Here is a 57,671-nt window from a genome sequence, read left to right as displayed (position 1 = left end):
GTGCTGCGAGATACCGCGCGCCGCATTCCTGAACTTGAAGCTAAAATCGAACAACCTGAATTATTTAGCTTTAAAACGCCGTTAGAAATAGAACTCACGGGTTACGATTTAAACTTGCTCAAGCACAGCGCCGATAATCTAGTCAAAGCATTATCTGCATCGGATCGTTTTGCTGACGTCAATACCAGCCTGCGCGATGGTCAACCTGAGCTCAGTATCCGCTTTGACCATGCAAGATTAGCGGCGCTCGGAATGGATGCGCCAACGGTTGCCAACCGCATTGCCCAGCGCGTTGGCGGCACTATTGCCAGCCAGTACACTGTGCGTGACCGTAAAATTGATATTCTGGTACGCAGCGAACTTGCTGAGCGCGATCAAATTAGCGATATCGATGCTTTAATTATTAATCCAAACAGCAGCCAGCCTATTGCGTTAAGTGCTGTTGCCGAAGTTTCACTGCAATTAGGCCCCTCGGCGATTAACCGTATCAGCCAACAGCGCGTCGCACTTGTATCGGCGAATATCGCCTACGGAGACTTAAGTGATGCCGTGACACAGGCGCAGCAAATACTGTCGCAACAAGTGTTACCCGCATCGGTGCAAGCTCGTTTTGGTGGGCAGAATGAGGAAATGGAAAATTCATTCAAATCACTCAAAATTGCGCTTGTTTTAGCCATTTTCTTAGTCTATCTGGTGATGGCAAGTCAGTTTGAATCGCTATTGCATCCACTCCTAATTCTGTTTGCCGTGCCGATGGCTTTGGCAGGTAGCGTACTTGGACTTTATATCACCCAAACCCATTTGAGTGTGGTGGTATTTATCGGTCTTATCATGCTTGCGGGAATTGTAGTGAACAACGCGATTGTATTAGTTGATCGCATCAACCAACTGCGCCGCGAAGGCACCCAAAAGCTCGAGGCTATTCGCGCCGCCGCTAAGTCACGCCTACGCCCTATTATGATGACCACACTCACCACTACCTTAGGTTTATTGCCGATGGCGCTAGGATTAGGCGATGGCTCAGAGGTGCGTGCACCGATGGCGATTACAGTCATTTTTGGACTCAGTATATCAACCTTACTGACGTTAATTGTGCTGCCAGTGCTTTATGCGCTTTTCGATCGCAAGGAATATACCGTAGAAAGCTGTCAGATTGAGCATGATACACAGGAGGCTCGCCCATGAACCTCACTCGTTTAGCCATTAAGCGTCCCGTGACCACCAGCATGTTCTTCTTGGCTATTTTGCTATTTGGTCTGGCTTCAAGTCGTCTATTACCGCTAGAAATGTTCCCCGGTATCGATATACCGCAAATTGTGGTGCAAGTGCCTTACAAAGGCTCGACTCCGGCAGAAATCGAGCGCGATATCACCCGAGTGCTGGAGGAATCCCTCGCGACAATGGGCGGCATTGACGAGCTTGAGTCAGAATCGTCTCAAGAAGGCGCTGAAATCGAAATCAATATGAAGTGGGGGGAAAACGTCGGAACAAAGAGCCTAGAAGCGCGGGAAAAAATCGATGCGGTGCGCCATTTACTGCCTAAAGATGTTGAGCGAGTGTTTATCCGCCAATTTTCTACCGCCGATATGCCCGTGCTCACCATACGCATATCGAGCGACCGCGAGCTGTCGGGTGCATTCGACTTACTCGATAAACAGCTTAAACGTCCGCTTGAACGTGTTGAAGGCGTCTCTAAGGTTAGCCTCTACGGCGTTGAACAAAAACAGATTGAGGTACGCATTAATGCCGATAAACTTGCCGCCAGTGGCTTTTCAGTAACTAACTTGCAAGCACGCCTTGGCAGAGAGAACTTTATCATTAGCGCTGGCACACTCAGAGCCAGTAACCTTGTTTACCAAGTCTCGCCAAAAGGTGAGTTTAGAAACCTTGAAGATATTAAAGCGCTCATACTCAGTCCTGGTTTGACCTTAGGCGACATTGCTAAGGTGCAGTTTGCCCTGCCTGAACGCGTCGAAGGTCGCCATTTAGATCAACACTACGCTGTGGGTTTAGATGTGTTTAAAGAATCCGGCGCTAACTTAGTAGAAGTATCAGACCGTGTATTAAAGGTGATTTCTCAAGCCAAACAAGATCCTCAGTTTCAAGGTATTCGGCTATTTATCATGGAGGATCAAGCTTCTGGCGTAAAGTCATCGCTGGCTGACTTGCTACTTTCAGGCTTAATCGGCGCACTGCTGTCCTTTGTGGTGCTGTACTTATTTCTGCGTAATTTAAAAATGACTTTAGTGGTCGTGTCATCTGTACCGATTTCAATCGGTATGACACTCGCCGCCATGTACTTGCTCGGTTACAGCTTAAATATCCTGTCGATGATGGGACTTTTACTCGCCATCGGTATGTTAATTGATAACGCTGTGGTTGTGACCGAGAGCGTGCTGCAGGAAAAACAAGGTAAACACCCTAAGGATAATGAAGAGTCAGTCATGACGGGGGTCGATAAAGTGTCTCTCGCCGTATTAGCAGGTACTATGACCACCGCCATTGTATTTTTACCTAATATTTTTGGCGTGAAAGTCGAGCTGACGATTTTCCTTGAGCATGTTGCCATCGCGATTTGTATTTCCCTTGCCGCATCGCTACTGGTAGCTAAAACCTTGATCCCGTTGATGTTGACTAAGTTGCATTTTGATATAGCGCCCTCAAAAGGCCCCAGTAAGTTGCAGCGGTTTTACAACAGGAGCCTCAATTGGGTATTACTTAGGCCTTGGCGTTCAGGCTTTATCGCCGTGGCTATTCTCGCGTCCACCGCCCTGCCGCTATCTATGGTTAAACAGGATCAAGAGGACAGCCAGAGCAAGGAGCGAATTTACATTAACTATCAAGTGGAAGGTCGGCATAACCTCAATGTGACTGAGGCGATGGTTAACCAAATGGAAGAGTATCTTTATAATAATAAAGATAAATTTCATATTGACTCTGTCTACAGCTATTACGCACCCGACGATGGTTCGTCAGTTATTTTGCTAAAAAAAGATTTACCTATACCACTGGATGAGTTGAAAAAGAACATCCGCAGTGGTTTCCCTAAGTATGCTATCGCCAAACCGCAATTTGGTTGGGGGGATGATAACTCTGGCGTGCGCGTTACGCTCACAGGACGCTCAACCTCTGAGCTGATTAACTTAAGCGAACAGGTAATACCTTTACTACAAAATATCAAAGGATTACAAGACGTTCGCTCTGAGCTAAACGGCGCGCAGCAGGAAGTCGTTATCCGCATCGACAGACAAATGGCAGCACGGTTAGATTTAAAGCTCAATGAAATTGCTTCGAGTATTGCTATGGCGCTACGCGGTTCGCCGCTGCGATCCTTCCGTCATGATCCCAATGGCGAGCTACGTATCGAAATGGCCTACGACCAAGAATGGCAACAATCCTTAGAAAAACTCAAACAGTTACCCATAGTGCGTATCGATCAAAGGGTATACACCTTAGATAACTTAGCAAACATCAAGATCCAACCGCGCTTTGACACAATCAAACACTTTAATCGCCAAACGGCTTTGTCGATTGGTGCTAATTTAGAAAACCTCACCACAGAAGAGGCACAAACCAAGATCAAGCAAGTAATGGAGAATATCCATTTCCCGACGGGTTACGATTATTCTTTGCGCGGTGGTTTTGAGCGACAAGATGAAGACCAAAGTGTTATGACGACCAATATGTTATTGGCTATCGCAATGATTTATATCGTAATGGCAGCCTTATTTGAATCACTGTTATTACCGACAGCCATTATTACCTCGATTTTATTTTCTATTACTGGCGTATTTTGGGCGCTATTTATCACAGGTACGCCTATTTCGGTGATGGCCATGATAGGCATATTGATTTTAATGGGTATAGTGGTAAATAACGGCATCGTTCTGGTGGATCAGATTAATCAGATGACGCCAGATCTCGACAAATTATCCACTACCATTCGAGATGTGTGTATCACGCGTTTGCGCCCAGTATTAATGACAGTCGGCACTACGGTGCTGGGATTAGTACCGCTGGCAATGGGTGAGACCCAAATTGGTGGCGGCGGCCCGCCGTATTCGCCCATGGCTATTGCGATTATCGGAGGCTTGTCATTCTCGACTCTTACCAGCTTATATTTGGTGCCTTTGTGCTATCAAGCCTTATATAGGATGCGCCATCGCGCCGCGATTGGTTTAGGCCAAGCTGACCAATTCGCCCAAAAGCTGTTACCTTGGGCGCGATAATTACCCCGTCAAGTATCCGATTAAAATAGTGAAAGCGTAAAAAGTTGCCGTGCTGCCTTTTACGCTTTTTTTATGCCCCATTAAGCTGACTATTTTACTGCGGTAACACGTTAAAGCGGATCATAAATAATTGCTCAAGACCAGGATAAATCTCAGCAATGACATTACGTAATTGCGCTAATGTCATATTTTCTTGCTCGGCATGTACATCTGTCAACTCGGAGAGTGACACGGGCGTCACATCAACAATTTGGATATCGCAAAACCAGCGGTCTGTTTCAAAGGTCGAAACCGGTAATATTTGTCCTGACTCAACATGGGATTCCGCTTCATCACGCAGCGTAATAGTTTTAGCACCACTTAAGATGTCACGCTCAAAGCGTTCAAAAAAGGTCATTTTAGTTAGCAAAGCGTATTCCTCTGTGCAAGCTATGAGCGATAGCGCTCACTTTAGTCATTTCAACATCAATAATCGGCAAGTAATATAATGGCTTTTGACCTGCACTAATAGTACGTATTGTCAGTACACATCGAAAAATACGCACCTTCTATTGCATAACCCCAACTCAAAACGCTTATGCTTATTTCTTGTACCAAACGACTTGTACTAAATAAAGGGCTAACGCCTGACGTTGAATGCACGCTTCTTTTTTGACAAAATACAGCAAAGCATGGTCAGCTCGCTCAGATTGAGTTAGAATCCGCCCTCAATTGAGCCCTTGGCCTCATATTCCTGCGCATAGCGGGTGCGAAACGAAATTAGAGACGTCATGAACAAGAAACAAAAAATCATCAAGAAAATAGCGAAGCGCGCCAAGGCTAGACTAAATAAAGTCGACCCTGCCACAATTGGCTTGCCCGCAAAATCTGGTTATGTCTCTAAGGCCGAGCGTGCGAAGCTTGAATCCTTAGAAGCCACTGAAATTGCTGAGACCAGTACGGATAATACCAACGATACGCCTCACATAGGCTGAATACATCGCCAAGATGTTAAGTTTTAAATGCATAAATGCCACTGAATCGAGTGGCATTTTTTGTATGTATTAGCCGTTAATCAACCTTAAGATTAATCGTCAATCCCCAAAACACATTCGTGTTTACGCTGTGCCAAAAGATTATGTATCAGACTTAAGGGATTTTGGAGCTAATTCATTGTCATCGCCACTTATCACCCGCAAAGTAACATCGACTTCTTGTTCTTCGGTTAATTGTGCCATTTGCGCTTGCACTGATGACAGTGGATTAACCGCGCTAGGTGAATGCTCTGCGACGCAGTTAGCAATCTCATCTTGCTTGTTTAATGTGTCGCTCACTGTATACGAAGATAGCTGTTGTGCTTGCGTAGCCACTTTATCCACCAAGCGATAGGCAACTAGCACACCTAAAATACCAAAGAGTATAGAGCCTATCACTTGTCCAATCAGCACACCATAAACCCCGCCCCACAGCGCGCCAAAATACACAAAAGGCACTGTGCCTAATGTGGCTTTGCCAACATTAAATAACGTGGAATATTTGGCCTTACCCAGGTTATTAAATGACGCGTTCGCTACAAATAAAATCCCCGAAAAGATAAAGAACACCGCGATATAACTACAAAAAAAGTTAATAACATCAGCACTGTCACCTTTCATATCGAACACATTAATCAAATGCGACTTAAGCACAAACAGCAATAACGACATACTCAGCACATACGCAGTGCAAAATTGGATGGCTCTGGTCAAACTCTCCCTTACTCTATCAAACTGTCCCGCACCAAAGTTTTGCCCAATGATTGGCCCAATCGCGCCAGAAAGGGCAAAAATCATCCCAAAAGCCACTGGGATCAAACGCCCTAACACGGCCCAACCCGCCACATAAGCATCACCAAAATCGGCAATCGCACGCGTAACAAAGGCATTGCCAATGGGCGTCGCCACATTGGTTAACATCGCGGGCCCAGCAATCGCAAAAATAGGTTTAAGATCTGCGACAAAGTACGCTTTGTTAAAATGACCCAGTAACTGATGTTTGATCACCACCCCGCGACCGGCAATTACAAACACTGCCACTAGTGCCAGTACCGATGCCAATGCAGCCCCTTCTATGCCCATCGCGAACATAAAGATAAAAATAGGGTCTAGCACGGCATTAACACCACCGCCTGCTAAGGTAGACATCATAGAAAGTTTGGCATCGCCTACCGCGCGCAAAGCCCCGCCCAGCGCCATCGCTAAACAAATAAAAGGCAGCGAAGGCACTAAAATATATAAATAACTGGCCGCAAGCACCGCCGTATTTCCACGGGCGCCAACTAATGCCACTAGCTCAGGAATAAAGCTAGTCACAACCACAGCCACCAGCACGCTAATTAAGGTGGTGACGACTGCACTATTGAGTAATAGCCGTTTTGCCAGCACTACGTCTTTTGCACCAATAGAGCGAGACACTAGCGCGCCTAATGCAATTGATAGCCCTATACCAATAGATGTCGTGAAAAACGAGATGCTGCCCGCATAGCCCACCGCAGCGGCAAGCTCATTTTCGCCTAACAAACTGAGAAAAAAGATATCCAGTAAATCCACCACAAATAAGGCAGAAATTCCTACCGCAGAGGTCGAGCTCATTACTAAGATATGGCGTAAAATAGGCCCTTCAACAAACTTGGCTTGCGTCATACGTGTGTTTTACCTATAAGAATAAAAAAATCAGCAACTGCCATTATTTATCGCCTTTTTCAGCGGGAACATCTAATTTATCTAACTCACAACCACAGCGGCTACAATACATGGCATCAAGATCGTGGCCAGTTTTGTGGCATTGGTTACAGCTGCGTAAGTCTCGACTTCGCCTCACCTCATGGGAAATTTCAGCCGTTAAAATACCCGTGGGGATAGCAATAATGGAATAACCAATGAGCATAGTTAACGACGCAATAGCCTGCCCTAATCCGGTTTGAGGAGTTATATCACCGTAGCCAACAGTGGTAATTGTCACAATCGTCCAATACACAGATTTAGGGATTGAACTAAAGCCATTATTAGGCCCTTCAACTACATACATTACTGCACTGAGCACCATAACGATCAAACTGACCGAGAAGAAAAATAAAAAAACCTTTCGGCTCGACTGCATCATTGCTTTAAGCAAGACATTACCTTCGCTTAAATAACGCAGAAGTTTGAGCACTCTGAAGATCCTGAATAACCTCAGTATGCGGATGACTAAGGTAAAGTTAGCACCGGGGAATAACAGCGCTAAATACGTGGGTAATACCGATAACAAATCTATTAGCCCATAAAAACTGCGAGCATACAGCACAGGATGGGTGGCACAGTATAAACGTAGACCATATTCAATCGTAAATATGACAGTAAAAACCCATTCTAATACACGAATAATTTGACCATATTCGCGATGAAACATTTCAACTGTATCGAGGAAAACCAAGCCGACACTCAGCACAATACACAACATTAAGCCGATATCGAAATAGCGACCTGCGGGAGTATCTGTACCAAAAATAATGAGGCGTAATTGACGCTTTAATGGACTTTCGGATTGAATATTCTCAGGCATACAGATACACACTTCCTTGCAACTAACGTATTAACAGAGGGGTTACAACATAAATATGCCACGAGTCTGCCATGCAATTGCACTCAGCTCAAAATAATCTACTCACAGCGCGGTAAAATTACGGTATGATGCCGAAAAGTTAACAATCCATCTCATTCAACCCATGAGTTTATTTCCGAGGACTTTAATGCGCGCCACCCTACTTTCCACATTGACATACCTCACTGTGACTATCGCGGCACTGGCTTCACCCACATTACATGCCTCAGGCGCTTCTGGCATGGGTAAAGTGGATTTGGTGGTGATCACTAAATCTGAATCCCGCATGGCTTTACTGCGCGATGGCAAAATACTAAAGCAATATCACATCGCTATGGGTGATTTACCCGCTGGACATAAGTTAAAGGAAGGTGACCAACGCACACCTCAAGGGCGCTATACCCTTGATTATAAAAAGTCAGATAGTGCTTATTATAAATCGATTCATATTTCCTACCCCAATGAAGAAGATAAATTGCGCGCAAAAGCCCTGGGCATTAGACCTGGCGGTATGATCATGATCCACGGCCAAAATCCTAAATCGTCATTGTCGCCACAGCAAGCCCAACAATACAATTGGACTGACGGCTGTATCGCAATTACCAACGCCGAAATGGATGAAGTATGGAAAGTGGTCGATGAAGGCACCCCGATTGAGATTTGGCCTTAATCTTAGCCCGCTTCCTATCGCAATATACCGATTAAGCATGAACAGAATATCCAATACGCCCAGTTTAATGGGCGTTTTTATTTAACGTTAAATCATGCTGTTAGTTGAATTATCGCTACTTATTTCAATTAAAGAATAGAAACTAACAGCAATAAAATCCCTTGGAGTCTCTATGGCTAAATCTAATGAACTCACTGCACCGTTAACTGCCGGCATCAGCTATGAGCAATTAACGCAACACTGGCCAGTCTTTGAAACGCAAATTTTGGCTTTACTCGACACCTTAGATTTAGCGGATAAAGCCCTGTTTTGCGATCACGTGGCACTGCGGGTTAATTCCATCACCAGCGCCGATGCACTGCGAGAGGCTTTTAGTCGCGTGGGAAATATTATTTCAGATAATATAATTAACGGCCGCACGATCCTTATTATCGAATTAGATACACCACTCACTCTCGGACAATTTCGCATTGACTGTGTTGAATTACCCTACCCCAGCGATAAAGTCTATCCACAAGAAGGGTGGGAACATATTGAACTGGTGATTGAATCAATGGCTGAAGATTGCCAAACCCTTAGCCAAGATTTACTAACTCTATGCCCTACATTAAAGCCATTGTTGCAACCAACACCATCAACCCCAGAGATTAGCCCCTACCAAGCCATCAAGGTTAAGATGAGCTCGCCAAAAGGCGATAAGGAACGTTTAGCCAACCCAACGATCGCTTTTAAACACGATAATGTGTGCATTAAAGTGCACTCCCATGGCATAAAAGCGGTCATTGCGAGTGAACAGCAAACATAAACAATAGAAATAATTGATATACCGCGCGGTTCCAAAGTGAGCCATAAGGTAAGCTGCTAATTGCAATCATTAATGCAAGCATAGTAGGCTCGGTGTGCAACCAGAGGAACGCTAATGAAGCCACATAAAAATGAAGCGCAAATATTGAAATTTGCCATGGAAATTGGCGTTGGCTATGCCAAAAAACGCGGTTATGCTGATTTTGATAAAGGTATTTCACCTAAGGATAAGGTTGAGTGTATTTACCGGTTATTAGTCACAGATAACTTAATCCAACCACTGGCTAAAGATAAAGAAGATGGGCCAAACATGAAACACAAGCTAATTTTGTGGATCACCCGCCAACTGCCAGCCGATCATCCATTGCTAAAATAATTTGCTAGTACACTTGCTCTTAATGCTCAGTAACACGAAGTTTTAACGGTAAGCAGCACACAAAAATGGCGCAACATTGCGCCATTTTTATATAGTGTTAAACTTAACCTTTTACAGCCGTTTTCTTCGCTTTCTCATTTGCCAATACCGTTGCCAATACCGTTGCCATTGGCGGCACTATGGTTGTGGGATCAAGGCGCATTTGATACCAGTTTACCCGCCAATCTAGATGTGGGCCATTAGCTCGACCTGTCGCGCCAACCTCTGCCACAGCTTGGCCTTGCTTAACCACTTCACCTGTTTTGACGTAAAGCTTACTTAAATGTAAAAAACTCGAGCTCACGCCATATCCATGATCGATCACCATAGTCCCGCCAGAATAAAACATATCAGGCACAGAAAGACTAATAACACCATCAGCCGGCGCGACCACCACTGTGCCGGTTTTTGCCGCCACATCTACACCAAAGTGTGGATTACCTGGTACATCATTATAAATACGTTGACTACCATATACGCCTGAAATGCGGCCCGTTAATGGCCAAATAAACTCCTGCATAAATGCGGTTTGATTGCTAAAGCTCGCTCGCGCGGCTTTTACCTGCGCGCTGTCTTTTGCTGCTCTTTGCTGTGCTACGGGATCGGGCTTCATAATTTTTGAGCTGATCCCTTTTACACTTTGAATATCATACTCACGCTTAGTCAAGGTCAAGGGTTTAACCTCAGTTAAGCCGCTCGGATAAACCAAAGTTAACTGCTGACTCAATTCACCATCACGATCAAAACCAAAGGCAAAATTACCATCAGAGGTTACCTTAATAGCTTCACCATTTAAGGCAACCTGAGTCCCCGCAGGCACGTGACCCCGCATTAATGCGCCTTGCTCTAGCTTACCCTGTAAATTCACTTGTGCTTGCACCTGAGGCGTAAGCACTGAACCTATAATTAATAATGCCGATAAGCCACGTGCAGAGCGTAAATAGCTAATGAATACACGATGAAATAACCGTGGCGGTATATGTGTTTCAAACATTTTCACAAAAAATCCTTATCTGTAATCAACTAATCTGCAGCCAAATAATACTATAATCAATAAGACCACTGATTAAGTCAGTCGTGCATCTGTGGTGCGCTCAAGCAAGCAACCTATCTTAACGTTTATCCCTTAGTCACTATCGCGCCTTTGCCTACTCCTTCAAACGCTACCACTTTAAACTGGCTGGTGGGGACTTTTGCAACCAAGGTCGTCGCAATAAAATCAGCTAACAACTCCACCGTGGTGTCGTGCGGGATTAAATCACAACAATTTTTTGGGATCGCTAATTGGAAGTCCCCTTGGGGCGCTTGATAATGGAAACCATAGTGCGTGTCGTCACAGACGCGCGTTTGCGCCGATAGGCTAAGGCTATCAACAGACACTAAATCCTCCTCACTCCCTAAATAAATATCGTGCCACCGCTTAGCCCAATACTGATCCCATTTGAGTGCCGGATGACCATTTTCAAAAATATGAATAGGGCTACGATGTCCATGGGCAATACGTTGGCAATTACCATCATGCTTACGTAAACCATGGCTGTAATGATAATAAGGCGTATCGAGGATTTCGTGCCTCAACGTTAGAGTAATCCCTTCAACATTTTTCGGTAACGTTTCACGTAACGCTTTTTGCAGAAATGCATTAACGCTTGATAGATCAATTTGTTCACTCGGTACTAAAGCAAATGCTTGCGACGGGCAGGCCAAATGCATTGGGCCCAATAAGCTGTCAAAATCCATCCATACTCGATCGCCCTGCTGCTGCCAACGCACATTACTACACGCAGTGGGTACTAATAAACGATGATCGGCTACCATATCAATCGTTTGTTTTATCGTGCGCTTCACTTTTGCAAAATCGAGCAACATATTTTGCTCGTCTAATCCGCCTTCAAGCAGTACATCAACAATCCAACTCTCCCCCACCATGCCACGCTTAGTGCACAAGTAAGAAAAGTCGATTACCGTTAAATCTTTTACAAATAGTTGCATTGATGCTCCTCAGCAGAAAACAGTCCGCCTATTTATTTAATAGCACGACTTAGCAATGGCTAAGCGTACTCACTTGAGGCTCCAACAATGAAGCACTCAATATTGAATGGGGATTCTAATCAATTCTGTCTATTGCCGCGACACATGAATCCACTTGGGGTTATATATATGCAGGTATTGATGACAGAAACAGGATTATTGAAGGATGACTAATCGATAACATAGTCAAATGGACAAATACAAGTAAGGGATATAATGATGATGTATCGAGCCTGACGATTGGTGGGCAACATCTTGAGTCAAACAACAAGCCTAACTGAGTAAGTAAATAAAAACAGTGCATTAGATCGCAAATACTTAATCCGCAACAGCGATAGACCCAATCGAAATAAAGCGTTACCACTTGACAACATTAGTCGCTAAGCTCCTTATAAACCACAATCTAAGTAAGGTTATATAGAGGGAAGCAACATGATCAAACTCACCGCTATTGCTATTATCATTACGGGCATTTTAGTGAATGCCCACGCCGTCGCTGCCGAGCCCATCGAAGTCATAAAGGCCGTGAAGATTACCGAACCAGAAAAAGTCGAACTCGGTAAAATGTTGTTTTTTGAACCAAGACTGTCTAAGTCTGGTTTTATCTCTTGTAACTCTTGCCATAATTTAGCGACAGGTGGTGTTGATGCACTCCCCACATCTATTGGTCACCATTGGCAGCAAGGTCCAATTAATTCACCCACAGTGCTTAATGCCGACTTTATGCTGGCACAATTTTGGGATGGCCGCGCCAGTGATTTAAAAGAGCAAGCTGCAGGCCCTATTGCTAACCCGATGGAAATGGGATTTACCCACGATCTTGCCACAGAAACGATCAGTTCTATACCCGCCTATCGAGCTCGTTTTGCTCAGGTTTATGGTGATGAAAAAGTCAATGTTGACCGTTTAACCGATGCCATTGCCGCCTTTGAAAAAACCTTAGTGACACCAAATAGTCCTTTCGATCAATATTTATTGGGCAAGCAAGATGCTATCAGTGTGGATGCAAAAGCAGGCTACCAGCTCTTTAAAGATAAGGGTTGTGTGAGCTGTCATAACGGTCCCGCCGTTGGTGGCACTATGTATATGAAAATGGGCTTAATTAAACCCTTCCACACCAACAATCCCGCCGAAGGCCGCAAAGGCGTCACGGGCAAAGAAGCAGATAAATTTGTGTTTAAAGTGCCAACACTGCGCAATATTGAGTTGACCTATCCGTACTTCCATGATGGCAGTGTATGGGAACTTGAAGACGCGATTAACACAATGGCGGACATTCAACTCGGCCAGAAAATGTCAGATAAAGAAATCAAAGAAATGCTGGCCTTTCTTGTCAGCTTGACGGGCGATCAACCCCAAATCGTACTTCCTATATTGCCACCATCAAATAAGAACACACCGCGCCCAGAGCCATTTAACCAAACGAGTCATTAAATCGCAGCGCGGTTCACTAAATCGATATAGATAGCGTTAATCCCAACAAAAAGGCCGAACGTAACTACGCTCGGCCTTTCACTGTCTAGATTAAAGCGATGGCTTAATCAGTCGCTATTCGCCTTTAAGACGACGGTCGAGCTGATCTTTTAAGTTTGCTGGCACACCTTTAATTAAAATTGTGTCAGAAATGGGATCGTAAATCACCCGCTGGCCTAAATGTCCGCCATCAAAACTTAAAGTTAATCCCCCACCAGTGCCCGAAAATTTCTTTAGTTGGCGCAGGGTTGATTTATCAGCTGGAAACTCTTCATCAAGATCATAATTACCACCACGGGCAAAATCATAAAAAGAGTCCATGCCTTCATCAGCGAGCTCATCGGCCAAGTCTTTAATTTCGATATCAGCACCTTCATCAAAGCGCTCACTGCAATATTCAAACACTTTATTACGGCACTGCTGGCGCTCGTCTTTAGTCAGCTCACTGCTGGCAACAAAATCTTCAACCGCATTCATTAGGGTTTTGTTTTGCGCTTTGGTGTTTACACCTTCAACGCAGCCCATAAAATCGAGGAAGAAGTCAGCGACTTTACGTCCCGCACGGCCACGGATAAAGGAAATATATTTACGGGATTCTTTATCTGCTTGCCACTCGGTCAAATCAATACGCGCCGCCAATTGGATATTATTTAAATCCAAGTGGTTATTTTGCGACAGTTCCATATCATCTAACACTGTCATCGACGATTTAGCACTTAACAAGGCCACGAACAGATAATCGCTAGTGATGCTGGTGTAGCAAGACATCAGCAAAAATCCGCCTTGGCTAAAGTCATATTTCGACAACTCTTCTTGTAGTAATTTACTGGCTTGGCCTGAAAACTCCACAAACCCTAAATCGTTACTACGGTATTGAGTTAAGGCATTGGCAAAAGCGGGGTTAGCCTCACCGTCATCACCCTGAATGCCAAAATAGCCAAAACCTTTACCGGCTTTGCCCGTATAAGTCTGGTGTAATTCGTCGAGCATCATCTCGACCGCCTGACCGTTCAGCAGAGGTTGAGGACGCAAACGGCAGCGTAATTGCCCCTGACTGTCCTGGGAAATCTCGTGAATAATTGCGTGTTCGATGTTAATACTCATAAGCCCTGATAGTGATACTGGGATAATTCCGCTATTATATGCCGCTAATCCATTCCAAAGTGAAACATTTTTTGATTATGGCAATCCAATCTAAATACTCAAACACTCAAGTAGAATCATTAATCGCCGAAATATTGGCGGTGTTAGAAAAGCATAAAGCACCGACAGACCTGAGCCTCATGGCATTGGGTAACTGCGTGACTAACCTGCTTGAACGTAAAGTGCCCAGTGAATCACGTAAAACCGTAGCTGAACAATTTGCAAAAGCACTCGCACAATCGGTTAAATCCCAGTAAGTTAACTGGGTAATCGTTATCAAAAGCAGATAAGTTACAAGGTCTTTTAGGAATAAACGGATCACTATGGTCGAGCGGAAAAAGCAAATGAGCCGAGACAGAGTCTCACGGCTCATCAACTGGGGACATTGGTTCGCCTTCTTCAATGGCATATTAGCCATGATAGTTGGCTGCCGATATATTGGCAGTGTGGGTTATCCTGAAACCTGGTATGGCTGGATTTACCTTGGTGTCAGCACTATTGGTCAGTTTAGCTTTCTCGCTTTTATTGCCTACTTAATCTGTCTATTCCCACTGACCTTTATCTTGCCCTATTCAAAGATATTAAGGGGTATTGCGGCAGTAATTGCGACGTTAAGTCTATGTATTTTATTATACGACACCATTGTTTATGCCGATTATGGTATGCACTTAAGTCCTTTTGCCTTTGATTTAGCTTGGGCAGATCTTAATGCCTTGCTCCATGGCACTTCTTATATCGTCACGCCGTTAGCCATTATCGCCATAGAACTTACCGCGGCTAACTTTTTATGGAAACGCATTGATAAAATTCAAAAGCTAAATTTAGGCAATAAAGTGATTACCTTAGTTGGCGTGTGCTTTATTAGTAGCCACTTGATCCACATTTGGGCCGATGCAGCCGATGTTACCGAAATTACCCGTTTAGACGAGATTTATCCGCTATCTTACCCAGCAACAGCGCGCTCCTTTATGGAAAGCCATGGTATAGACGGTTCATCCCAAGACGAAAACCACAATACCAGTGTATTGAATTATCCTGAGCAACCGCTCACCTGCCAAGCTGACACGAAACCGAATGTGTTAATGATCACCATCGACAGTTTACGCGCTGATATGGTCGATAATAGAAACATGCCATTCTTATCCCAGTACACTGAAATCAATCAATCTTTTACCCAACATTTTAGTGGTGGCAACCAATTTAGAACCGGTATGTTCTCGCTGCTTTATGGTCTACAAGGCAGCTATGGAGATGCCCGCATTTTTAATAGCACCAGCCCAGTATTAACCCGAACCTTTCAGCAAGCAGGTTATCAACTGGGACTCTTTATACCCGAAACGAATCTCAAATTACGCTCATCACAGGCGATGTTTAATGATTTTTCGCCAGTGGTTGCTAACGAAAGCAATGGTAGTGCCGATGCTGACTTGCAAACTGTAGCCAATTTTAACCAGTGGCACAGTGTTCAAGATAAACCTTGGTTTGCACTGCTCAACTTAAAGGCACCAGAAAATTTCGATACTCCAGTAGGATTTCTCGGCGTAGAAACAATAAAAGCGGATCCAGCCTTAACGCCGGCGCAAAAAGTATTGTTTAACCAGTATCGCCAATCATTGTATTTTATTGATCAACAACTTAAAGCGATTTTGGCGCAGGTATCGAGCGACACCTTGGTCATTATCACTGGTGTGAATGGTAAAATATTTACCAGTAATACTGATGAAGCTTACCGCAATTTATCCCCACAGAGTGTCAAAGTGCCGTTAGTTATTCACTGGCCCAAAGCGGCGAGTGCGAGCAAGGTCAAATACCGAACCAGTCATTATGGCTTAGTCCCCACACTGATGACTCATATTTTAGGTTGTACTAATCACACTACAGATTACAGCGCTGGTCGCAGCCTACTGCAACCGAGTAAAGAAACGTGGATTTATATTGGGGATAGTACTATCTTCGCCATTTACCAACAGGCTGAAGTCACCGTGATTGACCGCCACGGAAAGTACCGTATTTATGATGAAAATTATCAACATAGACTCAATAAAAAAATGAGTGCGCCAGAGCTTATTGAAGTGATGCGTGAAGGCCGGCGTTTCTATAACCATTAATATCATCTATAGCTTAGCAATGAGCTCAACTGAAAAGCCCCACTCTTCCAAGAGCGGGGCTTTTTTGTATTTGGGATCTCAAGATCATATCTTTGCCGCTAACGCAAAAAGCCACTATCAATTGATAGTGGCTTTAAAAATAAGCTCAAGCTTGAGTCTGCTATCGACTAATCGGCTTTGACTGTTGAGTAACGCTCTAACCAATGTGCATAAGGGGCCGGTAATACCCAAGATGGACGGGTAATTTTTAACGTTTGCGCCGCTTGATATGGCCAATGCGGATTAGCTAAAAAGGCTTTTCCTATCATTACCAGATCCATTTGTTCATCTTCAATTGCGCTATTAGCGTGTACTGGATTATCCATGCCCCACGATGTGGCCACAGGGAAGCCGACTTCCTGTCGAACACGCGCGGCAATAGGCGCTAAGAATGCAGGGCTCCAAGGAATATTGGCGGTCGGTGTTGAGAAACAAATACTAACATTAAGCATATCCAAACCGGCTTGTTTAAATTGCTTTACCAAGGCGATTGACTCACAAAGAGTTTCTTCATCTTTATGGTCAAATTCAATCACGCCAAATCGCGCAGTTAAAGGTAAATGCTGGGGCCAAACTGCCCGTACTGCTGCAACCGTTTCTAATAAAAAGCGGCCACGCCCTTCTGCGCTGCCGCCATATTTATCGGTACGTTGGTTAGCATAAGTTGAGAAAAAGCTCTGGGCTAAATAACCGTGGGCAAAATGCAATTCTAACCATTCAAAGCCAGCCGCTAAAGCGCGCTGCGCTGCCGCAACAAAATCCGCTTGAACACGCTCAATATCTTCAACCGTCATGGCCGTAGGTACAACCGGTAAATTAGCACCAAACGCCGTCGCTGAGGGCGAAATAGGCTGCCAACCTTGTGGATCATCATGAGCAATATGATCATCGCCTTCCCACGGAATATGGGCACTCGCCTTACGGCCGGCATGACCAATTTGAATCCCTGCCACAGCGCCCGCATTTTTAATCGCGCTAGCAATCTTAGCTAAACCTTGTGCTTGTTCATCATTCCATAATCCAAGACATTTTGGCGTAATGCGTCCTTCTGGAGATACCGCAGTGGCTTCAACCACCACAAGTCCAGCGCCGCCTCTGGCAAGACTAGCGTAATGTACCTGATGCCACTCGTTAGTGAGGCCATCAGTGGCTTGGTATTGACACATAGGCGCTACAGCAATACGGTTTTTGAGGGTGATATCTTTGAACTTAAAAGATGAAAATAAATCGACCATGGGATTTCCTGTTTCTGTTGTCGCTACAATTCAATGGCGACAGACTAGCCCCATCGTGCCATAATTAAAAGCACATATAGATTATAGATTTGATAAAGTTTACTTATGATAAATCCACAGTGGCTACATACCTTTGCTGTTTTGGTCGAGAAAGGCAACTTTACTCGCACGGCGGAAGCTATCGGGATTACTCAGGCGGCCGTGAGCCAACATATCAGTCGCTTAGAAGATAGATATGGCACACTATTTTTGCGCCGTACCCGCCAGCTTGAGATCACTCCCGTAGGGGAAAATCTGCTCACCTATGTAAAAGAAGTCGAGTGTGCCCAAAAACGCCTACAACAAAAGCTTATCCACGATGACACAGATACAGGCGATATAAGCCTTATTACACCAGGCAGCATTGGGCTAACCCTGTATCCGCTATTACTGGAGTTACAAGAGGCGTTTCCTAGGCTTAATGTCCGCCATCGTTTTGCGCCAGATAATGAGATAGTGGCCTCTATTTTAGCGAACGAACATGAATTGGGAATGGTGACATTAAAGCCCACCGATCCACGCATTACGAGTACCTATTTTACTGAAGAACCCTTGGAATTAGTGGTGCCTGCCAGTCAGAAAAATACCGAATGGCCTGATTTACAAAAACTCGGCTTTATATCTCACCCAGATGGTGAAGCGATGGCCACTCGCCTACTTAGCCGTAAATGCCCCGATAGCCCCAGTATTCAAGAAATCCCCTACCATGGGTTTACAAACCAGATAAGTTTGATCCTCGAACCTGTCGCAAAGGGGCTTGGTTTTACCGTGATCCCACAATACGCCCGAAAAGCCTTTGAGCGCCAAGAAGATATTTATGTTGTGGAATGTGGTAGCCAAGTCGTAGACACCATTTGGCTTATCCACCGAGCGGAATGGCCTTTATCACTGCGAGCACAAAAAGCCATTGAATTTTTAAAAGGTAAAATATAACGCCTCTTTAGTGGCTATTGTAGTAAAAGCTAACGCCCTTATATTAAAACTCTTATTTATAGAATCGAAACCATAGTTAACAACAGTTGGTAAAGCCGTTTAACAATACGTCGTGATGAATCGTTTAAAAACAAAAAAGCCCCATTTAAAAATGGGGCTTACTGACTAAAGACTAAAATTAGCGATAGCTCAATAAAATTAAGTGGTTATTGATTGATGTCCAATTCATTGTGAATAAGTACCACGCACTGTGAAGCAAACAACATTTTTGGTCCAAGGCTGATTTTTTGTGCCCCAAGTCGCTTTAGGGTATTAAAGCTTTTTTTCGGCATAGGAATATGGTCAGTTAGTAAGAAGCAGGGGTTTCCCACAAATTCTTGCTCACGGATCGAGGTGCCCTTTTTATCCATCATAAACAATTGATAATCGACCGCGAGTTCTTGCACCAATTTTTCAAAACTAATGGTGCTTACACTAATTCCTTGGTCAACAATACGCGTTTGCTCTTTGGTCATACCCCTTGAAATATCTAACGCTTTGGCTATTTTTGCGAGCAAGGCTTGCTCGTGAAAACCACCAATATGGCAAATATTTCGAGTATCGAAACAGATAGTACGGGAGAAATCGTTAGTACTTTCTAATACCAGATAAACGACAACATCGTTACGATGTGACTGAGCCACAAAAATCGTATTCATCAAAGTGTGCGCTAAAATTTCGGTGTGCGCTTCTTGGCCAACGGATGCTAAAAGCAACTGACTGTCAGTCGGTGCAGATCTTGCTCGTAAAACAAAAGCGCGCATAGATAAATGTCCACTCAATGAAGTTTTTAATACTGGGCTCGTAAGGTATGTTTATGTGGGTGTTTCTACCCATAAACAATACATAAAACAAAACCCCGTTTTAGCAATGCTAACACGGGGTTTTGTTTTAACTTAACAGTGGTCTTACTTTAAATTTTAAAATAATGTCACAATCAAGTCTAGAATTTGGTCGGTATGAGAGGATTCGAACCTCCGACCCCTGACACCCCATGAATACAGCTACTTAGCCTACGCTAAGGCCTAAGTATTTGCAAGATAAAAGGAAAGTCTGTGTACACACTAAGGATATGTACATGGCAACTTATCGACTATTACCAAGTGGAAATATCAACGCAATGATTCGCCCAAAAGGTCAAAAGGCAATCACCAAGACCTTTAGAACAAAAGCTGAAGCTGAGGCTTGGGTAAGCCAAGTAGAAGGCCATAGCTTGATCGCAGGCTCACTAGCGCATTGTTCAAACTTATATTTAAATACACTAAAAGGTCGAGGAGGCACAGAGGCAACCACTTACAGGGCGACTAACTTAATCAAGGGGCTTCCACTCCAAGCGAAGGAGATAACGCTTAAACACATTGCGGCCTATACACAAGAAAGGCAGACCTTAGTTAGCGATTCCACAATCCGCTTAGAGCTTCAATTACTCAGCCGTATACTCAAATTTAACCATCTACCTAATATCCTTGAAGGATACAAATTACCTAGAGCTGGCAAGCCTAGAGAACTCGTAATCGACCCTATTCAATACCAGATGATACTTAATGATATAGCGCCTAAGATTGCCCCTCTGGTGGTCTTAAGTTATGAAACAGCTATGAGGCGCAGCGAGTGCCTAAGCATAACCACTGAATGTATTAACTGGCAATCAAAGACCTTGAGACTGACCGATACTAAAAACGGTTTTGACAGGGATGTTCCCTTAAACAGTCGAGCCTTAGCTGTACTCAAGCAGGCTGCTTCATTAGTTCAGGATGGTTATCTATTCAAAAGCAAGCCCTATACAGTTAGCCAAGCATTTAGGCGCTCCTGTGACCGTTTAAAACTACCTAAGGCACTGTGTTTTCATTCATTGAGGCACACGGCCATTACCCGTTATGCAAATCGTAAGCTCAATACACTTCAACTTCAGGCGATTTCAGGACATAGAGATATAAGTATGTTAGCGAGATATACCCACATCAAGGCGAGTGATTTAGTTTGTTTATTAGAGTAATTGCAATCGGTTCACTAAGCCGTTGATATTGGAATTTCAAAAAATGAGGGAAAAATGTACGGCAACTAGTGCATGAGTTGACTTGTCTAGTTTCCCCCATAGGGGGGCTTACTGCCCTCTCAAGGCTATTCGAACCAATTATTAGAGGCTTGCCAGTTTTATTAGCTCCTTACTCTTTAGGATTGAAAGTGTGAATAGCATAACTTGTTACCTCCCCCATAACTTATAACAGAATAAGAATATCTACTTGACCAAATGTATTCAACAAGTATACTTGAATGAACACAGCATTACCCACCCAATTACCTAGGTTTACGATACCAAATGAATACACCTAAATCAGATAACGATAGATACCACATGCTGAATACACCTAAGCTTATCATTCGAGCTTACCTGAGAGCGTCCACCAGCGAGCAAGATAGCAGTCGGGCTAAGCCTGAGTTAATGGCATTCATCAAAGCTCATGGGATGGCCGTTACAACCTTTTATCAAGAAAACGTATCAGGTACTAGCTCAAACCGTCCAGAGCTTAACAGGCTCATTGAGGAAGCCTCAGGGGGCGACATATTATTGATTGAAAAGATGGACAGACTGAGTCGTTTACCTTGGGAGTTATGGCAATCACTTAAAGCCAAGATAGCCGCTAAGGGGCTAATCATCGTTATCGTTGACCAACCTCAGACACACTCAGCCCTTACCACAACTGATAGTAACTCAGGCTTCATACAACGCGCTCTAACGGCTTTTATGCTAGACCTAGCCGCTGGTATGGCTAGAGACGATTACGAGACCAGAAGGGCTAGACAGGCCCAAGGGATAGCAAAAGCTAAGGCTGAGGGTAAAACTTGGGGAGGGCAGAATAAAGATGCTCAGTTACATGAGGCTATCATTACTTACTTGCAGACCATGAGTATTAGGAAAACAGCAGAATTATTAGGTTGTTCTGTATCAACGGTTCAACGGGTAAAGAAGCAATCCGAGGCCTAGAAAACCTACTAATACACTCAACGATTAAAGTCAGCCCCGATACTAAACTGTCGGGATTCACTAGGGTATTTCCTTATTTATCAATTACTTAGTTAAATCCAGCTACGTAGTTAGGGGCTAATTAGCACCACTATTGAAGGAATGATATAAAATCCCATTATAAATCATATAACACAGAAAGCCTAAGTACAAGTTTTTATATCAAGCCACTTAGAAAATAATTATAGAAATTACTTGACACGTATTTGTTAATAAAAGTCTAGAGCTTGCAACATCAACGTAAGTAACTGGTTTTATTAAATAATCAATTAGTACCACTATTGAATAGACATTTAGCCGTCTAGACACCCAAAAACACCTCATTTAACAGATTAAGATTGCCTCCTCAGGGCATTCGATACTCATCTTCCTGCATTCAATTGCAAACCAGTCAATCCCAGTAATTTAATTAAGCACTATCAAGGCCGTAGTGAACAACTTAATTAGATGAAGTGATTGGCTGGTGGAAGGTCAGTATTTCGCCATCCTATGGCCTTAGGGTTGGCGCTGAGATTATCTTCAAGTTACAGCCCACAAAGTCTTTGATAAAGGCCTAAAGAAGGTAATAGAAGGCTCCTAGTTTAATTTCTTATTATCTTCTTAAAAGATTAAGACCTTAAGAGGCCTCTAGTAAGAGATTTTAAAGATATAAAGAAGTTAGGTAAAAGCATCCTATTGGGCCTATTGAGTCGTTGATATCGATTAACTTACCCCTAACTAAAGTATACTTTATTAGCTAATCAAATAGGCCTACCTAAAACATTTTTAACATCATCACCATTTTGTTATGTTAAAGTAAACTACGACCTCAGCATATCACGACAACAAACTAATACATAAGATAGACTTAACAATAATAGACAAGTAATTATATAAACTGCATGTACATTTGACATGCCATACTTATATTCAATTAACCCCTAGACATTGTTTATTAGCTAATGCATATGCTTTTTTATAGTTCTCCAATACAAAATATTCTTCGGCGATATCAAATTTATTAGCTATGTCTAAAGGTGACACAATTTCAACAGTAAGAGGTTCTTCACTATTAAGCATTTTCTTCATATTCGATGTTAACCCATCCGAAGTGGTTAATGAGACTATTGATAACCTTTTTGTGGCATTTTTTACATTTACAACAAGTAATTCTGCATCGAATGAATGTTGTTTATTGCTAAATTTAACAATGACATTTTTACCTTCAATGTCTTTAATAGACTTATCATAGCTTGTGTAATGGACAATCAGATGATCTATTGAACAATCCTCAGGCATTTTTGCAATCCCCAGATCATGGCTATAGACTGTAGCACCGCGCGTAGTAAATATTGTTAAACCATGAGATGTATTTACTGCCCAATTATCGATTGTTACTACGGCCTTAATTGATGGGCTAACAACAAGAAAAAAAACAGTTAAAGCATATCCAATTATTTTCATAAATTTTTTTATAATTATAAATAAGCAATCAAAAAAGATACATTACAAAGAGAAACTTTCTTTGCCAATAACCTTAACATATAAGTCACAATTAATTTCCTCATACATTTTTCGAAAGAATTTCATATCCAAACCTTGATCGGCAATATGTTTAACCACATCTTTTCTACGCTTAGCTGAAAACTCATTAAACAATAAAGATATAATTGTTTGTTCAACATCTCCCCTAGTAAAAAAAATTGTTGCATTCGAATAATTCAAAAATAAATTCTCAAGGGCACCGCCACTATCAGGACTGTATATATTCAACGTTTCAGTAATTACATAACACGCTGGTGTAGCGGCAATTACATCAGAAACCCTAACTTTCTCCTTAGCAAACAAACTGCCAGAATAAAATATAAATAGCATTAAAATGACAGCTAAAAATTTATTTGACCACATAACATCATCCTTAATTTGAAAAACTTAACTAACAGCTTATCTTATATAGCTACAGGGAATACTAATTTGGAGAAAATACCTATGGAAATAAAAGTCACCCACTGAGACAGAAAACGACACAAACCTTATATTAATAAGTCATATAATAGCAAGAATGCGATGAACTCTAATTGTAAAAGTTGTGAACGATATCACTCTAAGCTAGATAGTTCAAAGCAGTTAATTAAAAGAATACAGGAGGCGAGTAAACATGCGTAAGGTATATGGAATTGGGATTAATGATGTCAAAGAATCAACAAAGAACTCAACCTATAAAGCATGGTCCAATATGCTTAAACGCTGCTATAAGCTCAATTCAGGCGCGATAGTGTGCAAGCAATGGTTAACCTATTCTAACTTCAAAAGCTGGTATGAGGTCACCTCAGAGCGTATTCGCGCAACTGGATACCAAGGTAAGTTAGAGTTGGATAAAGACTTGAATTGCCAAAATGGACTAATGTACTCATCAAATGATTGCACGCTGTTACCACCTGAGGTAAATATTTTATTGGCTAAGCTGGGTTGTACATCACGAAACACTACAGGCCTAGCGGGTGTGTCACAACTAACAGGTAATCAAAGGACTAAACCTTATTCAGTATCCAACCGCATTGACGGGAAAGAAACACAGCATACATTCAAGACACCTGAGGAAGCATACTCATATCGCCTAGGTTACTTCGTTGGGCGTATTGAAAGCTTCTTAGAGGCTTATTCGGACATGCTCAAAGCACAATGCAGGTATCACAGCTTGGTCCGCTTAAGTTCGATTGAGGCCGTAGCTCAATTTGAGTCAATGGATACGATGGTAAAGTCATGCGGTTAGGCGCTTCTACGTGAAACCTATAAGGGGTATGCCTTGCTAACTTCAAAGTATGAAACGTAATCACGATTGACAAGCCAAGGACGGCTTAATAATTAGCGTGTAAGCGTGTACAAGAGAGGTGTGTACATGCACGAGGATTGTATATAGAATAAGCCAGTTACTATATTTCAAATAACTGACTTTCCTAGAGAATGTGGTCGGTATGAGGAGATTCGAACTCCTGACCCCTGACACCCCATGACAGTGCGCTACCGGGCTGCGCTACATACCGAAATTATTAAGTGCATTAAAATAGCAGCTCGTATTTAACTTGCTGTAACTTAGCATGTTTTATCACTAAATTAATCTTTATCACTTGTCACTTAAGATACTATTTGTGGGGTTAACCTTAAGTGAGCCAGAACTGTAGCAATTGCCTTGCAACTGCGCAAGGGATTCATGACATCTCTTTGATTAACTGCTTAGTTTCTGGCCTGTGTGATAAAGATTTATTCAATATGGGGCGTAAAATAAGCTACTGCATCTGAGCGAGCCGATATTCATCAATCCGTTCTAGTAAATAGGGGAAGAAAGGGTTCCATTTTTGTCGCAACATTTCAGATGCTGGCACACTATATAACCCTCGCTCTCCACGCGAAGCGGCCGCGCCGATTTGAATTCGACGATGATCTGATTTGATAACAGCCCCATAGAGGCCATCTTCTATACCAAATGGCAGTGCCACATGGGACAAAGAGTACACGCCCGCAGGCCAAAACAAATTAAGTGTTTGGACTTGTTTATTATTTTGCGTAAGCCATTCACCTTGTTGGTTTAGACCAAAGCCGCGCGCTTGTACTTGTGTGGAGTCATGGCTGACATTTTCAACCACGGTGCCACGATAATGTAGCTGCTCACTGTTGATGCTATGCTGCAAAAAAGTCAGAGGATCATTGCTGATCAGTTTGACATTAATATCGAGTCGATTCATATCAAACAACACCAGTTCATGGCCTTTATCTGGCAACAACTGATAAAGATTATCAACCACTGCCAAGGAGGACACGGTGGCATCAACGACTGACTGAAACGTCAGTATCGATGGAATTTGCATGCGTTGCGCCGCAGTTAATTCTGCTAACATCCCTTGATTACGCAGCGCCAATTGATACACAACATCCCCTGCATTAACCGCAAAAGAGTTATATTTGAAGGGATCATATTCAACTTGAAGACTGTTCCATTGTAATTTATCCAGCTCCAGCAATCGGCCTATCCAGCTTTGCCAACGTGCAGCGGCGGCTATTGGCGCAAGGCCTATCGCGGGAGAGATAAAAATCATCCCAGTATAATCTGCGGTTTTATCTTGGCGGACGCGTGCTAATTCATGATTAAGCGCCACTGCAGCGCCGGTCGAAAAGCCAACCACAAATAACGGTTTACCTTTAAGTGCTTGGTGCATATGCGCTGTAGCTAAGTCCACTGCTGCTGCGAGATCCTGCCAATACAACTCAGTTAATCCGCTAGGAATAGTGCCATGCCCTGGCAATCTTAAACCCAGCACGTGGGCTTTACCCTTAAAATGCGCCGCCACATTGGATAAAGCATAGGGCGAATCAGACATACCGTGGAGCAGTAATACTCCAAATTCTGCATTTGCCACAGGCCATTCAAAACTACGATTCCAATTTTGTGACCAATGAGCAGGATCTGACAAACTATGTTTAACGTAGCGATTCACAGGAGAAAATTCACTGGCGGGAATTTTTTGTACTACTTTACGTTCAACTTCGGCGAATAATTTATCTTCTAATGCTAAATATTCATCAAAATGAGTCAGTTTAGTATCATAATGAAACTCATTTTTAAGCTCAACTGTGTGCCAAAGCGACAGTTCTGGCCGTGCATTAAGAAGATAAATGCCAGTTACGAGTAACGCCAATACTATGCCAATACTCGCGTACACCGCGGCTAAAAATACGTGTTTTGTCGAGCCTATGATGATGGCCTTCATAGCGGTCCTTCAAATAGAATAAATAAGTCATTCAATGAAACGGTTAGATTTAGATAAACACAACTAGCAAGATTTTTACCCAAATACACAAAACTTTTGTCAGCCTACTCAACACATTACAAAAAATAAGGTTAACATAGGTTTCCCCTTCATTTGGATTAGATAATTAAAACAACATGATAATCGGTCATCCGCAAAGCCAATTCGCCTACTACTTGCCTACCCCACCACTGATACCTGACGGTTGGCATTACAGTCAAGTAGAAGCTATCGCGGCGCTAATCACCCTAAACGGTAATCATTGGCGTAAGATATTCACTATTATGGCAAAAATTAGCCTACCTGAGGGGGATTGGCGTCATTACCGCGACCAAACATTACTAAAACGTAATGAGATGATCTGCATCGGCGGCACTGAGTTGATTGCAAGCGCTAAGGTTCATATCGTTGCGGGGCAAATGGCCGCTCACCGTTTAGGGCTCTCTTTGGCAACTATCGATTACACTAACGCTGCACAGCTGCTATCAATACAACATAAATCGATTACCTTCATTAAACACCCGACACACCCAGCACAGTATTGCCTACTCACGCCTTATCTAGATTATCGCCAATACCCGAATCAGCTTATTGAACTCACTCGCCAGCAAATAATGACGCTGTAATCAACTCTGCTAGCGCATCCACAGCATGAAATTTCAGTCAATAAAAAGCACTCGCGAAAAATTCAAACGAGTGCTGATGGAGTGACAGCAAAATATTAATCGTAAATGGTGGGGATAGGTCGGCGTTTATGCTGTGTTAACTTATAAATACCGATTAACTTCTCTTCGACCGCTTTACCGACATCTTTGCCTTCAAGAAAATCATCGATTTGTGCATAGGTTAGCCCTAGTGCGACCTCATCCTCGAGTAACGGCTTATTGTCTTCTAAATCCGCGGTGGGCGCTTTATTCACTAAGATGTCATCAGCTCCAAGATAGGCCGCAAGCTTGCGCACTTGGCGTTTATTCAAGCCAAATAAAGGCGCTAAATCGCAAGCGCCATCACCCCATTTAGTATAAAAGCCAGTGATGTTTTCAGCGCTGTGATCAGTGCCCACCACCAGCCCGCCAACCAAACCAGCGAGCTCATACTGGGCAATCATGCGCATACGTGCTTTAACGTTACCTTTAACAAAATCAACCTTAGCCGAATCAGGCAGTGGCAAGCCTGCCTCAGCTAACGCTGCAATTGTCGCACTATGTATGCCATCGACGCCTTGGTGTACATTGATGGTCACTAACTTAGAGGGTTGAATAAATTGACAAGCAAGCTGAGCTTCATGTTCATCTTGCTGAATTTGATAGGGTAAACGTACCGCAATAAATTGGTATCCCCCTTGGCTATCCTCATGGTTCAAGCTATCTACCGCTAATTGGCACAATCGCCCAGCGGCAGAAGAATCAACACCACCACTGATGCCTAATACCAACGTCTTGCTGCGTGCTTCTTTTAGTTTGGTTTTAATAAATGCGACACGACGTTGTACTTCAAACTCTGGCTCTATGGCCGAGAGCACTTTCATTTCTCTTAAGATTTGCGCTTTCACCGAAAATTCCACCTTAATAATCGCTGTATCAGGACTCACTTACGTTAACATTTATTCGTAACCGCCTGTAGCTAAAATTATCGATTATCCGCTTGATGATAACTTCATCGATAAAAATAAGGGCAACAACGGTGCGCCGTTATTGCCCTATTTAATAATCAATAAATAACTAAAGCCGATAGATAGTTACCTACCCCAATAGGATTCTTCTAGGCTGTCTTCGCGCTCAGGTAAGCCACGGGATAAGCGTGGACTATGCTGGGCTAGCACTTCATAAGCCACACGATTGGCGTACTTACACACTTGAGAGAACGACGAGTAACACAGGCCATCACGCTTATGTTTACTCGAGCCTGGTACGTTAGTTTTATGGAACGTATTAGCAGCAAGGTCATGCAATAACGCCGATAATGCGCCATCACCGGCCCCATTGGTGTTACCAATTTTTTCAGGGCCGCCCATGTAAGGTGAAATGTGTGCAAACACTTTAATCGGTGTTTCACAGTCAACCTTCAATTTAGGCCGAGAAAATTCATAACGATTAAATTCGGGGATAGCACCAGGTAATAAGGTGTGGGTGGTTTCGCGCTTCTCGGAGTCTTCGGTATAACCTGCAGTATAAAGTCCGATAGGACCAGCGGTGGTTAATACCATGTCACACCATTCCAAGGCTTTTTCACTGGCAAGCAGTGGGTCGCGAGAACCGGTTAATGCCTCACCTTCGTCCTCATTCATGGCCAAAATAGTGACATGTTCTTTGATAAAGTTTTGCCACCATTGTGGGTCTTCTTCAATCAAAAATCGGGTGCCTAATGTCAGCACTACGGGCACTTCCGCAGCTTTAGCATATTCAATAGCGCACATGGCTGCATCGGTAATACGATCACCACCGCTGGCGCGCATCAGATATGCGGTCAACACTAAAGCTGAGCTACCTTGTATCACGTCTTTATCAATATATTCAGGCGTGAGTTTGTCCATCGCGCCTTTGCTAATAGCAAAAGTGCGCTCACCACAATCAGAAATCAGCGTAAAACAGCGACCGATAGGGCCATCGACAGGCTGTAGATAGTTAAGATCAACTTTAGAAGAGGTATTGCATAAATAGCGGTAAGCATAACTGCCTACTTCGATATTCTGGCTCATCACCCCGAACAATACAGAACGATCATCAGCCAGAATAGAATAATTGTGTACTGTGTTACCGATAGTGCCACCAGCAAACTCATCGCTAATCAAGCCATGAATTTTTAACTCTGTGTAGAGCCTGTGGGCTTGTTCATCATTAATCAGGGTCGAGTTACCTTTGGGCAAGCCATAACGGCTGAGCAACTCATCTTCTACTTTTGCTTCGATATCCACTAAGGTTTGATCAATACCGCTGATATAGGTCGCAAACGGCTGAGGCTGTTGAGTCAGCTGCTCAAGCAGCGGATCTCTGGTTTTAACCGGGAAATAATGTTTTGATTTACGCTGACCGGGAAATTTCATAGTGGTTCTCTTTTCCTGGCATCCATGCTAATTGGCGTCTGGCGCGGCGATAAGACCACCCAGCATCCTAAAATATTGAGTCTAGGCTAGCGAGACAAAAAACCACCCCTTAGCCGGAAGGGCGCAAATTCTACCACAAAATCAGCTTGAAGCCAGTGCCATTATACCCAAGAGATGGCTTGTTCTTGGATTAATTGCCGTAGTAATTCAATGTGTAACTCATCATCGTTCAAACAAGGAATAAACCGGTAGTCGCTGCCACCTGCAGCTAAAAAGGTTTCTTTAGCGCCGATGGAGATTTCCTCTAAGGTTTCAAGACAATCGGTAGCAAAAGCAGGACAAATCACATCAACACTTTTTACCCCTTGGGCAGGTAACTCAGCCAGTAACTGATCAGCATAGGGAGTGAGCCATTGCTCGCGGCCAAAGCGCGACTGAAAACACACTTGCCATTGCGAATCATGCAGTGCAAGTTTTTGTGCTAATAGTTTTGCGGTAGTAAAACACTGCTCGCGGTAAGGATCGCCCTCTTTGACATACCGCTGCGGAATACCATGAAACGACAACAGTAACTTATCGGCCTGACCATGGGTTTTCCAATGACGCGTCACGCTGTGAGCCAGTGCGGCTATATAAGCGCTGTGGTTAAAATAATCCTTATTAAGACGAATTTGCGGTATTTCACGTATGGTTTTGAGATAACTTGCCACCGCATCAAATACACTTGCCACCGTCGAACAAGAATATTGAGGATACAATGGCAGCACGATTATGCGTTCAGCCCCTTGAGCTTTTAGGCGTTCAAACCCTGCATTAATTGATGGATTACCATAACTCATACCGAGCTCAACAGGGATAGTCTGGTTAAAAGTTGCACTTAAGTCCACGGTGAGTTTTTGTGCTTGACGCTCACTAATCACCATCAAAGGGGAACCTTCAGCCGTCCACACGCTTTGGTAGAGTTTCGCAACTTTAGCGGGACGAGTGTTAAGGATAATGCCGTTCAGTAACGGTTGCCAAATCCACGGCGATAAATCAACTACGCGCGGATCGCTTAAAAACTGCCTTAAAAATCGTTTAACAGCTTTAGGACTAGGTTCATCAGGTGTACCAAGGTTTACCAATAGCACACCAAAAGCAGGGGAAGGATTCAACGTTAGGCTCATGGTTAATGAAGTTCACTCGGAGGCTAACATTGAGATGCGCGTAAAAAAAGCCTGCATCGGCAGGCTTTTCCTAATATGAGAACTGGTTCTCGTAAATTAACCTTTTTAGGTTACTTCAGCACACTAGCAAGTTGCTCACTCACGGCCGCAACTGATTGAGTGCCGTCAAACTTGTTGTATTGTGTCTTACCTGCAGCAGCGACTTTACCGTAATATTCAACTAGCGGCTTAGTTTGCTCGTGGTAAATAGCCAGACGTTTACGCACTGTGCTTTCTTCGTCATCGGGACGGATGGCTAAATCTTCGCCAGTGACGTCGTCTTTGCCTTCCACTTTAGGTGGATTGAAAACCACATGGTAAACACGGCCAGAACCAGGGTGAACACGACGGCCGCTCATGCGCTTAACGATTTCTTCGTCTGGCACATCGATTTCAATCACGTGATCAATACTAATACCGTTTGCCGCCATTGCATCCGCTTGTGGGATAGTACGTGGGAAACCGTCTAATAAGAAACCTTTAACACAGTCTTCCTGTGCGATACGCTCTTTAACCAGACCGATGATCAGATCATCAGAAACCAGTTGACCAGCATCCATCACTTTCTTTGCTTCCAAACCCAGTGGTGTACCGGCTTTTACTGCGGCACGTAACATATCACCAGTGGAAATTTGTGGGATACCGTACTGTTCCATAATGAACTGGGCCTGGGTACCTTTACCGGCGCCTGGGGCACCTAGTAGGATAATGCGCATCTGAAAAGTCCTCTTTTCGCATTGATATTCTTCTTAGGACAGCGATATTCGCACATCTAACCGCTATTGAGAAGAGTTTTAGCTTCGACTTTAGCCTCAGAAAGCGCAAATAGATGCGACTTTCACCGCTATTTTTATCATTAATAGAGCAAGGTATAAAGCTTACGTCGGTATTGACTTGCAATAGGATTACCTTGCCCAAGTGCGGTTAATATTTCCATAAACACTTGTTTTACTGCGCCATTTTCAGCATCTAAATCTTTACTGAGCACAGAAAATAGCATTGCTAATGCTTCATCTTCACGGTGAGCACTATGCAATGCTTTACTCAGTTCGAGTAATAACACTAAATTAGTTGGATTTTGCTCAAATCTCTGCTGTAAATCACGAATTTCTGGGGTGTCTGCCGCATCTAAGGCAAGCGCCAGTTTAGCTTTCAAACTCTGGTAATAACCGTCTTGGTCGGCTAACCCTACTTTTTCAAGCATGGTTTGCGCTAACACCAATTCGCCCTGCATTAAATATATATCAGCAAGCACTAAGCTCACTTCACCCGCTTGATTTGAACCCAAATGAGCTTCTTTTAACAATACGGTGGCGGTAGCAAGATCCTCTGCACTGACTTGGCTCAAAGCGAGTAACTCTTTAGCTTGGGCTAATTGTAACTGCCACATGGGCGGCAAATGTTTATCGAGCATTGCCATCACTTGCGCGCTATCTTGTACCCCCGCAAAGCCATCAATAGGTTGACCTTTATCCAATACTAATGTGGTAGGCAAGCTCTGGATGCGAAAGTAATTGGCGATTTCTAATTCAGCTTCACAGTCGACTTTTGCCAGCACAAATCGACCTGCATTTTGCGTGGCGATTTGCTCTAAGGTGCGTAGCATAGTCACGCTATCTTCTTGCGGCTGCGCCCAAAATGCTAACACCACGATTTGTTGCATCGAGGCATCAACCACTTGCTGAATGTTGTCTTTAGTCAGGCTGAGGATATGATCCATAGTATTCCCTTAGTGCTTAAGGCCTTTATCATACACAAACGTATTTTATGACAGGCTAGACTCTTAATTACATCTTACTGCCATTAAAACAATATCGGGGCCATTCTAAAAGAAGGCCCCGATATTTATTTACTTCATGTTAGCCAGTAACATTTGGTTCATCAGCTTAATAAAGGCCGATGGATCTACTAGGCTACCTTTTTCAGACAATTGCGCCTGTTGCAGCAACAGATTTGACCAATCGGTGAAGGCCGCCTCATCTTGAAGATCATTTAGGCGCGATACTAATGGATGCGCTGGATTGATCTCAAACGTTGGCTTCACTTCTGGTACGCTCTGACCTGCAGCTTGCATCAGCTTGATCATCTGCGTCGACATTTCGCCGTCACCCGCTACAACACAGGCTGGAGTATCCGTTAAGCGTGAGGTGACTTTCACATCAGCAACGGCAGAGCCTAACGCTGCTTTAATACGTTCAACTAAAGCTACCGATTCTTGCTCAAGCTTTTCTTGTGCTTCTTTCTCTGATGCATCTTCAAGCTCACCCAGCTCTAAATCACCACGGGTTACTGAGTGCAATTGTTTATCTTTGTACTCAGCTAAGTGATTAATTAGCCACTCGTCAACACGCTCTGACATCAATAATACTTCGATATCTTTTTTGCGTAGTAACTCTAAATGTGGGCTGTTAGCGGCAGCTTCATGGCTGTCAGCAACAATATAATAAATCTTAGTTTGGCCTTCTTTCATGCGGCTGATGTAGTCATCGAGTGACACAGTTGGTGCAGCGCTGCCGGTATGAGTCGAGGCAAAACGTAATAAGCCCGCGATACGTTCACGGTTTGCGAAATCTTCCGCAGGGCCTTCTTTTAGTACTTGGCCGAATTCAGCCCAGAACTGTTGATATTTTTCTGCATCGTCTTTTGCCAGTTTTTCCAGCATGCCAAGCACACGTTTAGTGATACCAGTACGCATTGCTTTAGTTACGTGGTTATCCTGCAGAATTTCGCGGGATACGTTCAACGGCAAATCATTTGAGCCAATCAAACCCTGCACAAAACGCAGGTAAGATGGCATAAATTGCTCGGCGTCATCCATAATGAATACGCGCTGTACAAACAATTTTAGGCCGTGTTTACGATCGCGATTCCACATATCCCAAGGCGCTTTAGCGGGAATATACAATAAGCTGGTGTATTCTTGCTTACCTTCTACACGATTGTGGCTCCACATCAGCGCATCGGTGTAATCGTGGGAAATGTGCTTGTAAAACTCTTGATACTCTTCATCACTGATGTCGGCTTTATTACGCATCCACAAAGCTGTAGCCTTATTCATGACTTTCCAAGAACCTTCAGTTGCTGGAATTTTTTCGCCATCAGCACCATCACTCTCTGGCGTGCCTTCTTGCCACATTTCAACTGGTACAGAGATATGATCTGAGTATTTAGTAATGATTGAACGCAGGCGCCAATCATCAGCAAACTCTTTTTCTTCATCACGTAGGTGCAAAGTGATTTCAGTACCACGAGTCGTCTTAGTGATGTTTTCAACAGTGAAGTTACCCTCACCTTCTGATTCCCACAATACCGCTTCATCGGCCTTATGACCGGCAGCGCGAGTGCGAACTGTGACTTTTTTAGCCACGATAAAGGCTGAATAAAAACCGACACCAAACTGGCCGATTAACTGTGAATCCTTTGAAGATTCGCCAGATAGATTTTTAAAGAAATCTGCAGTGCCTGATTTTGCGATTGTGCCTAAATGCTCAATCACGCCGTCACGGGTCATACCCACACCGTTATCTTCGATGGTAACAGTACCTTTTTCTTTATCGGCACTGATACGAACTCGTAGTTCACCATCACCTTCGTATAGAGCGTCATTGGTCAGCGCAAGATAACGCAGCTTATCCACTGCATCGGCGGCGTTGGAGACCAATTCACGCAAGAAAATTTCTTTGTTGGAATACAAAGAATGGATCATCAGATGCAACAGCTGTTTGACTTCAGTTTGAAAACCATGAGTTTCTTGTTGTGACATGAAAGTTTCCCTCATTTATTACGCAATTAGGCAAAGTAACGCTTAGTGGTTACTTAAATGGGGCTCCAAATTGACATTTCAAGGGTAAGGGGTAAAACGAGGTTCAAATGGCGAAAAATAAGGCGCTTGATGAGTATCAAGCGCCTTATTTCATTACTTTAACCTGAACTCGGGATGAACATTAATCCTCAGCTAATTCCTTTTCTAACTGTTGAGCTATGGCTTCAGGCGATCCGCTGTTACGGGCGAACAGTCCGTAAGCGGCGGGGATCACGAAGATAGTGAATAGGGTTGCCAATAAAATCCCTGACAACACCACCACACCAATCACAAAACGGGTTTCAGCACCCGCGCCTGCGGCCATGACCAGAGGCACAGCGCCAGCGGCTGTGGTGATACCTGTCATGAGAATAGGTCGTAAGCGCTGCGCTGAGGCTTGAATAATAGCTTTATCAAATTCAACGCCTTTATCGCGCAATTGGTTGGCAAACTCGACAATCAAGATGCCGTTTTTAGCCGCCAACCCGACCAACATAATAATACCTATCTGACTGTAAATATTAAGACTTTGCCCGGTGAACCACAAACCAGCCAAGGCACCCACTGTGGCCAGTGGTACAGTAAGCATAATCACCATAGGGTGAATGTAACTCTCGAACTGCGCCGCTAAAACTAAGAATACAATTCCCAGCGCCAGCAAGAACACAAAATACATAGAGCTACCCGACTCTTGGTAATCGAGGGACTGGCCCTTGTAGCTTATCACTGCTTCGGCGGGTAAATAGGTACGTGCCAATTGGTTCATATAATCAAGGGCTTCACCAAGGCTATAACCATCTTCTAAACTGGCTTCAATGGTGATAGCGCGCATACGGTTATAACGATTAAGCGAACTCGCATCAGCAAACTCTTCTACCGTCACTAAGTTAGATAGCGGAATAAGCTCTTGACTGCGTTCAGAACGAACATAGATATTTTGCAGATCTGCGGCGGTATTTTGATTACTACGCTCACCTTCAATGATGACATCGTATTCTTCACCATCACGCATAAAGGTTGTAACTAAGCGTGAACCGAGCATGGACTCTAACGTACGACCAATATTCGAAATCGACACCCCAAGACTTGCCGCTCTGTCCCTATCAATCACCACTCTTAGCTGAGGCTTAGTTTCTTTATAGTCGTGATCTAAACCCAGTAATTTGGGGTTCTCAGCGGCCTTTTGCATCATGATATCGCGCCAACGGGCAAGCTCTTCATAACTGGGACCACCTATCACAAACTGCACAGGTTTAGCCACGCCGCGGCCAAAGGCTTGACGCATAACCGGAAATGCTTGTACTCCGGCAAGATCAGCAAGACGTTTATTGATATCGGTTATCACCTCTTTGACTGGACGACGCTGCCCCCAATCCTCGAGGACAACAACTGCCATACCGTTAGAAAAATCTGCCGAACGGCCAAAACCACGGGGGGCACGAATGAGTAAGCGTTTGATATCGCCCGTATCGACTAATGGCATCAAGCGGTTTTCTACTTCATTCATATAGGATTCTATGTACTCGTAACTCGCACCTTGAGGGCCATTAACCATCAAAAATAACGAGCCTCTATCTTCCTGTGGCGCAAATTCCTGTGGTACTTTCTGGACTAAATAAGCACTACACCCTAACGCAATTAACACCAGAAGCGACATTAATAACGGATGGGCCATGGCAGATTTTAAGGATAATTGATAACGGTTTGATACCTTGGTCATGATGCCATCAACCTTACGTACCAACCAAGAATCCTGCGAGCTTGGCTTGAGTAACTTAGAGCACATCATCGGCGTAAGAGTTAATGCAACCACGCTAGAAAACAGTACGGCAGCACTCATAGTCACGGCAAACTCTTTGAATAACTTACCTAAGTCTCCCTCTAAGAAAGTAATTGGCATAAATACCGCGACCAACACTAAAGTGGTCGCGATAACCGCAAAGGCGACTTCGCGCGCGCCCAGAAAAGCGGCTTTGAGCGGCGAATCGCCTTCCTCAATCCGCCTATGAATATTTTCGAGCATCACAATCGCATCATCGACCACCATACCAATGGCAAGGATCATCGCCAGTAACGTTAAAAGGTTGATGGTATAGCCGAGCGCATACAATACGATAAATGTGCCTAGCAAGGACACTGGTACGGTAATCGCCGGGATCAACATAGCCCGCACGCTACCAAGGAACAGATAAATAACAATAATCACTAAGACCATTGCGGTGAACAGGGTTTGGTACACTTCTTTAATCGAGGCTTCGATGAACACTGAGCTATCGTAGCTGCGTTTTATCGACATGCCCGCAGGCAAAGTTGGATTGATTTTGTCGACCAGCGCATTCACCGCCCGTGCGACTTCTAAGGTATTCGCGGTTGACTGCTTAGACACACCTAAACCTATCATGGCCTCTTTATTGCCGCGGAACATAATCCGCTCTTCTTCTGAGCCAATTTCTACCCGCGCCACATCGCCCAATTTAACTAAATAACCATCTTCCCCTTCGGTAATGACTAAGTTAGCAAAATCTTCGGCGGTGCGATAACCACGCTCAAGCCGTACGGTAAAATGGCGCTCTTTTGATTCTATTGAACCTGCGGGCAATTCGACGTTTTCGGCTCTGAGCGCAGCTTCTACATCGGCAACGGTTAAACTGCGCGATGCCAAAGCTTGCCTATCAAGCCAAACGCGCATGGCATAAACTTTTCCGCCACCAATTCGCATCCGCGCCACGCCATCGACCACCGAAAAGCGATCCGACAAGTAACGGTTGGCATAATCAGTCAATTCTAAGGTGGTCATTTTATCTGACACCAAATTGAGCCACATGATCACTTCATCGCCACCATTGGCTTTTTGTACTTCAGGGGGATCAGCTTCTTCGGGCAAATTATCGAGTAAACCTGAAATACGATCGCGTATATCGTTAGCCGCATCTTCAATATTACGATTAATATCAAATTCTAAGGTTACTGATGAGCGGCCATCACTACTCGATGAGCTCACATGACGAATGCCCTCGACGCCACTTATTCTGTCTTCTATTAATTGGGTTATTCGACTTTCAACCACTGCGGCACTGGCGCCGCGATAGTTAGTGTCGATAGACACCACCGGTGGGTCAATGTTTGGGTATTCTCGCAGCGGTAATTTACCAAAGGACACCAGACCAAAAGCCACAAGTAACAAGCTGATTACCGAGGCAAATACGGGCCGTTTAACCGAGAGATCGGTAAGTATCATACACTTGGCTCCGCGCTTGAATCCGCAAGATAACTAAACTTTTCAGCAAACTCCGTTTGCACTTCATCCCCAGGATGGACTTTTAGTAGACCACGAATAACCACATTTTCGCCTAAGGCTAGACCGTCTAATATTTCTACCCAACCACGGGTACGAATGCCAATAGTCACTTGTTTACGCTCAATCACCTTGTCGCTATTAACGCTATAAACATAGTGGTTATTCTGAATTGGGATAATGGCGGACTCTGGCAACATCAAGGCTTCACGGCTACGTTTGATAAGTTTCACCTTCATCAACATACCCGGTAATAAACGCAGTTCAGGATTGGGGATTTCAGCGCGGACAATCACTGTACGTGTTGTGGGGTTCACGCGACTATCAATCGATGTCACCACACCTTTAAAAATAATATCAGGAAATGCGACAGCTTTAGCTTCGACCTTTTTACCGGGGACTAAATCTTGAATAAAACGTTCAGGTACTGAAAAATCGAGTTTAATCTTGGCGATATCATCCAATGTGGTAATCACAGTTCCAGGGGAAACCAAACTACCTATGCTGATTTGTCGTAACCCTAGGCGACCATTAAAAGGCGCTAGAATGCTGCGATCGTTAAGTGATGATTGTGCCTGTTCTAGCTCAGCGCGGGTGGTATCAATTAACGTTTGTAATCTGTCGCGCTCTAACTCTGCCACCGTGCGGCTTGTCACTAATGAGCTAATTCGGGCGAATTCACGTTGGTTATCGCTGACTTTAACTTGCGCGGCTTTCACTTTTGCGATTTGCTCAGCGTTCTGCAATTGAACGAGCAATGTGCCCTTTTTCACTATGTCGCCATCATCAAACTTAAGTGCGGTGACTATATCGGTCACTTTAGGCGTAATCGTCACCGACTCAAAGGCCTTATTGGTGCCGATAGCCTCGACTTCATCGCGAATGGGTGCCATGGCCGCTGTGGCAATCACCACGTTAGGCATGAGCTTAATCTGGGCAGTCGTAACCTCTTGCGGTTGCAAAGCTTGGTATCCAAACCAAGCTGCGACCACAAGGGCGATTAATATCATTATTTTTTTCATCGGGCTTCCAAGAATGACTCGCATTGTTAACGGCTAGTTTACTCACTCACATCATCGCAGCAATACGTTTTACTTTTTCTTACAAATTACATTGTTATAACCGAATAAAGAACCAAAGCATGATTCGGTTAAATAAACTGCAAAAGCTAAAAATTTGCCAATAAAAAAGGGCGATAATTCGCCCTTTTAAATGATGAATAATATTAACGTAGTTTACGTTCTTCTTTCATCAGGTTTGACAGTGACTTATACACATTAGTGACTGTTTCATCACTCAATGGTTTATCTTCGCCATCGCGTAAGAAGATTTTAGTTTCTTCAGGCGTGTCGCCATCTTCAAGCAGTAAACGATAATTGCCTTCTTTCAGCGCTAGCTTATCTTCGCCCCACAATGAACTCCAGAAACCTGAGTTATCGTCAAACTTGATAAAGTACAATCCTTTACTACTGTCCATATCGGCAATTTCAAAGCCCATTTCAGGCAGCACAATACGCAGGCGATCCCACACTTGTTTATAAGGCGCTTTAGCAGACCAGTAAGCTTTGCCGTCTTCCGGTGTAACCAGATCGACATTAATACCTAAGGTTTGTTTCAAACGATTAGCTTGAATCGATTGTTCGCGCTTAATACTGATATAGGCAATAGCACTGTTAAGCATATCAATCGTATATCTTTGTTTATCTTCACCATTTAACAATACTTTTTGCGCTTTATCGTCAAAAAATTCTTCGTGTTCAACTAAATGAATAACGATATTCGCAGTACGACCATGCGGACGCGCTTCAACATCAAAACGATAGCGCTGGCGAAGTAGATAAACATTATCAGAACCCCACATGCTCGATTCGATCACTTCACGACTTTCAATCCAATCGGTTTCTATGCTGCCTTTGTCAAAATCACGGCTACGGATCACGATGCCCTTTTGCGCAAAAAAACCATCTAAGTTGGCAAATATTTCTTGTTTCAAATCGACACTATTATCAATAGATTCAATAACAATTTTAATATTATCGCTGCCCTCTTCCACACGAGTACCCTCTGCCATCGGCAGTACTTGCAGTGGTGGGCGGATATCTAAATTTTTACCATACAGCGTAGCGTTGACTTTAGACCCTAACGCAGGCACATCGAATTCTTTATTGTAGGGCGGTGTATTTAATCCTGCGGGGATTTTCAGCAAAGGCGTTTGCTCAGCCTGAACATAGTCTTCACTACCGTTTGCTTGGCGACGCTCAAGTGGTGAACTGCACGCTGCAACAGCAGCAACTAAGATCAGTGGAGTGACTTTCTTTAACATTAATTATTTAACCTCTATCTGGGCACGAGTCATTGCTTCTATCAACAGACCATGACATTGCTCAGAAAGTTCAGTCAAAGGTAAACGAATATGGCCACATTTAATCAAACCCATGCGATGGGCTGCCCATTTTACGGGGATTGGGTTGGCTTCACAAAAGAGTGTGCTATATAAACCGCGCAGCGGCGTGTCTATCGTAAGAGCAAGCTCAGCGTTGCCCGCAAGTGCGGCATCACACATTGCTTTAAAAGCTTTTGGCGCGATGTTATTCGCCACTGAGATAACGCCGTTACCACCCAAGAGTAAAAATTCTCTGGCAGTGGCATCATCGCCGCTGTACAGCATAAAGTCATCACCGCACAATTCGCGCAGGCGTTTGACACGGGATAAGTCACCGGTTGCTTCTTTAACGCCAATAATGTTGCTAACGCTGACTAACTCGGCAACGGTTTCTGGCAACATATCAACGGCAGTACGGCCTGGTACATTATAAAGAATTTGTGGAATATCTGTGCTGGCAGCCACAGCTTTATAATGCGCAATCAATCCCTTAGGAGTTGGCTTATTATAATATGGCGTGACGCCAAGCATAGCGGCGACACCCACCTTAGATAAGGACTTGGTGAGCTCAACGGCTTCAGATGTGGCATTAGCACCATTGCCACCAATAACCGGAATTCGGCCTGCTGCAAATTTAACAGTTTGTGAAACCACCGTTACATGCTCAGACATAGGCAGAGTCGCTGACTCGCCTGTGGTACCAACGGCTACAATGGCATCTGTACCTTGGTCAATATGGAATTCGACTAACTTTTCAAGACTTGCAAAATCTACTGAGCCATCACTGTTCATTGGCGTGATTAAGGCTACGATGCTTCCGTTTATCATCTGACTTTCCCCAAGATTTCAGGATTTGCTATGGTACTGATGCCAACCATTAATGACAAGCATTAACAGGGCTCTCAAATTGAATTAGTTATGGTAGCATTACATCCCGCACAAAAACTCAACTTTAACCCTGAGTTTTCGCTCTATGATATCGAAAAGTGAGGAGAATTCATGACCAATTTCCTGGTCGTAACAGCAATGGGGCTCGACCGTCCTGGGCTCGTAGGTAAACTAGCTCGGCTTGCCAGTGACTGTGACTGCGATATCGTCGACAGCCGTATGGCATTATTTGGTAACGAATTTACCCTAATTATGATGTTGTCAGGCTCGTGGGTATCTATAACTAAAATAGAAAGCATGCTCCCAAGTCTTGGTGTCGAATTAGAACTGATGACAGTAATGAAGCGTACCTCTAAACATACGCCACAAAATTACCTCTCTCGCCTTGAAGTATGCTTCACAGGTAAAGACCAACGCGGCACCATTAAACGTATCACGCAATTCTTGGCTGACAGATCATTAGATCTCGCTGCAGTTCGTTCCTACTCTGAAGAACTTCCTGATGGTGAACAGACTCAAAATGTGTCATTAACCATTAATATTCCTGAAAAAGTTGAACTAGAAAAGCTTGAACAGAGTATCTATCAACTCGCCCAAGATATGACCTTAAATTGTATTATTCGTCGTATGGAAGGCACCGCAATATTAGAGGATAAAAGATGAACACCTTAACCGCAGGGGCCAAAGCGCCTCAATTCACCCTTAAAGATCAGCATGGCAACTCAGTGTCATTGGCTGATAGCCTTAAGCAAGGCCCTGTTTTAGTGTACTTTTACCCTAAAGCGTCAACGCCAGGTTGCACTGTACAAGCCTGCGGACTACGTGATAGCAAAGCCGCACTTGATAACCATAATGTGACTGTATTAGGCATTAGCCCAGATCCTGTGGCTAAACTGGCAAAGTTTGCTGAAAAACAAGCGCTCAACTTTACCTTGCTCAGTGACGAAGACCACAGCGTTGCCGATGCTTTTGGAGTTTGGGGTGAGAAAAAATTCATGGGTAAAATCTATGACGGCATTCATCGATTAAGTTTTCTTATCAATACTGACGGCACTGTCGCCCATGTGTTTGATAAGTTTAAAACCAAAGATCACCATGAAGTTGTACTCGCGAAAATTGCAGGTTAATTGATTAAGTGTAATAGCCAAATATACTGACTTTATCGACTATCCGATTTGAAGTTTGTATAAAAGTGGCACATCTACGTGATTCACTTGAATAAATAATCAGCAATTGATAACGACAAAGGCTCTAAAATAGAGCCTTTTTTATGAAAAATTTTCATGTTGTCAATAATAAAAAGCCCGTCTGCATTCAGCACAACGGGCTTTTTGTTATTCACTGTTCCATATCGGTTAGAACAAAACTATCACTCACCTAAAGATGCAGTGTCTCTTTAGCAAAGGGAATGGTGAGTTTACGCTGATGCACTAACGAGGCTTTGTCTAATTTATCTAATACATCAAACAAGGTACGTAAATCCCGCGCCATACGGTTCAATAAAAAACGCCCAACATCTTCTGGTAGTTGCAGCCCACGCATGGCGGCGCGGCGTTGTAATGCGGCAAGTTTTTCATCATCCGCCATAGGTTGTAGCTGATAATTAAGGCCCCATTGCATGCGTGAAACAAGATCGGGTAGCAGAAATCCTGCGTCAACCGGTGATGAACTGCCACTGACCACTAAAGCACAATTTTTATGTTCTGCCACTCGATTATAAAGATCAAAAATCGCTTCTTCCCATACGGGATGGCCGGCGATGGCGTCAACATCATCAATACACACCAAATCTAGCTGCTCTAAACCTTCCAGCAAGGCTGTTGAAATACTGGCATGTATGCCTAAGGGGATATAAAAACTACGACGATCGACTTCATTGGCATGGGCGCAAGCGGCGTGCATTAAATGCGTTCGGCCAGATTTCACTGGGCCCCAAAAATAAATGGCGGCTTCACCATGCCCTTCAGCACTGGCTCTTAGTTTTTGAATAAGTTCATCATTACCCGAAGCCGGATAATAACTGTTAAAGGTTTCGTCATCTGGCAAATGCACAGGCAGCGAGAGTTGTAGAGGTGAGTTTAATGGCACTCGGTGTTCTCAATTCAAATTAACACAAGGCAATGCTAAGTAAACTTAGCATTGCCAATAATATTCTAGGGTAAACGCCACTCATAAACCGGTTTACCCGCCTTATTTACGACTGGACTAAACTCGCCTGCACTCACAGGGGCGACCACAGAAATACGCGGCTCTAAACTCAATAAACGCTCTAAATCTGTTTCTGAACCAAACAAATCTAATGAGAATGTCGCAGTATGGCCTTGGATATGAGTTAACGTGGCATTTTTAACCGCACTGAGCTGTTTTAAATACTTTTCAACTTCAACTAATTGCACCATTTTTTGTATATTTACAAAGGTAACGCTCGCGCCTTGCTGCGCGCCCGTATCAGCAATGGCATATTTGGTAAAATAATATTCGCCTAGCGCCGTCATCATAGCCGTCACCGCTTGAGCGGAGTTTTCAGCCGTACCATTAAAGGTAAATATAGGTGGCGTTAAAGAATCAACCGTCGCCTTATTATATAAATTTAAACGATAACGAACTTGATTACCTGCGGCATCAATCGCCACTAATGCCAGAAAATCAGCTTGATAACGGCCAGAGACACTGGCCACAATATCGGCAAACATGCCCTTAATATCGTTAGGATTGATGCCCATAAGCTCGTCAAGATCGAGTATTGGTAATAGCACTGGAATACCACGGGCATCGGAAAAATCACTAAATTGTTTACGTTCAGCTAAGGTCGACGAATCACTTAAAATGATAGTGTCCCCCTCTCCAGGCATCGCCACCCAAAACAATGTTAGAGGACGCTGAGTCCCCCATACAGGTAATTGCGCTTGGCGCAGCAAAGCCACAATGCGACGGTGTTCAAAACTGGCCGTTAACAACAACTGACCATTTTGTTCAATATAGCCATATTGGCTCAACAAGGTATCAGGATTACGAAGTTGAGACTGAATAAGACTATTATTTAAAGAACGTGCCGTACCGGTATTTTTGATAATCACTTGCTCAAGCGTACTCTTTAAGGCTTTGTCACGTTCAGCAACCGCCCGAGAAGACACAGGCACATTGGCCTCATCTAATTTACTCACTTCAACAGCGTTCACGCTATTGATGGAGAATAGACAATATAGAAATGCAATTAAGCTCGACTTCAATAGGAATTTCAGCATTTTTGAGTAGTTGAAGTAACGTTAGATAGCGTAAATTGTACCATAGTTAACGCCTTAAGCGAGTCTTGGCAAAATTTAGCCCTATTTCTATGCCTGTTGTAGTATTGAAAACCTAAACAGTGATCCGAGTCGGTAAAGCGGGTTATTTTCCACTGCTCAAATCCCAACAAGCTGTTATCATCTCGCGGTTTACCCTAAATTAATGAGAATAATAAATGAGACGACTTGCTATCCCCCTACAGGGCGCACAAATGCTGTTTGTGGCCTTTGGCGCCTTAGTATTAATGCCGCTGCTAACAGGACTTGATACCAGTGTGGCACTATTTACCGCAGGTATCGGTACCCTATTGTTTCAATTGATTACTAAGCGACAAGTGCCCATTTTTCTTGCTTCTTCATTCGCCTTTATTGCCCCGATATTGTATGGCGTGCAAACTTGGGGCATTCCCTCAACCATGGGCGGTATTATGGCGGCAGGCGTAGTTTACGTTATGCTCGGCGCATTAGTTAAACTGCGCGGCACTGAGTTTATTCATAAATTATTACCTCCTGTGGTGGTTGGGCCTGTGATTATTATTATCGGTCTAGGTCTGGCGCCAGTGGCAGTGAATATGGCTTTAGGTAAAAGTGGTGATGGTAGTGTGACCTTAGTTGCCACAAATATAGCCTTATTTATTTCGCTCGCATCGCTGTGCACCACTATCGCTGTGGCTATTTTTGCTAAGGGTTTATTAAGAGTGATGCCCATTTTAGCCGGCATTATTGTCGGTTATGGCCTGAGCCTCGCGTTCGGTATTGTTGATTTTGCAGTAGTGACGGCAGCAAGTTGGATTGCTATACCTAAATTTGTTGCCCCTGAACTTAACTGGTACGCCATCGCTTTTATGATCCCTGTTGCTATTGCGCCTGCGGTTGAACATATTGGCGATATTCTGGCGATATCCAATGTTGCTGGTAAAGATTTTATGAAAAAACCGGGCTTACACCGTACTCTGACAGGCGATGGCATTGCCACTATAGCAGCCGCGGCCTTTGGCGGCCCACCAAACACCACTTATTCTGAAGTGACGGGAGCCGTCACATTAACTCGTAATTTCGATCCTAAAATTATGACTTGGACTGCCATTACCGCCATCACTTTAGCCTTTGTTGGCAAACTAGGCGCGCTGATGCAAACTATTCCAGTGCCTGTAATGGGCGGCATTATGTGTTTACTATTTGGCTCCATTGCGGCAGTAGGATTAAGCACATTAATTCGCCATCAAGTTGATTTATCCGAACCGCGTAATCTAAGTATTGTCGGTGTTACTTTAGTGTTTGGCATCGGCGGTATGGCGTTTGGTATTGGTTCGTTTAGCCTAACCGGTATCAGTTTATGCGGTATTGTGGCTATTGTGATGAACCTAATATTGCCAGCCACTAAAGAGCATGGACAAGATACATCAGCGCATTAGGCTACACAGTAGAGAAAATTATGTGCAATGATTAAAGCGTAACCATCAAAATAGAATAGTTTTCTCAAGCAGCATTTTATCAAGTAAATAATCCATTGATATTAAGAACAAAAAAGCCGCTACGACTTAATCGTAGCGGCTTTTTTATCGAAAATAAGCTAGTGCTTATTCTTCAGTTTTATGCTTAGCGGCTGCCGCTGTAATCAGTGGTTGTAATTCGCCTTTTTGGAACATTTCCACGATGATATCGCAGCCACCAATCAGCTCGCCTTCGATCCACAATTGTGGAAACGTCGGCCAGTTAGCAAATTTAGGTAATTCTGCGCGAATGTCTGGGTGCTGAAGAATATCCACGAATGCAAACTGCTCACCACAGTTAATCATAATCTGGGCGACCTGTGACGAGAAGCCACAGCTCGGTAACTTAGGAGAACCTTTCATATAAACAATGATTGGGTTTTCGGTGATCTGCTGTTTAATTTTCTCTACTGTTTCCATTTTGATTCCTAAGTAGGCTGACATTGACACAATAGCACTATTGTACGACAGCTAGACTCAGAACAAAATCCCATAGTTTGTAAGGTTATGCCGACATTTGTTTTTTCGATGCCGCTATCGAGTAAACAATGATTCACATCACAAATTTTATCGGTACAATAGTCACAGTGAGCACGTTTAAAAACGATAACCTAAGACCATGGAGAGATACTAATGGCTTTCGAATTACCCGCATTACCATATGCAAAGAACGCACTAGAACCACACATTTCTCAAGAAACCATTGAATACCACTACGGCAAGCATCACAACACTTATGTTGTTAAGCTAAACGGCTTAATCGAAGGAACTGATTTTGCAGGTAAATCTTTAGAAGATATCATCAAAACTTCTACAGGTGGCGTATTCAACAACGCAGCTCAAGTGTGGAACCACACTTTCTACTGGAACTGCCTAGCACCTAATGCTGGCGGAGAGCCAACAGGCCCAGTTGCTGATGCGATTAAAGCTGCATTTGGCTCATTTGATGCCTTCAAAGCACAATTTACTGATTCAGCAGTAAACAACTTCGGTAGCGCTTGGACATGGTTAGTGAAAAAAGCCGATGGCACTGTTGCTATCGTTAACACTAGCAATGCAGCAACACCACTGACTGACAGCACTGTAACGCCAATCATGACAGTTGACGTGTGGGAACACGCTTACTACATCGATTACCGCAACGTGCGTCCTGACTATCTTGCCCACTTCTGGCAGTTAGTTAACTGGGACTTTGTGAATAAAAACTTCACTGCTTAATTTATTTAGTGAAACTAAGTAAACCCAGAAAAAGAGCCCTTGTGGCTCTTTTTTTATGCTTTTAGTTCAGTACCCTCACTTTGTTACATTCAATTCAGCTTATTAAACAACAAGTGCAATAATTGCGTTTGCAACTATTTGTTGTTGTTTTATTTGATATTTTTTGTCGCAAGTGTTGAATAAGTGTCTAAGATTAGAGTAGGAAGCTGGTTAGTCAGCTCCGTTCCATGACATCACTGGCGTTTCAGGGGGTTTATATGGGCATTTTCGAGCATTACCAAAAGCGCTACGAGCAAAAACTCGATGAAGAATATTCTTTACAGGAGTTTCTCGACATCTGTAAAGCCGATCGCAGCGCTTACATGTCAGCATCGGAGCGACTACTACTTGCCATCGGTGAAGCAGAAGTCATTGATACCGCAAAAAATCCAACACTAAGCCGTATTTTTTCGAATCGACTTATTTCACGTTATCCCGCATTTAAAGATTTCTTTGGTATGGAAGATGCCATAGAGCAAATAGTGGCTTACCTTAAACACTCAGCTCAAGGTTTAGAAGAATCAAAACAAATTCTGTATCTACTTGGGCCTGTCGGCGGCGGTAAGTCATCATTAGCCGAAAAACTCAAAGCCCTGATGCAAAAAATACCCATTTATATCCTGAGCGCAAATGGGGTACGCAGCCCTGTCAATGACCACCCTTTTAGCCTATTTGATTTAGATGAAGATGGTCAGCTATTAAAAGATGAATTCAACATTCCTAGCCGCTATTTAAAAACGATTATGTCGCCTTGGGCGGTAAAACGCTTACATGAGTTTGGCGGAGATCTGGCCAAATTCCGTGTTGTTAAAGTATTTCCCTCCATTTTAGACCAAGTTGCTATCGCAAAAACGGAACCTGGAGATGAAAACAACCAAGATATTTCGTCACTTGTCGGTAAAGTGGATATTCGTCAACTTGAGCATTTCTCTCAAAATGATGCCGATGCTTACGCCTATTCGGGTGCTTTATGCCGTGCAAACCAAGGCATGATGGAGTTTGTGGAAATGTTTAAGGCGCCTATAAAGGTGCTACATCCCTTGCTCACAGCCACACAAGAAGGTAACTATAATGGCACTGAAGGCTTATCAGCCTTGCCCTATAGCGGCATTATCTTAGCTCACTCAAACGAGTCAGAATGGACAACCTTTAAAAATAATAAAAATAATGAGGCGTTTCTCGATAGAGTTTATATCGTCAAAGTCCCCTACTGTTTACGGGTCTCAGAAGAGCTACAAATCTATCAAAAGTTGTTATTCAACTCTGAGTTATCCAAAGCTCCCTGTGCGCCTGGCACTTTAGAAACTCTGGCACAATTTAGCGTACTATCACGCATGAAAAACACTGAGAACTCGTCTCTTTATTCTAAGATGCGGGTGTATGATGGCGAAAGTTTAAAAGACACCGATCCTAAGGCCAAGTCTTACCAAGAATATCGCGATTACGCGGGCGTCGATGAAGGTATGAATGGTTTGTCTACTCGCTTTGCCTTTAAGATTTTATCGCGAGTATTTAACTTCGACCACTCCGAAATAGCTGCAAACCCAGTGCATTTATTTTACGTACTCGAGCGCCAAATTGAACAAGAACAGTTCCCCACTGACACCGCCGAGCGTTATTTTGAATTTCTAAAAGGGTATTTAATTCCCAAGTATGTCGAATTTATCGGCAAAGAGATCCAAACAGCTTATTTAGAATCTTACTCTGAATATGGTCAAAATATTTTTGATCGTTACGTCATCTATGCCGACTTTTGGATCCAAGATCAAGAGTACCGCGACCCTGAAACAGGTCAACTGTTCGATCGCGCAGCCCTCAATGCCGAACTGGAGAAAATTGAAAAACCCGCCGGGATCATCAACCCTAAAGATTTCCGTAATGAAATTGTCAACTTTGTACTGCGCGCCCGTGCTAACCATGAGGGCAATAATCCACTTTGGACTAGCTACGAGAAACTTCGCACAGTTATCGAGAAAAAAATGTTTTCCAACACCGAAGATTTACTGCCTGTGATTTCATTTAACGCCAAAACCTCGAACGATGATCAGCGCAAACATGATGATTTTGTCAATCGCATGATGGAAAAGGGCTATACCAAAAAACAAGTTCGACTCTTATCAGAGTGGTACTTACGGGTTCGTAAATCTTCTTAAACTTGCGCGAACTCAGTACAAGGCTTTGGTATTGCCAAAGCCTACGCTAAGTTTTTGGAGGTAGGTATGGCGAACTTTATTGATAGACGGTTGAATGCGAAAGGGAAAAGTACAGTCAACCGCCAACGTTTTATCAATCGATATAAGCAACAAATAAAAAAAGCGGTGAGCGATGCAGTGACTCGGCGCAGTGTCACCGATGTCGATAAAGGCGAAAAAATCAGTATTCCCACACGGGATATTAGTGAACCACTGTTTCGCCAAGGTAAAGGTGGTGTTAGGGATAGAGTACACCCCGGCAACGATCAATTTACCCACGGCGATAAAATTGACCGTCCACCCGCGGGTTCAGGTGGTGGCTCAGGTAAAGGTGAAGCCTCAGATTCCGGTGAAGGTGACGATGATTTTGTGTTCGACATTTCCAAGGATGAATACCTCGAGCTATTATTTGAAGACTTAGAGCTACCTAATCTTCAAAAAAATCGTCTGAATAAATTGGTTGAGTATCAAGTCTATCGTGCGGGCTTTACCAACGATGGCGTGCCTGCCAACATCAATATTGTCCGTTCATTGCGTTCATCACTGGCGCGCCGTATTGCCATGTCTGCCGGCAAAAAAAAGCGATTAAAGGAATTAGAGCAAAAGCTTATTGAACTGGAGAATATGCCAGGAACTAAAGCTGAATTAATCCTAGATTTAAAAAATCAGATCGAAGAGCTAAAGCAAAAAATTGCACGAGTGCCGTTTATCGACACCTTCGATTTACGCTTTAATAACTTTTCTAAACGAGAAATTCCTTCTAGCCAAGCGGTAATGTTTTGCTTAATGGATGTCTCAGGCTCTATGGATCAAGCCACGAAGGAGATGGCAAAACGTTTTTATATTTTACTGTATCTGTTTTTAACCCGTACCTATAAAAATCTAGAAGTGGTTTATATTCGTCACCATACACAAGCCAAAGAAGTTGATGAACACGAGTTTTTTTATTCCCAAGAAACTGGCGGTACTATTGTGTCTAGCGCCTTAAAATTAATGCACGAAATTCAACAGGCACGCTATCCCGCCAATGAATGGAATATTTATGCCGCACAGGCTTCAGATGGCGATAACTGGGCCGACGATTCTCCTACCTGTAAACAGCTATTAGAACAAAAAATATTGCCATTAGTGCGCTACTACAGCTATATCGAAATCACCAATCGTGCCCATCAAACCCTGTGGCACGAGTATGAATCCCTGCAACGACAATACGCCAATATTGCCGTACAACATATACGTCAAGCCGAAGATATTTACCCTGTCTTTAGGGAGCTATTTAAGAAACAAGCGGTTTAAGGGGGAAATATGGAGACAATTAAATCAACACCGTGGACGCCACTGAGCGATGGCCCAGATTGGAGCTTCGACTTGTTGCAGGACTACCTTAAGGAAATTGAGCGGGTAGCTGCGCTTTATAAGCTCAGCACTTATCCAAATCAAATTGAAGTCATCACCGCCGAACAAATGATGGATGCTTATGCAGGTATCGGTATGCCGATTGGTTATACTCATTGGTCTTTTGGTAAACGGTTTATTGAGACAGAACAAGGTTATAAGCGCGGTCAAATGGGGCTGGCCTACGAAATTGTCATTAACTCAAATCCTTGTATTGCCTATCTGATGGAAGAAAATACCATCACAATGCAGGCATTAGTCATTGCGCATGCCTGCTTTGGGCATAATAGTTTTTTTAAAAATAACTATCTATTCAAAACATGGACCGATGCCAGTTCGATCATTGATTATCTGGTATTTGCTAAAAATTATATTAGCGACTGTGAACAAAAACATGGCGTAGAACAAGTTGAAAGTATCATTGACTCTTGCCATGCACTGATGAATTACGGCGTTGATCGTTATAAGCGCCCTTCTGATATTTCATTCAGTGAAGAACAAGCTAGGCAAAAGGATCGTGAAGCTTATCTTCAAAGCCAAGTGAACGATTTATGGCGCACTATTCCAAGCCAGCACATGGATCAGTCGCAGGCAAAAACACGCCATTTTCCCGCTGAGCCGCAGGAAAATATCTTATATTTCATCGAGAAAAATGCACCATTACTAGAGCCATGGCAACGAGAGATCATTCGAATAGTGCGTAAAATGGCGCAGTATTTTTACCCGCAAAAACAAACGCAGGTGATGAATGAAGGCTGGGCTACTTTCTGGCATTACACTATCTTAAATCACTTATATGACGATGGCCTCGTTACAGATCGCTTTATCATGGAGTTTTTGCAGAGCCATACTGGCGTAATTGCCCAATCTGACTATAACAGCCGTCATTACAATGGCATTAATCCTTATGCATTAGGCTTTGTCATGTTTACTGATATTCGACGAATTTGCGAAACTCCAACCGATGAAGATAAAGCCTGGTTTCCCGACATTGCTGGTAGCAACTGGATAGAGACATTGCACTTTGCTATGCAAAACTTTAAAGATGAAAGTTTTATTAGCCAATATCTCTCACCTAAAGTCATACGCCAATTTAAATTATTTGGTATCCACGATGATGAAAAACGTAATTACCTATCGGTATCCGCAATTCACGACCAACAGGGTTATCAAGATATTCGTCAGTTATTATCACAGCAATATAATCTGTCTAATATAGAACCCAACATTCAAGTGCATAATGTAGAGGTCAATGGTAATAGATCGTTAACACTACGTTATGTACCTAATAATGAAATACCATTAGCAAATAATCATAAAGAGGTATTAAAACATTTACATCGATTATGGGGATTCACTGTCACTCTAGAACAAATAAATGAAGACGCGAGTATTATTACCTTATCATCCTGCCCTGAAATCACTAAATTGGAATAGTATGTACCAAAAAGCTGTTACTAAAATAAGTATTTTTATAATAGTAACGGCTTTTATACAGAACGTACTTCTAGCTTAATACGATATCTATAATGCCTATATCATTACGGCAATTAATTATCTTGCGCGATAGAAGCAGGCATATCTTCACGTAATAATAACCACATTTTGCCACTATTCATGCCGTAGGTACGCATCAATGCGGATACATCGAGATAATTTTTAGCCTGTGCCAGTAGCTCAAGCTCTTTATAAAAGTTCAATGCCAGCAATCGCGCATCTGCACTTGTGAAATAGTAGCGTCCGACTCTACTATATAAACCTTTAAAACCATTTAAAATCAACACGTAAAGTGGGTTTCCAGATGAGAATGCTAAGGTGTGGTGCAATAAATAGTCAAATTCAGCATAGGATTCAGCCGTATCTTCTAGTTGATGAATTTTCGCGAGTACGTCCACTGCAGTATCAGGATTATAACGCAGTGCACCACGGAAATAGATAGCACTCACATTAGTTCTGGCCGATAACAACTGGTCAACTAACACCGGAAATCCCTCAGGATTGAGATCGGCAATAGTCTCAAGAATATTCAAACCAGAGGTTTCCCAGAAGTTATTCACCCGAGTCGGTTTGCCATGTTGAATTTTCAACCACCCATCGCGCGCCAAGCGCTGCAGCACTTCGCGTAAGGTGGTACGAGTTACACCAATCAACTCGGAGAGTTCACGTTCAGCCGGTAAAATGGATCCTGGGGGAAATTTATTGTCCCATATGGATCTCACAATATACTTCTCTGCAAAACTTGCAGGTCCTTTGGCGTTGATTATCATCAGCCACTTATCCAGTTGTTGTGTACCTTAATGGTGACTGATCATACCAGAGCCGGAAAAAATGGAAACCATTCACTTAAACTCATCACGTTACCACAGCGTAAATGTGATGTGATTGTTCAAAAAAACAACCAAGACCAAGCTAGATTTAATCATTTCTGCCGATTAGCTCCGCTTTTTGAAATGTCATCAATATTATATCGTTACATTAGCATTCTCTTTAGGCTAGACTGATTTCACAAACGCAGGTATTAATAAAATTTTAATTAATACATATAGTGCAATTTTTAACATCATGAAAAGGAAGACTGACATGCCCGTGACAATGAGTCAGGCGTTTATTGGAAACTTCTTAGGAAACTCTCCTAAATGGTACAAGATCGCAATACTGTCATTTTTAATTATCAACCCGATACTCTTTTTCTATGTTGACCCCTTTGTCGCTGGTTGGGTGTTAGTCCTTGAATTTATTTTTACTCTAGCCATGGCATTAAAATGTTATCCATTACAGCCAGGTGGTTTATTAGCTATTGAAGCAGTCGCAATAGGCATGACTTCCGCAAGTCAAGTTCTGCACGAAATAGAAGCCAACCTCGAAGTATTATTGTTACTGGTCTTTATGGTGGCCGGTATTTATTTTATGAAGCAGTTATTATTATTTGGCTTTACTAAAATTATTACCAAAGTACGTTCTAAAATTTTAGTGTCATTGATGTTTTGCTTGGCCTCAGCATTTTTATCTGCCTTTTTAGATGCACTCACGGTTATTGCCGTTATTATTGCTGTTGGTGTTGGTTTTTACTCTATTTATCATAAAGTAGCCTCAGGCAAAGATTTTTCCGCCGATCACGATCATACCTCCGAAGGAAAAAATGCTAACGGTGACGATCAACTAAACGAACAAGAACTTGATGCTTTCCGTGGTTTTTTACGTAATTTGCTAATGCATGCTGGCGTAGGTACTGCGCTTGGTGGCGTGTGTACTATGGTTGGTGAGCCACAAAACCTAATTATTGCTGCTCAAGCAAACTGGCAATTCAGCGAATTCGCCATTCGTATGTCTCCCGTAACGGTCCCTGTATTACTGGCCGGTATTTTAACCTGTTTCTTAGTCGAGAAATTCCATATTTTTGGTTATGGCGCAAAGCTTCCCGATGCAGTACATAAAATCCTATGTGATTACGCTGCACATGAGGATTCACGCCGCACCAATAAAGACAACATGAAGTTAATCGTACAAGCTTTAGTGGGTATATGGTTAATTGCAGGCTTGGCCTTACATTTAGCCTCTGTTGGCTTAATTGGTCTTTCCGTTATTATTTTAACCACTGCTTTTAACGGCGTAACAGATGAACATGCGCTTGGTAAAGCCTTTGAAGAAGCACTACCTTTTACCGCCCTACTCGCCGTATTTTTTGCCGTAGTGGGAGTCATTATTGATCAGCATTTATTTGCTCCAGTGATCCAGTGGGCACTGAGCTACCAAGGTAATACACAGTTAGTTATTTTCTATATTGCTAACGGTCTCTTATCTATGGTGAGCGATAACGTCTTTGTGGGCACTGTGTATATTAATGAGGTCAAAGCGGCGTTGATCAATGGCCAAATTACCCGTGACCAATTTGATTTACTTGCAGTGGCGATTAATACGGGAACAAACCTACCTTCAGTTGCAACACCTAATGGTCAGGCCGCATTTTTATTCCTATTAACCTCTGCCCTGGCGCCGCTTATCCGTTTATCCTACGGAAGAATGGTATGGATGGCATTGCCCTACACTATTGTACTTTCCATCGTAGGAGTGATGGCGATTGAAATCGGTTTCCTCGAACAAGCCACTCAGTATTTTTATGACTCGCAAATGATTATGCATCATAGTGCTAAAGAAGTGCTGGGCTCCATGAGTAGTCACTAATTTAAATGGCCATTAATTTTGTTTATTGACTGAACTTTATTTAATAAGTAGAGTCCAAAAAACGCCCCATATTTGAGGGCGTTTTTGCTGATACGGAGCTCATTTTGACTGTACTAACCCGCTTTGCCCATTCTCGTTCGTCTTGGTTTCTTCTTGGTGGCACAGCCCTTGGATTAGAGCTAACCGCATTGTATTTTCAACATGTGATGAAATTGGACCCTTGCGTCATGTGTATTTATCAAAGGCTGGCGGTTTTTGGTCTATTAGCTGCAGGCTTAATCGGTATGATAGCGCCGAAATATCGAATTATTCGGCTCTTAGCTGCCTTGCTTTGGGCAGTGAGTGCAACTTGGGGGTTAAAACTGGCCTTGTCACTCGTGGATATGCAAACTAATCCATCCCCTTTCTCAACCTGCTCATTTTTACCAGAGTTCCCGACTTGGATGCCACTGCATGAATGGTTTCCTTCGATAATGCTCCCTACTGGCATGTGTACAGACACACCGTGGAGTTTTATGGGCGTGACAATGGCTGAATGGATGGTCGTTGCTTTCAGTGGGTTTTTAGTCGCTTGGCTGCTGTTTATCGTGCCTATTGTGAGTGGTTCAGCTAAACCTTCTCTATACAAATAAAGTGCTGGTAACTAAGAAAATGACACTATCGCAAGTGACTAATTGAGAGAACAATTGATATTAAGTGCATCAGAAAACATCCATACATCAGATAAGGCACAGAAAACACAGCATGTGCCTTTGCTTAGCTCAGTAAATAATGACTGGCGATAATGCCATAATCAATTTGGAGGCGATTGGTCTAACCATACTTTAGCTGGTAAATTTTCATGGATGGCGAATACTTTGACAGGGCAAGGCAACATGCAGGCGAGCGTGGCAACCATAGTATTCATTCTAACGTCATTGACTAACATCACGGCCCTTGAAAAGTCGCTAAAATGAAATAGGCCTAAAACCGCATCATCCCACAAGGCTCCAACAGATATCCCCTCAAATTCTGACGTAAACTCGTACCACAGTCGAATACTGGCATGGTCTTGCAGCTTGGTTTCAATCGCGGGAATAAGATAGCTTTCAACATCCTCGCGGCTAACACAACCCGATGCAACAATCACTAATATGTCATCTGCATGACCCATAGAAACTGCTAGCATTGAGCACTCCTTAGCAATATTTGAGTTTTAGAAACGGTTCGAGGCATTGGATTAAAATTGAGCTAGAAATACAGAAAAAAGCCTATAACAAGTTGTAGCGATAACTATTTTTTCCACCAGAAGCAACCACTCATGATGAAAACATATAACGAAACGCATAGTGTACAAGACTAAAATAGCGAACCCTGCTGAGTAAAGTTATTTCACCATCATCATTTATGACAACTATTTGCTCAAATAATACAATTTACCTAACTATGCAATGGCTTGTAATTTTGCAATTTCTTGATCGAACAAGTTTTTAATTAAACTGGAAAACTCGGTTATAAATAAGGTTTGTGCGGGTGTTGCCTTGTAATTAGCCACTAAGGCTAAAATTTCCTCTAAATCGTAAACGATGGCATCAACCTCGCGGATAATAATATTACGCTGTATGAATGATAATGACGGATTTTGACCACACACCATAATAATCTGCGCCGACAATTGTTCTTCAAACAATTCCATCACAGTATCATCTGAAATAACCTGTGAGCTCGGTGTTTCAAATAAGCCAAGATGTTCAGTTAAATACTGGATCAAATGTATGTAACCATCTTTATCTGTAACCATTCTTTACCCTTAAAACTCATTAACTTAGAATATAGCGCGATGCTATTTATATCATATCTATCAATATCAAAGAAGCCGATAATTCGGCTTCTTATCGAGATCCCACTGACACAACGTTGCTAACTCTATCTCATATTAACGAGTCAATATCGTGATCTACGCCAATCTTGTAAAAGTTACTGAGTTAAGGTTAGTACAAATGACACAGGTACGGCTTGACTAATGCTCGATAAACCTGCAATTTCACGTAATTTATCCACTCCAGCGTCAAGACCAAACTCATTTGCGTTAATTATCACTGGCTGAAAACTGCTGACTTGCAGTTTATTTTGCGTAATTTTAGTGATCAGCACTGAAAAAGTTTTAGTCTGCATTTTGCCATGCAGCGAAATTTTGCCTTCAATTTCCGCTATTCTACTTTCGCCAATGCCCAGTTCTTTGACTAACTTATTATCAACTTGCGACGACAACTTGAGTTCAGGATATAAAGACACTTCAAATAACAGACTCTGCATCCGCTCGTCGCGAATATCAATGCCGGTTGCAACACCGATGAGCGGGATAGTTAATTCAAATTGTCCATTATCTTTAAGCTGGCCTTTGAGTTGTTTAAAGTGATGAACCTCAGCGATATCACCTTTCTTTATCGACACAAAACTGACTCGAGAATCCTGTTCGTCCACTTGCCATTGGGCAAAGCAGCTAAAGCTGGCCATAGCAGATAACGCCGCTATTCCTATCCATTTTTTCATCGTCTCAATCCTCTAAAAGTGAGTTTAAAAGTCATGCCGTAAAGTAAATCGACAAGCGTGGCGGATAACAATACAACTCAGTTAACTGTATTCTGCTCCACCTAACTGCCACTAAAGATACTCTTTTTATCCATTAGCGACCAGTAAACTATA

51 protein-coding genes and 1 tRNA gene (1 of these 52 only partly in view) are annotated in these 57,671 nt (G+C 43.1%); 23 read left to right on the top strand and 29 right to left on the bottom strand.

Annotation, left to right across the window (positions count from 1 at the left end; translation table 11 throughout):
- Both BW947_RS11235 and BW947_RS11230 read left to right on the top strand, forming a co-directional pair.
- On the top strand, positions 1 to 1,185 hold the 3' portion of the coding sequence (locus BW947_RS11235; RefSeq protein ID WP_076499616.1) for an efflux RND transporter permease subunit. 2,073 nt of this gene lie to the left of the window's left edge; the window shows 1,185 of its 3,258 coding nt (coding positions 2,074–3,258); its start codon lies beyond the left edge, outside the window; the stop codon is at positions 1,183 to 1,185.
- Positions 1,182 to 4,229, top strand: coding sequence for an efflux RND transporter permease subunit (locus BW947_RS11230; protein ID WP_076499614.1), 3,048 nt, complete (start codon positions 1,182 to 1,184; stop codon positions 4,227 to 4,229). Before BW947_RS11235 ends, BW947_RS11230 begins: the two co-directional genes overlap by 4 nt.
- Before the next feature lie 94 nt (positions 4,230 to 4,323).
- Here BW947_RS11230 and yqfB read toward each other — a convergent pair whose 3' ends face one another.
- Positions 4,324 to 4,626, bottom strand: a complete 303-nt coding sequence (gene yqfB / locus BW947_RS11225; RefSeq protein ID WP_076499773.1) for a N(4)-acetylcytidine aminohydrolase — start codon at positions 4,624 to 4,626, stop codon at positions 4,324 to 4,326.
- Between the two features lie 373 nt (positions 4,627 to 4,999).
- Between yqfB and BW947_RS11220 the strand changes: the two genes are divergently transcribed.
- A complete protein-coding gene (locus BW947_RS11220; protein ID WP_076499612.1) occupies positions 5,000 to 5,203 on the top strand; it encodes a DUF2986 domain-containing protein in 204 nt (67 codons plus the stop codon).
- Positions 5,204 to 5,344: 141 nt separating this feature from the next.
- Here the strand turns inward: BW947_RS11220 and BW947_RS11215 are convergent, their stop codons facing one another.
- Together BW947_RS11215 and BW947_RS11210 are read right to left on the bottom strand one after the other, a co-directional pair.
- A complete protein-coding gene (locus BW947_RS11215) occupies positions 5,345 to 6,889 on the bottom strand; it encodes an MATE family efflux transporter (protein ID WP_076499611.1) in 1,545 nt (514 codons plus the stop codon).
- 43 nt (positions 6,890 to 6,932) lie between these two features.
- Entirely contained in the window at positions 6,933 to 7,790 is an 858-nt protein-coding gene (locus tag BW947_RS11210; RefSeq protein ID WP_076499609.1) for an ion transporter, read from the bottom strand.
- Positions 7,791 to 7,977: 187 nt separating this feature from the next.
- Here BW947_RS11210 and BW947_RS11205 point away from each other — a divergent pair, with 187 nt between their 5' ends.
- From BW947_RS11205 to BW947_RS11195, 3 genes are all read left to right on the top strand, one after another.
- A complete protein-coding gene (locus tag BW947_RS11205; RefSeq protein ID WP_076499607.1) occupies positions 7,978 to 8,499 on the top strand; it encodes a L,D-transpeptidase family protein in 522 nt (173 codons plus the stop codon).
- A 172-nt stretch (positions 8,500 to 8,671) separates the two neighbouring features.
- Positions 8,672 to 9,304, top strand: coding sequence for a VOC family protein (locus tag BW947_RS11200; protein ID WP_076499606.1), 633 nt, complete (start codon positions 8,672 to 8,674; stop codon positions 9,302 to 9,304).
- A gap of 114 nt (positions 9,305 to 9,418) precedes the next feature.
- Positions 9,419 to 9,679 carry a DUF5062 family protein gene (locus tag BW947_RS11195; RefSeq protein WP_006081993.1) on the top strand — a complete coding sequence of 87 codons (261 nt, stop codon included), beginning with the start codon at positions 9,419 to 9,421 and terminating at the stop codon, positions 9,677 to 9,679.
- Positions 9,680 to 9,782: 103 nt separating this feature from the next.
- Here the strand turns inward: BW947_RS11195 and BW947_RS11190 are convergent, their stop codons facing one another.
- Both BW947_RS11190 and BW947_RS11185 read right to left on the bottom strand, forming a co-directional pair.
- Positions 9,783 to 10,712 carry a M23 family metallopeptidase gene (locus BW947_RS11190; protein WP_244153247.1) on the bottom strand — a complete coding sequence of 310 codons (930 nt, stop codon included), beginning with the start codon at positions 10,710 to 10,712 and terminating at the stop codon, positions 9,783 to 9,785.
- A 125-nt stretch (positions 10,713 to 10,837) separates the two neighbouring features.
- Positions 10,838 to 11,710 carry a 6-carboxytetrahydropterin synthase gene (locus BW947_RS11185; protein WP_076499604.1) on the bottom strand — a complete coding sequence of 291 codons (873 nt, stop codon included), beginning with the start codon at positions 11,708 to 11,710 and terminating at the stop codon, positions 10,838 to 10,840.
- A gap of 471 nt (positions 11,711 to 12,181) precedes the next feature.
- Between BW947_RS11185 and BW947_RS11180 the strand changes: the two genes are divergently transcribed.
- Entirely contained in the window at positions 12,182 to 13,183 is a 1,002-nt protein-coding gene (locus BW947_RS11180) for a cytochrome-c peroxidase (protein ID WP_076499603.1), read from the top strand.
- Between the two features lie 114 nt (positions 13,184 to 13,297).
- On the opposite strand, the gene yejK is transcribed toward BW947_RS11180, so the two are convergent.
- Positions 13,298 to 14,326 carry a nucleoid-associated protein YejK gene (gene yejK, locus BW947_RS11175; RefSeq protein WP_076499602.1) on the bottom strand — a complete coding sequence of 343 codons (1,029 nt, stop codon included), beginning with the start codon at positions 14,324 to 14,326 and terminating at the stop codon, positions 13,298 to 13,300.
- 77 nt (positions 14,327 to 14,403) lie between these two features.
- Between yejK and BW947_RS11170 the strand changes: the two genes are divergently transcribed.
- Together BW947_RS11170 and BW947_RS11165 are read left to right on the top strand one after the other, a co-directional pair.
- On the top strand, positions 14,404 to 14,622 hold the full coding sequence (locus BW947_RS11170) for a YejL family protein (protein ID WP_107884088.1): 219 nt from the start codon (positions 14,404 to 14,406) through the stop codon (positions 14,620 to 14,622).
- Positions 14,623 to 14,688: 66 nt separating this feature from the next.
- Positions 14,689 to 16,473, top strand: coding sequence for a DUF3413 domain-containing protein (locus BW947_RS11165; protein WP_076499600.1), 1,785 nt, complete (start codon positions 14,689 to 14,691; stop codon positions 16,471 to 16,473).
- Positions 16,474 to 16,640: 167 nt separating this feature from the next.
- Here the strand turns inward: BW947_RS11165 and BW947_RS11160 are convergent, their stop codons facing one another.
- Positions 16,641 to 17,747: an NADH:flavin oxidoreductase/NADH oxidase gene (locus BW947_RS11160; protein WP_076499599.1), complete on the bottom strand. Its 1,107-nt coding sequence runs from the start codon at positions 17,745 to 17,747 to the stop codon at positions 16,641 to 16,643.
- Positions 17,748 to 17,852: 105 nt separating this feature from the next.
- Between BW947_RS11160 and BW947_RS11155 the strand changes: the two genes are divergently transcribed.
- Complete coding sequence (locus BW947_RS11155; RefSeq protein ID WP_076499598.1) at positions 17,853 to 18,719, top strand: LysR family transcriptional regulator; 867 nt, start codon at positions 17,853 to 17,855, stop codon at positions 18,717 to 18,719.
- Between the two features lie 206 nt (positions 18,720 to 18,925).
- Here BW947_RS11155 and trmY read toward each other — a convergent pair whose 3' ends face one another.
- Positions 18,926 to 19,522, bottom strand: coding sequence for a tRNA (pseudouridine(54)-N(1))-methyltransferase TrmY (gene trmY, locus BW947_RS11150; protein WP_076499597.1), 597 nt, complete (start codon positions 19,520 to 19,522; stop codon positions 18,926 to 18,928).
- A gap of 314 nt (positions 19,523 to 19,836) precedes the next feature.
- On the opposite strand from trmY, the gene BW947_RS11145 reads away from it, so the two are divergent.
- Both BW947_RS11145 and BW947_RS11140 read left to right on the top strand, forming a co-directional pair.
- Positions 19,837 to 20,754, top strand: coding sequence for a tyrosine-type recombinase/integrase (locus tag BW947_RS11145; RefSeq protein WP_076499596.1), 918 nt, complete (start codon positions 19,837 to 19,839; stop codon positions 20,752 to 20,754).
- A 324-nt stretch (positions 20,755 to 21,078) separates the two neighbouring features.
- Positions 21,079 to 21,744 carry a recombinase family protein gene (locus BW947_RS11140; RefSeq protein WP_076499595.1) on the top strand — a complete coding sequence of 222 codons (666 nt, stop codon included), beginning with the start codon at positions 21,079 to 21,081 and terminating at the stop codon, positions 21,742 to 21,744.
- Between the two features lie 948 nt (positions 21,745 to 22,692).
- On the opposite strand, the gene BW947_RS11135 is transcribed toward BW947_RS11140, so the two are convergent.
- On the bottom strand, positions 22,693 to 23,226 hold the full coding sequence (locus tag BW947_RS11135) for a hypothetical protein (RefSeq protein WP_076499593.1): 534 nt from the start codon (positions 23,224 to 23,226) through the stop codon (positions 22,693 to 22,695).
- A 42-nt stretch (positions 23,227 to 23,268) separates the two neighbouring features.
- The gene (locus BW947_RS11130) at positions 23,269 to 23,670 is read right to left on the bottom strand and encodes a hypothetical protein (protein ID WP_076499591.1); all 402 of its coding nucleotides are present in this window, start codon (positions 23,668 to 23,670) and stop codon (positions 23,269 to 23,271) included.
- A 250-nt stretch (positions 23,671 to 23,920) separates the two neighbouring features.
- Between BW947_RS11130 and BW947_RS11125 the strand changes: the two genes are divergently transcribed.
- Complete coding sequence (locus BW947_RS11125) at positions 23,921 to 24,535, top strand: hypothetical protein (RefSeq protein WP_076499589.1); 615 nt, start codon at positions 23,921 to 23,923, stop codon at positions 24,533 to 24,535.
- 194 nt (positions 24,536 to 24,729) lie between these two features.
- Here the strand turns inward: BW947_RS11125 and BW947_RS11120 are convergent.
- Together BW947_RS11120 and BW947_RS11115 are read right to left on the bottom strand one after the other, a co-directional pair.
- Positions 24,730 to 24,806, bottom strand: a tRNA-Pro gene (locus BW947_RS11120).
- 243 nt (positions 24,807 to 25,049) lie between these two features.
- Complete coding sequence (locus tag BW947_RS11115; protein ID WP_076499587.1) at positions 25,050 to 26,528, bottom strand: alpha/beta hydrolase; 1,479 nt, start codon at positions 26,526 to 26,528, stop codon at positions 25,050 to 25,052.
- Between the two features lie 176 nt (positions 26,529 to 26,704).
- Here BW947_RS11115 and BW947_RS11110 point away from each other — a divergent pair, with 176 nt between their 5' ends.
- Positions 26,705 to 27,193 (top strand): DUF6942 family protein, encoded by a 489-nt coding sequence (locus BW947_RS11110; protein WP_076499585.1) that lies wholly within the window; start codon positions 26,705 to 26,707, stop codon positions 27,191 to 27,193.
- Positions 27,194 to 27,288: 95 nt separating this feature from the next.
- Here BW947_RS11110 and nadE read toward each other — a convergent pair whose 3' ends face one another.
- The 10 genes from nadE to dapA all read right to left on the bottom strand — a co-directional run bounded on the left by nadE (position 27,289) and on the right by dapA (position 41,123).
- On the bottom strand, positions 27,289 to 28,119 hold the full coding sequence (nadE, locus tag BW947_RS11105; RefSeq protein ID WP_076499769.1) for an ammonia-dependent NAD(+) synthetase: 831 nt from the start codon (positions 28,117 to 28,119) through the stop codon (positions 27,289 to 27,291).
- A gap of 186 nt (positions 28,120 to 28,305) precedes the next feature.
- Positions 28,306 to 29,610 carry an inosine/guanosine kinase gene (locus tag BW947_RS11100; protein ID WP_076499583.1) on the bottom strand — a complete coding sequence of 435 codons (1,305 nt, stop codon included), beginning with the start codon at positions 29,608 to 29,610 and terminating at the stop codon, positions 28,306 to 28,308.
- Positions 29,611 to 29,771: 161 nt separating this feature from the next.
- Positions 29,772 to 30,776, bottom strand: a complete 1,005-nt coding sequence (hemH, locus tag BW947_RS11095; RefSeq protein WP_076499581.1) for a ferrochelatase — start codon at positions 30,774 to 30,776, stop codon at positions 29,772 to 29,774.
- A 110-nt stretch (positions 30,777 to 30,886) separates the two neighbouring features.
- Positions 30,887 to 31,531: an adenylate kinase gene (gene adk, locus BW947_RS11090; protein ID WP_076499579.1), complete on the bottom strand. Its 645-nt coding sequence runs from the start codon at positions 31,529 to 31,531 to the stop codon at positions 30,887 to 30,889.
- Positions 31,532 to 31,671: 140 nt separating this feature from the next.
- Positions 31,672 to 32,535, bottom strand: a complete 864-nt coding sequence (locus BW947_RS11085) for a co-chaperone YbbN (RefSeq protein WP_076499577.1) — start codon at positions 32,533 to 32,535, stop codon at positions 31,672 to 31,674.
- Between the two features lie 129 nt (positions 32,536 to 32,664).
- A complete protein-coding gene (gene htpG / locus BW947_RS11080; RefSeq protein ID WP_076499575.1) occupies positions 32,665 to 34,578 on the bottom strand; it encodes a molecular chaperone HtpG in 1,914 nt (637 codons plus the stop codon).
- A gap of 181 nt (positions 34,579 to 34,759) precedes the next feature.
- On the bottom strand, positions 34,760 to 37,855 hold the full coding sequence (locus BW947_RS11075; RefSeq protein WP_076499573.1) for an efflux RND transporter permease subunit: 3,096 nt from the start codon (positions 37,853 to 37,855) through the stop codon (positions 34,760 to 34,762).
- Positions 37,852 to 38,934, bottom strand: a complete 1,083-nt coding sequence (locus BW947_RS11070; RefSeq protein WP_076499571.1) for an efflux RND transporter periplasmic adaptor subunit — start codon at positions 38,932 to 38,934, stop codon at positions 37,852 to 37,854. The genes BW947_RS11075 and BW947_RS11070 overlap by 4 nt, the downstream gene beginning before the upstream one ends.
- A 203-nt stretch (positions 38,935 to 39,137) precedes the next feature.
- Positions 39,138 to 40,235 carry an outer membrane protein assembly factor BamC gene (gene bamC / locus BW947_RS11065; protein WP_076499569.1) on the bottom strand — a complete coding sequence of 366 codons (1,098 nt, stop codon included), beginning with the start codon at positions 40,233 to 40,235 and terminating at the stop codon, positions 39,138 to 39,140.
- 3 nt (positions 40,236 to 40,238) lie between these two features.
- Positions 40,239 to 41,123, bottom strand: coding sequence for a 4-hydroxy-tetrahydrodipicolinate synthase (gene dapA, locus BW947_RS11060; RefSeq protein ID WP_076499567.1), 885 nt, complete (start codon positions 41,121 to 41,123; stop codon positions 40,239 to 40,241).
- Between the two features lie 171 nt (positions 41,124 to 41,294).
- Between dapA and BW947_RS11055 the strand changes: the two genes are divergently transcribed.
- Together BW947_RS11055 and bcp are read left to right on the top strand one after the other, a co-directional pair.
- On the top strand, positions 41,295 to 41,846 hold the full coding sequence (locus BW947_RS11055; RefSeq protein WP_076499565.1) for a glycine cleavage system transcriptional repressor: 552 nt from the start codon (positions 41,295 to 41,297) through the stop codon (positions 41,844 to 41,846).
- Positions 41,843 to 42,310 (top strand): thioredoxin-dependent thiol peroxidase, encoded by a 468-nt coding sequence (gene bcp, locus BW947_RS11050; protein ID WP_076499563.1) that lies wholly within the window; start codon positions 41,843 to 41,845, stop codon positions 42,308 to 42,310. Before BW947_RS11055 ends, bcp begins: the two co-directional genes overlap by 4 nt.
- A gap of 250 nt (positions 42,311 to 42,560) precedes the next feature.
- On the opposite strand, the gene hda is transcribed toward bcp, so the two are convergent.
- Both hda and BW947_RS11040 read right to left on the bottom strand, forming a co-directional pair.
- Positions 42,561 to 43,271: a DnaA inactivator Hda gene (gene hda, locus BW947_RS11045; RefSeq protein WP_076499562.1), complete on the bottom strand. Its 711-nt coding sequence runs from the start codon at positions 43,269 to 43,271 to the stop codon at positions 42,561 to 42,563.
- Between the two features lie 65 nt (positions 43,272 to 43,336).
- Complete coding sequence (locus BW947_RS11040) at positions 43,337 to 44,428, bottom strand: DUF2066 domain-containing protein (RefSeq protein ID WP_076499560.1); 1,092 nt, start codon at positions 44,426 to 44,428, stop codon at positions 43,337 to 43,339.
- 215 nt (positions 44,429 to 44,643) lie between these two features.
- On the opposite strand from BW947_RS11040, the gene BW947_RS11035 reads away from it, so the two are divergent.
- Entirely contained in the window at positions 44,644 to 45,882 is a 1,239-nt protein-coding gene (locus BW947_RS11035) for a uracil-xanthine permease family protein (RefSeq protein WP_076499558.1), read from the top strand.
- A 165-nt stretch (positions 45,883 to 46,047) separates the two neighbouring features.
- On the opposite strand, the gene grxD is transcribed toward BW947_RS11035, so the two are convergent.
- Complete coding sequence (gene grxD / locus BW947_RS11030; protein WP_076499556.1) at positions 46,048 to 46,380, bottom strand: Grx4 family monothiol glutaredoxin; 333 nt, start codon at positions 46,378 to 46,380, stop codon at positions 46,048 to 46,050.
- Between the two features lie 213 nt (positions 46,381 to 46,593).
- On the opposite strand from grxD, the gene sodB reads away from it, so the two are divergent.
- From sodB to BW947_RS11010, 4 genes are all read left to right on the top strand, one after another.
- On the top strand, positions 46,594 to 47,178 hold the full coding sequence (gene sodB / locus BW947_RS11025; protein WP_076499554.1) for a superoxide dismutase [Fe]: 585 nt from the start codon (positions 46,594 to 46,596) through the stop codon (positions 47,176 to 47,178).
- A 257-nt stretch (positions 47,179 to 47,435) separates the two neighbouring features.
- Complete coding sequence (locus BW947_RS11020) at positions 47,436 to 49,370, top strand: PrkA family serine protein kinase (protein ID WP_076499552.1); 1,935 nt, start codon at positions 47,436 to 47,438, stop codon at positions 49,368 to 49,370.
- Between the two features lie 66 nt (positions 49,371 to 49,436).
- The gene (locus tag BW947_RS11015; RefSeq protein WP_076499551.1) at positions 49,437 to 50,705 is read left to right on the top strand and encodes a YeaH/YhbH family protein; all 1,269 of its coding nucleotides are present in this window, start codon (positions 49,437 to 49,439) and stop codon (positions 50,703 to 50,705) included.
- A gap of 9 nt (positions 50,706 to 50,714) precedes the next feature.
- The gene (locus BW947_RS11010) at positions 50,715 to 52,241 is read left to right on the top strand and encodes a SpoVR family protein (protein WP_076499549.1); all 1,527 of its coding nucleotides are present in this window, start codon (positions 50,715 to 50,717) and stop codon (positions 52,239 to 52,241) included.
- A gap of 113 nt (positions 52,242 to 52,354) precedes the next feature.
- On the opposite strand, the gene fadR is transcribed toward BW947_RS11010, so the two are convergent.
- Positions 52,355 to 53,071 carry a fatty acid metabolism transcriptional regulator FadR gene (gene fadR / locus BW947_RS11005; RefSeq protein ID WP_076499548.1) on the bottom strand — a complete coding sequence of 239 codons (717 nt, stop codon included), beginning with the start codon at positions 53,069 to 53,071 and terminating at the stop codon, positions 52,355 to 52,357.
- 313 nt (positions 53,072 to 53,384) lie between these two features.
- On the opposite strand from fadR, the gene nhaB reads away from it, so the two are divergent.
- Positions 53,385 to 54,986, top strand: coding sequence for a sodium/proton antiporter NhaB (nhaB, locus tag BW947_RS11000; RefSeq protein WP_076499546.1), 1,602 nt, complete (start codon positions 53,385 to 53,387; stop codon positions 54,984 to 54,986).
- A 104-nt stretch (positions 54,987 to 55,090) separates the two neighbouring features.
- Positions 55,091 to 55,618: a disulfide bond formation protein DsbB gene (gene dsbB, locus BW947_RS10995; RefSeq protein WP_076499545.1), complete on the top strand. Its 528-nt coding sequence runs from the start codon at positions 55,091 to 55,093 to the stop codon at positions 55,616 to 55,618.
- Positions 55,619 to 55,779: 161 nt separating this feature from the next.
- Here the strand turns inward: dsbB and BW947_RS10990 are convergent, their stop codons facing one another.
- The 3 genes from BW947_RS10990 to BW947_RS10980 form a co-directional block, all read right to left on the bottom strand.
- A complete protein-coding gene (locus BW947_RS10990; protein WP_076499543.1) occupies positions 55,780 to 56,154 on the bottom strand; it encodes a SpoIIAA family protein in 375 nt (124 codons plus the stop codon).
- 255 nt (positions 56,155 to 56,409) lie between these two features.
- Complete coding sequence (locus BW947_RS10985; protein ID WP_076499542.1) at positions 56,410 to 56,766, bottom strand: DUF3802 family protein; 357 nt, start codon at positions 56,764 to 56,766, stop codon at positions 56,410 to 56,412.
- 176 nt (positions 56,767 to 56,942) lie between these two features.
- On the bottom strand, positions 56,943 to 57,518 hold the full coding sequence (locus tag BW947_RS10980) for a YceI family protein (RefSeq protein WP_076499540.1): 576 nt from the start codon (positions 57,516 to 57,518) through the stop codon (positions 56,943 to 56,945).
- Positions 57,519 to 57,671 lie beyond the last annotated feature (153 nt).

It is taken from the genome of Shewanella morhuae (assembly GCF_900156405.1).
GTDB classification, from domain to species: domain Bacteria; phylum Pseudomonadota; class Gammaproteobacteria; order Enterobacterales; family Shewanellaceae; genus Shewanella; species Shewanella morhuae.
Note: the sequence above shows the minus strand (reverse complement) of the source record. Positions and strands in the feature narration are given on the sequence as shown.

What these genes read in the sequence shown, in the direction of transcription:
- BW947_RS11135 (WP_076499593.1), bottom strand. Translation starts at nt 23,226, where the DNA reads ATGAAAATAATTGGATATGCTTTAACTGTTTTTTTTCTTGTTGTTAGC.
- htpG (WP_076499575.1), bottom strand. Translation starts at nt 34,578, where the DNA reads ATGTCACAACAAGAAACTCATGGTTTTCAAACTGAAGTCAAACAGCTG.
- BW947_RS11200 (WP_076499606.1), top strand. Translation starts at nt 8,672, where the DNA reads ATGGCTAAATCTAATGAACTCACTGCACCGTTAACTGCCGGCATCAGC.
- BW947_RS11220 (WP_076499612.1), top strand. Translation starts at nt 5,000, where the DNA reads ATGAACAAGAAACAAAAAATCATCAAGAAAATAGCGAAGCGCGCCAAG.
- BW947_RS10985 (WP_076499542.1), bottom strand. Translation starts at nt 56,766, where the DNA reads ATGGTTACAGATAAAGATGGTTACATACATTTGATCCAGTATTTAACT.
- BW947_RS11140 (WP_076499595.1), top strand. Translation starts at nt 21,079, where the DNA reads ATGAATACACCTAAATCAGATAACGATAGATACCACATGCTGAATACA.
- yejK (WP_076499602.1), bottom strand. Translation starts at nt 14,326, where the DNA reads ATGAGTATTAACATCGAACACGCAATTATTCACGAGATTTCCCAGGAC.
- BW947_RS11195 (WP_006081993.1), top strand. Translation starts at nt 9,419, where the DNA reads ATGAAGCCACATAAAAATGAAGCGCAAATATTGAAATTTGCCATGGAA.
- BW947_RS11020 (WP_076499552.1), top strand. Translation starts at nt 47,436, where the DNA reads ATGGGCATTTTCGAGCATTACCAAAAGCGCTACGAGCAAAAACTCGAT.
- BW947_RS11100 (WP_076499583.1), bottom strand. Translation starts at nt 29,610, where the DNA reads ATGAAATTTCCCGGTCAGCGTAAATCAAAACATTATTTCCCGGTTAAA.
- BW947_RS11040 (WP_076499560.1), bottom strand. Translation starts at nt 44,428, where the DNA reads ATGCTGAAATTCCTATTGAAGTCGAGCTTAATTGCATTTCTATATTGT.
- grxD (WP_076499556.1), bottom strand. Translation starts at nt 46,380, where the DNA reads ATGGAAACAGTAGAGAAAATTAAACAGCAGATCACCGAAAACCCAATC.
- BW947_RS11125 (WP_076499589.1), top strand. Translation starts at nt 23,921, where the DNA reads ATGCGTAAGGTATATGGAATTGGGATTAATGATGTCAAAGAATCAACA.
- bcp (WP_076499563.1), top strand. Translation starts at nt 41,843, where the DNA reads ATGAACACCTTAACCGCAGGGGCCAAAGCGCCTCAATTCACCCTTAAA.
- BW947_RS11085 (WP_076499577.1), bottom strand. Translation starts at nt 32,535, where the DNA reads ATGGATCATATCCTCAGCCTGACTAAAGACAACATTCAGCAAGTGGTT.
- BW947_RS11180 (WP_076499603.1), top strand. Translation starts at nt 12,182, where the DNA reads ATGATCAAACTCACCGCTATTGCTATTATCATTACGGGCATTTTAGTG.
- BW947_RS11165 (WP_076499600.1), top strand. Translation starts at nt 14,689, where the DNA reads ATGGTCGAGCGGAAAAAGCAAATGAGCCGAGACAGAGTCTCACGGCTC.
- BW947_RS11075 (WP_076499573.1), bottom strand. Translation starts at nt 37,855, where the DNA reads ATGATACTTACCGATCTCTCGGTTAAACGGCCCGTATTTGCCTCGGTA.
- BW947_RS11010 (WP_076499549.1), top strand. Translation starts at nt 50,715, where the DNA reads ATGGAGACAATTAAATCAACACCGTGGACGCCACTGAGCGATGGCCCA.
- dapA (WP_076499567.1), bottom strand. Translation starts at nt 41,123, where the DNA reads ATGATAAACGGAAGCATCGTAGCCTTAATCACGCCAATGAACAGTGAT.
- bamC (WP_076499569.1), bottom strand. Translation starts at nt 40,235, where the DNA reads ATGTTAAAGAAAGTCACTCCACTGATCTTAGTTGCTGCTGTTGCAGCG.
- trmY (WP_076499597.1), bottom strand. Translation starts at nt 19,522, where the DNA reads ATGCGCGCTTTTGTTTTACGAGCAAGATCTGCACCGACTGACAGTCAG.
- BW947_RS11185 (WP_076499604.1), bottom strand. Translation starts at nt 11,710, where the DNA reads ATGCAACTATTTGTAAAAGATTTAACGGTAATCGACTTTTCTTACTTG.
- fadR (WP_076499548.1), bottom strand. Translation starts at nt 53,071, where the DNA reads ATGATAATCAACGCCAAAGGACCTGCAAGTTTTGCAGAGAAGTATATT.
- hemH (WP_076499581.1), bottom strand. Translation starts at nt 30,776, where the DNA reads ATGAGCCTAACGTTGAATCCTTCCCCTGCTTTTGGTGTGCTATTGGTA.
- BW947_RS11115 (WP_076499587.1), bottom strand. Translation starts at nt 26,528, where the DNA reads ATGAAGGCCATCATCATAGGCTCGACAAAACACGTATTTTTAGCCGCG.
- BW947_RS11110 (WP_076499585.1), top strand. Translation starts at nt 26,705, where the DNA reads ATGATAATCGGTCATCCGCAAAGCCAATTCGCCTACTACTTGCCTACC.
- BW947_RS11015 (WP_076499551.1), top strand. Translation starts at nt 49,437, where the DNA reads ATGGCGAACTTTATTGATAGACGGTTGAATGCGAAAGGGAAAAGTACA.
- BW947_RS11055 (WP_076499565.1), top strand. Translation starts at nt 41,295, where the DNA reads ATGACCAATTTCCTGGTCGTAACAGCAATGGGGCTCGACCGTCCTGGG.
- BW947_RS10980 (WP_076499540.1), bottom strand. Translation starts at nt 57,518, where the DNA reads ATGAAAAAATGGATAGGAATAGCGGCGTTATCTGCTATGGCCAGCTTT.
- BW947_RS11035 (WP_076499558.1), top strand. Translation starts at nt 44,644, where the DNA reads ATGAGACGACTTGCTATCCCCCTACAGGGCGCACAAATGCTGTTTGTG.
- BW947_RS11205 (WP_076499607.1), top strand. Translation starts at nt 7,978, where the DNA reads ATGCGCGCCACCCTACTTTCCACATTGACATACCTCACTGTGACTATC.
- BW947_RS11160 (WP_076499599.1), bottom strand. Translation starts at nt 17,747, where the DNA reads ATGGTCGATTTATTTTCATCTTTTAAGTTCAAAGATATCACCCTCAAA.
- BW947_RS11230 (WP_076499614.1), top strand. Translation starts at nt 1,182, where the DNA reads ATGAACCTCACTCGTTTAGCCATTAAGCGTCCCGTGACCACCAGCATG.
- BW947_RS11190 (WP_244153247.1), bottom strand. Translation starts at nt 10,712, where the DNA reads ATGTTTGAAACACATATACCGCCACGGTTATTTCATCGTGTATTCATT.
- BW947_RS11145 (WP_076499596.1), top strand. Translation starts at nt 19,837, where the DNA reads ATGGCAACTTATCGACTATTACCAAGTGGAAATATCAACGCAATGATT.
- yqfB (WP_076499773.1), bottom strand. Translation starts at nt 4,626, where the DNA reads ATGACCTTTTTTGAACGCTTTGAGCGTGACATCTTAAGTGGTGCTAAA.
- BW947_RS11155 (WP_076499598.1), top strand. Translation starts at nt 17,853, where the DNA reads ATGATAAATCCACAGTGGCTACATACCTTTGCTGTTTTGGTCGAGAAA.
- adk (WP_076499579.1), bottom strand. Translation starts at nt 31,531, where the DNA reads ATGCGCATTATCCTACTAGGTGCCCCAGGCGCCGGTAAAGGTACCCAG.
- BW947_RS11215 (WP_076499611.1), bottom strand. Translation starts at nt 6,889, where the DNA reads ATGACGCAAGCCAAGTTTGTTGAAGGGCCTATTTTACGCCATATCTTA.
- sodB (WP_076499554.1), top strand. Translation starts at nt 46,594, where the DNA reads ATGGCTTTCGAATTACCCGCATTACCATATGCAAAGAACGCACTAGAA.
- BW947_RS11070 (WP_076499571.1), bottom strand. Translation starts at nt 38,934, where the DNA reads ATGAAAAAAATAATGATATTAATCGCCCTTGTGGTCGCAGCTTGGTTT.
- BW947_RS11210 (WP_076499609.1), bottom strand. Translation starts at nt 7,790, where the DNA reads ATGCCTGAGAATATTCAATCCGAAAGTCCATTAAAGCGTCAATTACGC.
- BW947_RS11130 (WP_076499591.1), bottom strand. Translation starts at nt 23,670, where the DNA reads ATGTGGTCAAATAAATTTTTAGCTGTCATTTTAATGCTATTTATATTT.
- nhaB (WP_076499546.1), top strand. Translation starts at nt 53,385, where the DNA reads ATGCCCGTGACAATGAGTCAGGCGTTTATTGGAAACTTCTTAGGAAAC.
- BW947_RS10990 (WP_076499543.1), bottom strand. Translation starts at nt 56,154, where the DNA reads ATGCTAGCAGTTTCTATGGGTCATGCAGATGACATATTAGTGATTGTT.
- BW947_RS11170 (WP_107884088.1), top strand. Translation starts at nt 14,404, where the DNA reads ATGGCAATCCAATCTAAATACTCAAACACTCAAGTAGAATCATTAATC.